Origin of the sequence: Neorhizobium tunisiense (genome assembly GCF_039631515.1) — a bacterium.
Lineage (GTDB): Bacteria > Pseudomonadota > Alphaproteobacteria > Rhizobiales > Rhizobiaceae > Neorhizobium.
This window is the reverse complement of sequence record NZ_JBDIUU010000008.1, coordinates 283,052-340,618: the sequence shown is the minus strand read 5'-3', so window position 1 is coordinate 340,618 and position 57,567 is coordinate 283,052. Positions and strand designations below refer to the sequence as shown.

Sequence of the window (57,567 nt, the reverse complement as noted above, 5' to 3'; positions counted from 1 at the left end):
CAAACTGGAAGTTCGACTGCTGCAGGCTGGACAGAGCGACGGACTGCAGGGTGATTGAGTTGTCGGGATCGGCGGTGATGACGACGTTCGATCCCGACTGGACGGCGTGCGAGAGCAGCTGTGCCCAGTTGGCGAAGACCGCCTTGTCGAACTGGATGACGTCGCCGCCGGCCACCGAGAAGTCGGTGACGGTGTCATGGCCGAAGTTCGGGGTGAACACGAAGGCGTCGCTGCCCGAGCCGCCGGTCAGGGTGTCGTTGCCTTCGCCGCCATAGATCTCGTCATTGCCGGCTCCGCCGCTGACCGCATCGTTGTCCTCTCCACCGAACAACCAGTCGCCGCCATCGCCGCCGTTGATCGCGTCATTGCCCTGGAAGCCATAGATGACATCCGCATCGATCGTGCCGGTCAGCGTCTCGTTGAACACCGGCCGGGTACCGGTCTGCGACAGCGCGACCTCCACCAGGGTCGGATTGAACGCGACGATGTCGGCCTTGCCGTCGCCGTCGACATCGCCGAGCAGCCGCGGATTGCTGCTGTCGTTCGTCCAGCCGCCGGCGGCGGTCGAGCTTCCGAACGTGTTGAAGAGGCCGTAATAGACGTCGGAGAAGGTGCCGTCGGCTCGACCGAAGGCGACCTCCGGACCATTGGCGCCGAAGCCGACGATGTCGACCCGGCCGTCACCGTTGACGTCGGCGACCTCGCGCGGTGCCTGACTGGCATTCGCCCATCCGCCCGCCTCGGCGCTGTGGCCGAACATGCCCGCCAGTCCGACGATCGGCAGTTCGAACGTGCCGTCGGCCTTGCCGAGCGCGACCTGCACCCCATCGGCGCCGAAGGCGACGATGTCGGCCCGTCCGTCGCCGTTCACGTCACCGATCCGCCGCAGCCATTTGGTCGAGTCGTTCCAGCCGACCGTGGAGACGAAGTAGCCCGTCAGCGCAGTAATGGGCGCCGCGAAGGTGCCGGCCGCCGTCGCAAGTGCAACCAGGACCTGATGAGATCCGAACCCCACGATGTCATCGCGTCCGTCACCATTCACGTCGCCGATATAGCGAGGATAGAGGGTGGTGCTATACCATCCACCCCCGCCACCATTGGGATCTGAACCAAAATAACCGCTCGACGCGGTATACCAGGCCCCGAACGTCCCGTTCGCCTGACCGAGAGCGACCGCGATACTCATTGCGCCGATGCCAATGATGTCGGCCCGGCCGTCGCCGTTCACGTCGCCGAGCTGGCGTGGGTTGACGTTTTCGTTGCTCCAATAACTGGTGTTGAAAGCCGCACTTGTCTGGAACGGGGCTGCAAACGTCCCGTCGGCCTGGCCGAGCGATACCTTGACGCCGTCAGTGGCAAAACCGACGATGTCGGCCCGGCCGTCGCCGTTGACGTCGGCCATCCGGCGCGGCGTCACGTTCTGGCTGGCCCAGTTGCCCGCCGATGCGGCGCTGCCGAAGGCGTTGGAAAGGGCGGTGACCGGCGCGGCGAAGTGCTGGTAGTCGCCGACCGCCTCGTCGCCGCCGATCAGCATGTCCTTCCCGAGGAGCATGTTGGCGGCCCGGCCGATGTTCATCACCTGGCCGTTGTCGAACTCCAGCAGCTCCACCTTGTTGGTCGAGGACGCCCAGTTCTTGATGGTGATCTTGTCCTCGATGTCCTTGATCACCAGGGTGTCGTTGGCCTGGTCCCGGACCGAGATGATCAGGTCGTTGCCGTACTTCTGGACAATGATGTCCTCGATCCCGACCCCGGCACCAAACCGGATCCGGTCACCAAGCATCACTCCGCCGACGGGTACGTTGCTGCCCCTGTCGGAGACTGCGCCAAACTGGAAGTTCGACTGCTGCAGGCTGGACAGAGCGACGGACTGCAGGGTGATTGAGTTGTCGGGATCGGCGGTGATGACGACGTTCGATCCCGACTGGACGGCGTGCGAGAGCAGCTGTGCCCAGTTGGCGAAGACCGCCTTGTCGAACTGGATGACGTCGCCGCCGGCCACCGAGAAGTCGGTGACGGTGTCATGGCCGAAGTTCGGGGTGAACACGAAGGCGTCGCTGCCCGAGCCGCCGGTCAGGGTGTCGTTGCCTTCGCCGCCATAGATCTCGTCATTGCCGGCTCCGCCGCTGACCGCATCGTTGTCCTCTCCACCGAACAACCAGTCGCCGCCATCGCCGCCGTTGATCGCGTCATTGCCCTGGAAGCCATAGATGACATCCGCATCGATCGTGCCGGTCAGCGTCTCGTTGAACACCGGCCGGGTACCGGTCTGCGACAGCGCGACCTCCACCAGGGTCGGATTGAACGCGACGATGTCGGCCTTGCCGTCGCCGTCGACATCGCCGAGCAGCCGCGGATTGCTGCTGTCGTTCGTCCAGCCGCCGGCGGCGGTCGAGCTTCCGAACGTGTTGAAGAGGCCGTAATAGACGTCGGAGAAGGTGCCGTCGGCTCGACCGAAGGCGACCTCCGGACCATTGGCGCCGAAGCCGACGATGTCGACCCGGCCGTCACCGTTGACGTCGGCGACCTCGCGCGGTGCCTGACTGGCATTCGCCCATCCGCCCGCCTCGGCGCTGTGGCCGAACATGCCCGCCAGTCCGACGATCGGCAGTTCGAACGTGCCGTCGGCCTTGCCGAGCGCGACCTGCACCCCATCGGCGCCGAAGGCGACGATGTCGGCCCGTCCGTCGCCGTTCACGTCACCGATCCGCCGCAGCCATTTGGTCGAGTCGTTCCAGCCGACCGTGGAGACGAAGTAGCCCGTCAGCGCAGTAATGGGCGCCGCGAAGGTGCCGGCCGCCGTCGCAAGTGCAACCAGGACCTGATGAGATCCGAACCCCACGATGTCATCGCGTCCGTCACCATTCACGTCGCCGATATAGCGAGGATAGAGGGTGGTGCTATACCATCCACCCCCGCCACCATTGGGATCTGAACCAAAATAACCGCTCGACGCGGTATACCAGGCCCCGAACGTCCCGTTCGCCTGACCGAGAGCGACCGCGATACTCATTGCGCCGATGCCAATGATGTCGGCCCGGCCGTCGCCGTTCACGTCGCCGAGCTGGCGTGGGTTGACGTTTTCGTTGCTCCAATAACTGGTGTTGAAAGCCGCACTTGTCTGGAACGGGGCTGCAAACGTCCCGTCGGCCTGGCCGAGCGATACCTTGACGCCGTCAGTGGCAAAACCGACGATGTCGGCCCGGCCGTCGCCGTTGACGTCGGCCATCCGGCGCGGCGTCACGTTCTGGCTGGCCCAGTTGCCCGCCGATGCGGCGCTGCCGAAGGCGTTGGAAAGGGCGGTGACCGGCGCGGCGAAGTGCTGGTAGTCGCCGACCGCCTCGTCGCCGCCGATCAGCATGTCCTTCCCGAGGAGCATGTTGGCGGCCCGGCCGATGTTCATCACCTGGCCGTTGTCGAACTCCAGCAGCTCCACCTTGTTGGTCGAGGACGCCCAGTTCTTGATGGTGATCTTGTCCTCGATGTCCTTGATCACCAGGGTGTCGTTGGCCTGGTCCCGGACCGAGATGATCAGGTCGTTGCCGTACTTCTGGACAATGATGTCCTCGATCCCGACCCCGGCACCAAACCGGATCCGGTCACCAAGCATCACTCCGCCGACGCTGCTTCCGGGATCCGAAATAGTATCTTTCCCGTCGCCCCTTCCAAAGGAATAGCGATCGTCCGCAGTCGTCCCCTTGAGCTTGTCCGCACCTGTCGTGCCCAGGATGATGACTGATTTGCCGTCGGCATTTATAAGTGTGCGACTAACTTCTGATACCGATCCATCAGGTTTATAGGTCGTCGTGACGCGAATCACGCTGCCGTCGGCCTGTGTGGTGGCCTCATCCTTGAGATCTATAGTTCCATCATTATTGTTGTCTTTCAGGAGGTCGATGACATTCCCGTCAGCGCTGACCGTCATCGTACCAGTGGCGATCGTGGCGCCGGCACCATTAGTATCGACTATTGAGGTGACAGAGCGACCATCCATCAGGATGCGGGAGGTCTCGACATGCTCATAGGTGCCATTATTGTCGTAGTCGCTTTTGACGACCTTGGTCAGACCGTCTGCGCTGAAGGTTGTCGACAGCTTCGCCGCGATAGCGGAATTCCACGTAATGACCCCCGGATTCAATGACAACGTGAGCGCGGCTTCAGTATTGACGATTGTTGCAGCCCATGCCCCTGTTACATCCCAGACGACAGTTTCCGTGTGGTCGACGTCGCCATCGCCATCGTCATCTCGGGTGATGTTCTGGGTTCGGCCGTCTGCGCTGGTAACGGTTGTCTCTTTTCGCATCACTGTATTGGATGCGGTATAATTTGTGGCAATCTGCTTCGAGCTGCCGTCGGCATTCTTGGTAGCGACCAAAACCCGCGTCTGATCAATCGCACCGTCGCCATCAAAATCCCAATGCAGGCTCGATGTTCTTCCATCGAAGCTCACGGTTTTGACCGTCCGACTCGCCAGATTTCCGTTGCTCAAATAATTGGAGATCGTCGTGATCGAGTTCCCGTCGATCGATTGCTCCTTGAGTTCAACCTGGTCGATCTTGCCGTCTCCCAGGAGATCGCGCTCGGTCAGCGAGGTCAGTCCGTCACCTTGGATGGTTGTGGTGACAATCGCGGTCACACTGCCATCGGCGGCTTTTTCGGTGGTTACGGTGCGCTTCCCTGTATCGGCCAGGGCTTTGGTGAATTCCGTTCTCGTGCGGTCGAAGGAGCCGTCGCCATTCAGGTCCTCTTGAACGGTTAACGTCCGACCATCGGCGCTGGTCAGGGTCACGTATTTGGAAAGCGTCGAGGCGTCTGACTTTTTGTTGATGACGGTGCGCGTGCGGGTACCGTCGGTGTTGATCACAGTGACGTCGGTGGAGGTCTCGGTGGTGTTGCCACCAGGCGCAGCCATCATCCGCGAGACGGATGTGGAAAGGCCATTGCCCGAGGTTGTGGTCACCTCCTGCATCGTCATGGCGCCGGCAGCATAGTTGGTAACAGTCCGAGTCTCCGAGCCGTCCGCGTTGAGTGTTGTAATGTCCGTCTCGCTCTTGCCATACGAGCCAGAGCCGGTCAGATCCCACTGCCGATTGAAGCTAAGGCCGTTACCGCTGGTGGTAATGATGGCCTTGTTGCGTAGCGTCCTGACTTCGGACGACGCGTAGGTAACGTTGAACTCCGAGAGCGTCCGAACACGGCTGCCATCGACATTGATAAACGTGATATCGGTCGACGCCCAGTCGAGGCGGTTGAGCAATGCCAAGGACTGCGGCACATGTTCACGGGTTATCGACAGACCGTCGGCACTTGTCGTCACCCTCGTCTCGCCGACGACGGTCGATCCGATGTAATCGGTATAGGTCGCTACCGAGCTACCTGTCGGCATGAGAGTGACGGTGACGATCTGATCGTTGACCGAATTGCCGTCCAGGTCGGTAGAGGTCGTCGTTACCAGCCCGTGGTTGCTGACCGCGACAGTGACTTTATCGTTGAGGACGCTGCCGGTCTTGTAGTTGGTGGTGGTAACGACACTGCTGCCGTCGGCATTCACAACCTTGCTCTTCACCTCCTTACGCGAGAAGGCGCCGTTGCCGTTTCCATCCCAAACGCTGGTGACAGTCAGGCCGTCGGCGCTGGTGTCGATCGTGGTGCCGTGCTGGAGTGCATTGCCTCCGTCGAGTTCGGTGACCTTGCGCGTCGTGCTGCCGTCGGCATTGTAGACGGTCGCGTCGGTGATCTCTCGCTCGTAGACGGAATCGCCATCGAGATCGACTTGCACAACACTGATCAGGCCGTTGCCGCTGACCGTTGAGACCGCCTTGGACTCCAACTGCCCGGCGTCGAACGTCGAGGCCGTCGTCGTCTTGCTTCCGCTGGCATTGACGAGAATGGCGGTCGTCTGATCGTTGACACCGTCCCCACCGAAGTCGGTGTCGATCGTCACCGACTTCTGATCGGCCGCTGTCGTGGTCACTACCTTCGAGATCAACACCGAACCGGACAGCGTATGAAGGCTTTCGGTTTTAGTCGTGCTGCCATTGGAGTTCAAGGCGAGGGCGTCGACGCTCTCGACGTCCATGATGCCGTCGCCGTTGTAATCCGTTTGGGTGACTACGGACAGCCCCGTGGCACTGGTGTTGATCGTCTTTTGGCTAAGGACCGAGGCGTTCTGGGCAGTTTCAACAATTGTTTGCGTAGCCGACCCGTCGGCATTGAAACCTGTCAAGTCGGAGACGATCCGCTCGTAGATGCCGTTGCCGTCGCGATCTGCTTTGGTGTTGATCAAGTATCCGGTTGCATCGGTCCAGACGGAGCTTTTCGACAACACGGTATTGTTCGCACTGAGATTGGATACGATCCGCGTCGTCGATGAGTCGGTATTGATCGTGGTGACGTCGGTGGCGATGCCATCCCAGGTGCCGTCGCCGTTGACGTCCGTCTTTGTCGTTATCGATAGCTTGCTGGCGGACGTGACCTGCTCGACATTGCTCTTCAGCGTGCCGTTTGCGTTGTACTCGCTGGTCGTCAGCGTGCGGATGCCCGCGACGCTCATGGAATCCACCACAGTAACATCGTTATGGAAGTCGCCATTGGCATCGGTCTGCGTCTTCAGCGTCCGCTTGTCGGCACTGAGTGTTGACGTCGTCAACTGCATCATCGAGCCGTTGCGACTGGTGGTAATGTCGGTCGTGGTGCGGCTGCCGTCGCCGTTCAGCACGATCGTCTTGGTCGCCGTCGAATCGAAATACCCGTCACCGGTGAGGTCCTGCTGCACCGTCGTCGTCAGGCCGTCGGCGCTCCGCGTCGTCACCGTCTCGCCCATCAGAGTGTCGTTGCGGCTTTTTACTAGTTCTGTAGCCGCGCTGCTGCCGTCGCCATCCAGCACGACAACCCTGCTCTTCGTGCGGTCGTAGAAACCGTCGCCATCGAGATCGGTCCGCGTTGTAACCGAAAGCCCGTCGGCGCTGGTGTCTATTTGTTCCCGGTTGAGGAGCGTGCCGTTTGAGGCGAGCACCGACACCGTCTTGGTGGTTGCGCCCGTTCCGTCTGCGAGGATCGAGGTGGTGCGATCCCAGGCGCCGTCGCCGTTGGAATCCTCGTTCAGTGATATCGTTCGCTGGTCGTTGCTGACCGACTGCACCGACTTCGACAGAAGCGTATTGTCGCCGCTCGTCACCGTCTTGGTGATAACGCGTGTCTCGCCGGCATCGATACTCACCTGGCTCAGGATACGGTCGAGGACGGCGTCGCCGGTCAGATCCTGCTGCACTATTTTTGACAACCCATCGGCGGAGGTCGTGGTGGTCGTCCTGCCGTGCAGTATGTCGATCCGATCCCGCTTCTCTTCGGTGATGACGACATCGCCATTTGCGAGCATGGTGGTGACATAGCTCTGCTTGACGTCCACCAGCGCGTCGCCGTTCTTGTCGGTAACGACGGTCCGGATCGCACCGTTGGCGCTGGTTGACGTCGTCTCGCTGGAGGTCAGCGCGTTATCGCCACCGCGGTCGCTGACGGTCTTCGTCCGGCCGCCGTCACTGTTGACGACCGTCGCTTCCGTTCGGGTCAGTTCATAGGCGCCATTGCCCTCGCGGTCTGTCTTGGTGGTCTTCGTCAGGCCGTCGGCGGTGACGGTGATCAGCACGTCCTTCAAAAGCGCGCCGCTGACGGAAAGCTCCTTCGTCCGCGTCGACGAACTGCCGTCGGTATTCTTGGCATATTGCTGCGTTTGGTTATTGACGCCGTCGCCGTCCTGGTCGAGTTCGCTCAACACTGACTTCAGATCAGCGCTGGTGGTCGTCTTCGTCCTGTCCGCCAGCGATCCGTCGGCGCGGAAGTTCGAGACGGTCTCGCTCTTCGAGCCGTCACCGTTCAACACCCGCTGCACGCTCTTGGAACGATCAACAACCGCGTCGCCATCGTCGTCGTGCTGGGTCGTGGTGGTCAGGCCATCGGCGCTGACGGTGATAACTTCCTTGAAGGCGAGACTGCCATCTGTATTATAGGCCTTGAGATCCGTCGTCGTCGAACCGTCCGCATTGGTCGTCGGTGTGCGGACGATCTTGTAGCCCTTGTCCTCCATGGCGAAGACAGCATCGCCGACCAGGCCGGTCGTGCCATCGGCGCGGGTGAAGTTCGAGGTTCCAGCAATAGCAGACCCATCCGTATACGACTGTCCGCTTCCGGTCGGAGTTAAATCTATGGACACGACGCCCAGTGCCGCAAGCGTCACCAATTGACCGTTGACCATAATCCGGAAGTCGGACCAGCGTGCGTCGCCGCTGTCGAGGTCTCCGTCGTGATCGGTATCGAATACCTTTTTCAGGGCGTCAAAATCGCTCTCTGAACCAGGATCCCATTCGGTAAAGATGAATTCCTTCTTGTCGCTGATCTTTCCGTCGCCGTCAGCATCCAGAACCAGCACGCCGTCGCCCGCATCGACCCAGGCCGTCCGGTGCTCGTAGCCGTCGCCCTCCATCTCGACGAATGTATGGGACGTGTTCAATTGCTCGATTGAAAGACCATCGCCGTCAAGATCGAACAAAACCGGCTTGCCGCTTGACGTACCATCCAATTCCGACAGCCATTCGCCTAGCGTAGGGACCGACGACCAATCGTCGGCTGCCTCAGGCTTCTCGCCCAACCTCGCCTGGTTCTGGGCGGTGTGCTCGCGGAGGGCCGCATACGCTGCATCCGAATAAATGGAGACGCCGGCCGACGCGGCATATGCCTCAAGATAGCTATGGCCGCCGGCAAAGGCCCTGTCGGCAATGTGCTCCGGGGATCCGACCTCATTGCCATATCTCGAAGGGCCGAGAGACTCGTGAAAACCTGTGGCTGACCGCGGCGATTGGCTGGCCTCAGTCTTCTCCGCGTACTGGCGAACACTGTAAGACATATAGCTGTCAAAGTCTTCGCTATAGGTTCTTCCAGCCATTTCCTTATATGCGATGCTGAACACGGCTTGCGACAGCCAGCTGTTGCCATAAGTCGCTTGCGCCGTAAACGCACTGGTCAAGCCCCAGCCAACTGGCGTCCCGGCATAACCTTTCGAGCCGCCCATTGAATCGTAGTAATGATCAAGCGCATCGCCATCGAGAACCATGTTTCCATAACCAGGAACGTCGAACGCCATTGCGATCGCTCCGAAATCGTCAACGCCTTCCCAGTTATGGGCTATGCCCGCAGACATGTTATGCACTCGGAGACCACCAGCGACATAGGTATGCAGGTCCTCGACTTCGAAATTGTAGGTCTGCCAGCCGTCAACATAAACAGGCTGAAGGGCGGCATTGCCCGCCACCATGCTCTGGACCTCGGCCCGCTCAAACATGTCGGCCGTTTCGGCCGAATAGACGATCCGCTCGGCAGTCAGCTCGGCAAGTTCGCCTGATGCCAGTACAACAGTTGCCCGACCCGCCGCTATCATCTGTTCAATCGGGGGAAACTTTCCAAACTGATCGAGGAAGTGGTGGCCGGGCGTGCAGACCAATTCACGCACATCGCCGCCCTCATGCCATGTAAGCCGCAACCACTCCGTCGTCACATTGCGGAACAGACGGGTCACACGGCGTGGAATCAAGGCACCACGGCCAAGGTCGGCAGATGGGTCGAAGGCGAGAACGACATCGCCAACGCGAATGCGGGAGATTGGTAGGTGCGCCGACGCATTTATGAATATTGTCGTAGATGGGGCAAAACACTGCTCAATGAAGGTTGGGGTAGCGCTTCTACCGGTAAACACCATAATACCGTTTACCGGCACGCCCGTTCCTACGAATTTGATTTGATATCTCTCGCCATTTCCAGACAGGCGTTGGGCCAAAGCCCTCAAGGACTCTACAATTGATCCTTTCCCATTGTCTTTAAAGTCGAAATTTTCAGTAAAAGGGCGTATTTCACCGCTGATACTGTACCTGTTTCCGCCAAGCGCGGTGACAGTTCCCTTGAAACCAGCTGTCGTGTCCCCCCATACAAAAGCGCCAGTCGGAGAGATCGACTGATAATAAGAATAACCCGCCGTTGCTCTGTGTATTCCTGGCTCCCCCTTCAAAGCTGCGCTAGTTTCAAACCTGAGCGTGGTCCCGGCTTCCATTCCTCGAGCTTCTTTCGCAACTTGTTGCATAAAGTCATTGAACGAGAAAACGCTTCCTCCTCCGGTCGTCATATGTGAATACATATCTAAATAAACGTCAGAACCGTGGCCAGTATTCCAATGATCTAAAGCATCGAAAAAGCCAAAAGATTGCGCTGGGTTTACGCTATTGCTATTGGATGCCATATCAAAAACCCTCAGACTGAGAATACATTACTGCGCCAGTTTGACTCAATGCTAACAAAAGATGGAGGTTTGACTTTCCCCTGCTAGACGAACAGACCCCGAACGCTCTTATTCCATCACGAAGTTCACGCTCGTTGGGCTGATCTAGACGACAATCTCGAAAGCGTACATCGGTGGTCAAACCTGCCGTCGATGCGTTTCTAAAATAGAACGCGGCGGTAAAATCGATCAAATCGTCGTCACTGAATTTAACTGACGGACCAATGCTGAATCTTCCGAATATAAATGAGATAAACATAAGAAATAAAACAAATATGTGCATCCGATTCACTCGAGTAGCCTCTCTCATTTAAATAAAAAGAAACCGCACAGTTTTCCAAATAAAAATACATCACACAATGTAAGCCCCACCCACAACCCTAGCGCCCGCCGCCTTCATCAGCCGATCTGTCGCCTTGGTGTGCGAGCCTGTTGTCACATGGATGAAGGAATGGCTGGCATTGAGCGTGGCAGCCCATTGCCTTACAGCGGCGACGAGCGCCAGGAAGACCTTCGCTCGCCGGACCGGCCCCAGCTTCAGGTCGACTGCGATCACGTGCACATTAGCAAACAGCGGGCCGTCGGAAAGCATATACGAATCCGCAGTCGCCCACGCCACACCCGACGGCATTCCGCCCCATTCCGCCACAATGCCGACCATACGCGGCGGACGAGAGAGAATCGTCTGGAAATGCTTCTTCAGCTTCCGGTCGGAAAAAGGCTGGTTGCGAAACACCGTGGTCGCATGATGCTGGATCATGATGTCGCGTACTGCTGGTATGTCCCCCTCGTCAAAAAGGCGAACACGCAGGCCAGAAGCAGATTTCCGGTCAGCCTCGATTTCCGGGCGAGCGGAAGCGCTCGCGGAAAGCGATTCTTGTGAAATGTCCATAGATGATTTTGCCCCGACCCCTATCAAACAAATAAGGCATCGCACTGCACCCGATGGTTGTCAATTGAGGGTATGAAAATATTAACGATATGAACTCGATCGCGGCGGCAGGTGTTGGCAGACGTCAAACCCTCTTTCCGGCCGCATCGAACAGATGGAAGCGGGCGGCGTCGGCTGTGAGCGCCATGGTCTCGCCGATCTGGATGCCGGAGCGGCCTGGGACGCGGAAGACGACGGGACTGCCGTCGGCGGTCAGGGCATGGACGTAGCTTTCGGCGCCGACCAGTTCGACCGCCGCCACCTGGACTTCGGCCCTGACAGCCCCAGGAGCATGACCGTTGGCGATGACGATATCCTCCGGGCGGATGCCGATCGTGGCGGCACTGTTGGGCAGTCGCGCCTCGGGCGACATCTTCCAGCCGGCGTCTTCGCCGAGTTTCATGAGGTTCATGGACGGCGAGCCGATGAAGGTCGCGACGAAGGTGGTCTCGGGTTTCTCATAGAGTTCGATCGGCGTGCCGACCTGCTCGATCCGGCCGGCATTCAAGACGACCAGCCGGTCGGCCAGCGTCATCGCCTCCATCTGGTCGTGGGTGACGTAGATCGAGGTCGTCGCGAGCGAACGCTGCAGGCGCCGGATCTCGACCCGCATCTGCACGCGCAGCTTGGCGTCGAGATTGGAGAGCGGCTCGTCGAACAGGAAGGCTGCCGGCTTGCGCACGATGGCGCGGCCCATGGCGACGCGCTGGCGCTGGCCGCCGGAGAGCTGGCGCGGCTTGCGTTCCAGGAACGGCTCGATCTCCAGGGCGCGCGCCGCCTCGGTGATGCGGCGGTCGATCTCATCCTTCGGCGTGTTGCGGTTCTTGAGGCCGTAGGCAAGGTTCTGCCGCACGGTCATGTGCGGATAGAGCGCATAGTTCTGGAAAACCATGGCAATGTCCCGCTCTGCGGGTTCCAGTTCGTTGACGCGCTTGTCGGCAATCGTAACCTCGCCCGAGGAGATGCCTTCGAGACCTGCCACCATGCGCAGAAGGGTGGATTTTCCGCAGCCGGACGGGCCGACCAGCACGATCATCTCGCCGTCTTCGATATCGAGCGACACGCCCTTGATCGCCTCGATGTTTCCGCCATAGACCTTGCGGACGTCCTTGAGTTCAATCCTTGCCATTACTTCTCGGTCTCCACCAAACCTTTGACGAACCAGCGCTGCATCAGCACCACGACGATGACGGGAGGAATGATCGCCAGGATCGCGGTGACCATGACGTAGTTCCAGGGGGTCGAAGCATCCGTGAAATCCACCATGCGGCGCAGGCCGATGACGATCGTGTTCATCTTGGCGTCATTGGTGACCAGCAGCGGCCACAGATATTGCGTCCAGCCATAGATGAACAGGATGACGAAGAGGGCCGCGATATTGGTCGTCGACAGCGGCAGCAGGATGTCGCGCATGAAGCGGAACGGCCCGGCATTGTCGATGCGGGCGGCCTCGACCATCTCGCCCGGGATCGTCAGGAAGAACTGCCGGAAGAGGAAGGTGGCGGTCGCCGACGCCATCAGCGGCAGCGTCAGTCCCGCATAGGTATCGATCAGGCCGAGATCGACGATGACCTTGTAGGTCGGCAGGATGCGCACTTCGACAGGCAGCATCAGGGTGATGAAGATCATCCAGAAGAAGCCCATGCGGAAGGGAAAGCGGAAAAAGACGATCGCAAAAGCCGACAGGAAGGAGATGACGATCTTGCCGATGGCAATCGCGATCGCCACCACGAAGCTGTTGAACAACAGCCGCTCGAGGCTCACCCCGACCACGCGCTCGACGCCGCCGGAGATGGATTCGTTGTAGTTCTCCATCATGTGGCCGCCGGGCAGCAGCGACAGGGGCGGACGGATGATGGCGGCCGAGGTCGCCGTCGAGGCGATGAAGGTATAGTAGATCGGAAAGGCAACGATGACGATGCCGAGGATCAGCATCAGATGCCCCATGAGGGTGGCGAGCGGGCGGTTTTCGATCATCGGGTCACCTCAACCATAATGCACGCGCCGCTCGACGAAGCGGAACTGGAAGGCCGTGAGCGCGATGACGATGACCATCAGCACCACCGACTGGGCGGCGGACGAGCCGAGATTGAGGTTCACGAAGCCGTCGTTGTAGACCTTGTAGACCAGCGTCTCGGTCGCCTTGGCAGGCCCGCCGCCGGTCACGGAATGGATGATGCCGAACGTGTCGAAGAATGCGTAGACGGTGTTGACGACAAGCAGGAAGAAGGTCGTCGGCGCCAGAAGCGGGAAGACGATCGTCCAGAAACGGCGGCTTCCGCGGGCGCCGTCGATTGCGGCGGCCTCCAGCAGCGATTTCGGGATCGCCTGCAGGCCCGCGACGAAGAACAGGAAATTGTAGCTGATCTGCTTCCAGGCGGCGGCGACCACGACCAGCACCATCGCCTGATCACCGTTGAGCAACGGGTCCCAGGCAATGCCGTTGCGTCTGAGGATATAGGCCAGGGTTCCCATGGCCGGATTGAACATGAAAAGCCACAGCATGCCGGCGACGGCCGGCGCCACGGCATAGGGAATGATCATCATGGTGCGGTAGAAGCCCTTGCCGCGCACCACGAGATCCGCAGCCGTTGCCAAAAGCAGCGCCAGACCCATCGACAGCAGGGCGGTCGCGACGCTGAAGACGATGGTCACCTGCAGCGCGTGAAGGTAATTCTCGTCCGACAGGACCAACCTGAAATTTGCCAACCCGACGAAATTGCTCTGCAGGCCGAACGGGTCCTCCCGCATGGCCGATTGATAGAGCGCCTGGCTTGCAGGCCAGAAGAAGAAGATGACGGTCAGGACGATCTGTGGCGCGACCAGGAAGTAGGGCAGGATCTTGTTCGGAAAGACGACGCTTTGCACGGGCGGGCTCCGTTGGAATGCGAATGGGGCCGTCCGCGTCGGCGAACGCGGACGGCCTTGGTGCTTATTGGCCGATTGCCTGCTGGATCGCGGCATTGCCGCGTTCGACGGCCTTGTTGAGAGCAGTTTTGGCGTCCTGCTTTCCGGCCAGCATCGCCTCGAACTCCTCGTTCATGATGTCGCGGACCTGCGGCAGGTTGACGAGTCGGACACCCTTGGAGTTTTCGGTCGGCGCCTTGCCCATCATCTGCAGGAGCGGCGCCTGACGGCCGGGGTTCTTGTCGTAGAAGCCGGACTTCTTGGTGTCCTCATAAGCCGCCATCGTCACCGGCATATAGCCGGAAACCTGATGCAGGCGGGCCTGGATCTTGGTTTGCGACAGGAAGTTGAAGAATTCCGCCGTGCCCTTGTATTCCGCATCGCTCTTGCCGGCGAAGACCCAGAGGCTGGCACCGCCGGGAATGGTATTCTGCGGACGGCCGGCGCCTTCATAATAGGGGAGCTGGCCGATGCCGTAGTTCATGCCGGTCTTGATGATGTCGCCGAGACCGCCGGAAGATTCCGTCAGGATGCCGCATTCGCCTGACGTAAAGAGCTGTTTCGCTTCGGAAGTACGGCCGCCGTAGCGGAAGGTACCGTCCTTGGCGAGGTCGGCGATAGACTGGAAGTGCTTGACGAAGAAGTCGGAGTTGAAGGCGAGCTTCACGTCCACGCCGGCAAGGCCGTTTTCGTTGCTGCCATAGGAGACGTTGTTCCAGGCGGCGAAGTTCTCGGTCTGGATCCAGGTCAGCCAGGTCGAGCTCATGCCGCATGGGGCAGCCCCACTGGTCTTGATCTTTTTGGCAGCATCGAACACCTGCGGCCAGGTTTTCGGCGGGTTCGCAGCATCGAGGCCGGCCTTCTGGAAGATATCCTTGTTGTAATAGAGGATCGGCGACGAGGAATTGTAAGGGAAGGACAGCATGGTGCCGTCCGGCTTCGAGTAATAGGCGACGATGCCGGGCAGGTACTGCGACTTGTCGAACTTGTAGCCGCCCTTCGTCAGCACGTCAGCCACCGGAACGATGGCGCCCTGGGCACCCATCATCACGCCGCTGCCCGCGTCGAAGACCTGGATGATCGCCGGCGGCTGCTTGGCGCGGAAGGCGGCGATGCCGGCATTCAGCGTTTCCGGATAGCTGCCCTTGAAGACCGGAACGATCTTGTAGTCCTTCTGGCCTTCGTTGAATTCCTTGGAAAGCTGCTCGATGACCTCGTTATTGGCGCCGGTCATGGCGTGCCACCATTGGATTTCGGTGACGGCCATCGCGCTCGAAGCCATGAGCAGTGATGTGGTTGCAGCAATTGCTGAAGCAAGAACGATTTTCATGGATGTTTTCCTCCCTTTGCCATGAACCGAAGATCGGGTCCGACGAAGACCCTTTTCTGCGCGCGTCGCCGGACCTTGAAGGTTCGGACGGCGCGCCAACGAATTGGTTACGCCGCCGCCGAATCTCCTCCGCCGACACCGGCGATGCGTTTGAGATCGCTGACGGCACCCGGGCCGGCGGCAAGGACCGGGGCACCCTTGGTGAGCCGCCCTCCCTCCGTCGGGAAGGGCAGGAACCAGCCGCCGGCCTCCCCAACGATGCAATAGCCGCCGAGGCAATCCCAGGCGTGCATATAGGGCTCGTAATAACCGACCAGCCGGCCGGCGGCGACATAGGCGAGCATCAGCGCCCCCGATCCGAGCCGGACGAAATTGCCGCCGCCCTCAAGGAGATCGTTGACGATCTTGCCGACCGCGGCCGGCGTGACATGATGGTTGGCGCCGATGCCGGTCAGCGCATTGCGGATCGTCTTGCGCCCGTCGAGCGAAAGCCGCTTGCCGTTCAACGTGGCGCCCTGTCCGGCCGCAGCCGAAAAGATTTCTTCGTAGCAGGGCACGAAGATGACACCGACGACCGGCTTCTTGTCGTGGAGAACGGCGATCGAGACACACCAGTTCGGCATGCCGCTGACAAAGGGACTGGTCCCGTCGATCGGATCGACGACCCAGGTATAGCCGGAGCTTCCTTCGGCAAGCCCGTATTCCTCCCCCAGGAAGCCGTCGTCCGCGAATGTGTCGGACACCCGGTCGCGGATGAGGTTTTCCACCTCACGGTCGGCGATCGAGACGACGTCCTGCGGATCGCCCTTGGTTTCGATGACCAATGTTTCGCGCCGGCTGAAATAGTCGAACGCGACCTTTCCCGCTTCCCGCGCGATCCTTTCGGCAAGCGCGTGGCGATCCCTGATGTGCTGCTCGTTGTTGTTCATGAAGAAAACGTGTCCCTGTCTGCAGACTTTCAATCCGCGATGATGGCGATGCCGCGGCTCTTGAGGCCGATGGCGACCTGTGTACCGGGGGGAAGAAGGCGGTCGACCGACGGGTCGACGATGAACAACGTCCCGCCGCTCGTTTCCGCCTCGTATTCGATATGGTCACCGAGATAGGCCGTGTGCCTGATCCGCCCGGAAAAGGCGGCACTTTCGGCCGGTTCGACGGTGATGGCATTCGGTCTCACCGCAAGCTTGCCGCGGCCGGGCTTTGCCCCGCGTGCCGGTACGACATGCCTCAGGCCTTCGATGCCGACGGTCGCCTGTGTGCCCGAGATATCGACGATCTCGCAATCCACGACATTCGCCTCGCCGATGAAGTCGGCGATGAAGGATGAGGCCGGTGCCTCGTAGAGGTCGCGCGGGCTGCCCTCCTGGGCAATGCCGCCATCTTTCATGACGATGATCTTGTCGGAGACCGCCAGCGCCTCGTCCTGGTCGTGGGTCACGTAGACGGCGGTGAACTGAAGGCGCTGCTGAAGCTCGCGGATTTCGGTGCGGACGCGGCGGCGCAGGCGGGCATCGAGATTGGACAGCGGCTCGTCGAGCAAAAGGACCTGGGGTTCGAGGACGAGTGCGCGGGCGACGGCGACGCGCTGCTGCTGGCCGCCGGAAAGTTCGGCGGGAAGACGACGCCCCATGCCTGCAAGTCCCACGAGTTCGAGCCCGTGTTCGGCCTTTTCACGCGCTTGCCTCCTGCTCAGTCCCGACGATTCCAGCCCGTAGGCGACGTTGTCGAGCGAATTCATGTGCGGGAACAGTGCGTAGGACTGGAAGACCATCGAGACGTCCCGCTCGTTGGCCGGCAGCATGGTGACGTCCTTGCCGCCGATCAGAATGCGACCGGAGGCGGGGTGTTCGAGGCCGGCGAGCATGCGCAGCGTCGTGGTCTTGCCGCAGCCCGAGGGGCCGAGCAATGTCACCAGCGTGCCGGGCTCGACGGTCAGCGACAGGTCGTGAATGGCGGTGAAGGCGCCGAAAGTCTTGCGGACGTTCTGGAAAACGACGGATCCGGCATGGGCTGGTCTCATGCGATTTTCTCCTGCTGCAGGGAGGTCGGAACGCGGGCGCGCGAGGCCGAGATGCGGTTTTCACGCCGCAGTCGCCGTTCACCGACAATCAATTGGAAGCCGGCGATGACGGCAATCATGACCACGATCAGCATCGAGGAATAGGCGATCGCCACGCCATATTCGCCATTCTCGACCAGGCCGACGATATAGGAGGTCGCCATGTTGTATTGGGCGCTGACCAGGAAGACGACAGCGCTGATCGAGGTGATGGCCCGCACGAAGGAATAGACGAGCGCGGCGGTGATCGCCGGCCGCAAGAGCGGTAGGATGACCTTGCGGATGGTGCGGAAGCTGGTCGCCCCAAGCGTCATCGAGGCTTCGTCGAGGCTCTTGTCGAGCTGGCTCATGGCGGCAATACCGCCGCGCACCCCGACCGGCATGTTGCGGAAGACGAAGCAGGCGACGAGGATCAGCGCCGTGCCGGTCATTTCGAGCGGCGGCAGGTTGAAGGCCATGATGTAGCTGATGCCGATGACCGTGCCGGGAATGGCGAAACTCATCATCAGGGCGAACTCGAAGAGTTCGCGGCCGGCGAATTTCTGCCGCACGATGACATAGGCGGTCGCAAGTCCAACAGCAGCCGTCAGCGGCGCAGAGATCAGCGCGATCTCCATCGTCGTCCAGAACGAGTTCCAGGCGACGCCCGTCCAGACGAGCGAACCGTCGCGGGTGGTGACGGAGAAAGCCTTGGCGTAATGGGCAAGCGTCAGCGTGTTGTCGAGGCCCCAGGTCTTCACGAAACCACCGAAGATGATCATGCCGTAGACGACGAGCGTGAAGATCATCCAGGGGATGACGAGCATATGTACGGCGATCGAAAGCGGGAGGGGCAGCGCGATGTGGGCACCGCTGTCGCCCTTGCCGGTGACGGTCGCGAAATTCTTGCCCGAAAGCCAGAGGCGCTGGGCGAGGAAGGCAGACAACGTGAAGCAGAGCAGGATCATGGCAAGCACCGCGGCGCGGGCCGGATCGTTCTGCGAGCCGACGACGGCGAAGAAGATTTCCGTCGAAAGCACGCCGTGACTGCCGCCGAGCACCAGCGGGTTGCCGAAATCGGCCATGCTTTCGATAAACCCGATCAGGAAGGCGTTGGCGAGCCCGGGCTTCATCAGCGGCAGGGAAACGCGCCAGAAAGTGCGCCAGCGGTTTGCGCGCAAGGTCTGCGAAGCCTCTTCCATCGAGGGGCTCACGCCTTCGACGACACCGATCAGCACCAGGAAGGAAATCGGCGTGAAGGAGAGGACCTGAGCGATCCAGATGCCGGTCAGGCCATAGAGCCAGCGACTCGGCTCTATGCCGAAGACGGACGAAAGGCCCTGGGTGACGACGCCGGCGCGGCCGAACAGAAGCGTGAGGGCAAGGCCGATGACGAAGGGCGGTGTGATGATAGGCAGCACGGTCAGGAGCCGCAGGCCCTTCTTGAAGGGAAAATGCGTGCGGGTTGCGACCAGCGCGAAGGCAAGACCCAGCAGGGTCGAGCCTGCAGCCGTCATGATCGCCAGGAAAAGTGTGCGCCAGGCGATCCCGCAGCGTGTGCCGCCGGCAAGACAATCGAGGCTCCAGATCGAGGATTCGGCGATGTTGCGGCTGAATCCATCGAAATTCACCGAACCGTCGAAGTCCTGGAAGGCACCGATGAACATGCTGCCGATCGGATAGAAGACGAAGACCGCGACGAGGAAGATCAGCACGGAAATGGTCGAGACGACGAAGGCGTCGCCGCGCATCACGCCCCTTTCGGCAAGGCCGAAGGAAAATATCAGGACGAAGACCACGGACATGAGGACGGCGCCGGCACCCATCGACGACTGGCCGCCGGCGAGTTCACCGAAGAGCGTCTGGGTGATCGTCCAGCTCCAGCCGGTACTGCCGATTGCGAGCCCCTGGAGCGCAAGAAAGACGATGCCGAAGCCGCCCGCCCAGGCGAGAAGCGCGCCACGCCGCATCGGGTCGGTCACGAACCGCGCCGCGGCCGCGCCGAGAAGTGCCAGCAAGGCGGCCAACAACCAAAGCCGGCCGTGCACGAAGATCTGCAACATCCCGGGAGCAGCCGAGGCCGCCCCCGGGAAGTCCCCCAGCCAGGAGAATGACAGAAAACCCTTCTCGATCCGGTACCACGGCAACAAGACCATGGCTGCCGCGCCGACGGCAAGGACGAGGTCCAGTCTGCGATTGCGATTGTCCATGGCCGGCCGCGACCTCATCGAGAGCATGGAAAGTCCAGTCGCGCTGTAGGCCGAGCCTGCAGCGCGACGATGGCGATCGGGATCAGTTGGCGCTCGCGCCGATTTCCTTGTCCCAGCGCTCGAGCAGCTTCTTGCGGGTGTTCGGGTCGCCGTATTTGGTGAAGTCGTAGTCGATCAGCTTGATGTCGGCGAACTTCGGCGCTTCCTTCGGCACTTCCGCCTTGGCATTCGACGGCAGCTGGAAGGATTTCGCTTCCTTCATGTGCGACTGCACATCGGCCCTCAGCGCCCAGTCATACCATTTCTTGGCGCTCTCCAGGTTGCGGGCGCCCTTGACGATCGACATCGAGCCGATTTCGTAGCCGGTGCCTTCGCAAGGCGCGATCGACTTGACCGGGAAACCCTCGACCGTCTGGGCCACCGCATCATGCATGAAGACGATGCCGATCGCCGTCTCGCCGCGGGCGGCGGCCTTGACCGGTGCCGAGCCGGACTTGGTATATTGCGAAATGTTGGCGTTGAGTTTCTTCAGATAGTCATAGGCCTTGTCTTCGCCCATGATCTGCACGAGCGTCGCCAGCGCCGTGTAGGCGGTACCCGAGGAATTCGGATTGGCCATCTGGATCTCGCCCTTGAACGAAGCGTCCAGAAGGTCGGCCCAGCACTTGGGCTCCTTGTAGTTCTTCTGCTTGAAGATTTCGGTATTGTAACCCCAGCCGAGCGCGCCGGCATAGACGCCGACCGTGCGGAAGCCGGAACTTTCCGCCTGCTTCTTTGCCCAGTCGTTGAGCTCGCCGAGAAGCGGCGACTTGTATTCCTGGGTCAGCCCTTCGGACGCTGCCTGCAGATGCGGGTCGCCGGTGCCGGCCCACCAGATATCTGTTTTCGGATTGCGCGCTTCAGCGCGGATCTTGGCGTAGGTTTCGCCGGACGACAGGCGAACCATGTTCACCTGAATGCCGGTATCCTTCTGGAACATCTGCTGCATCATCTCGCAGATGACCACGTCGGCAGAGCAGATCAGATTGAGTTCTTCCGCGGCACGAGATGCCGATGCATTCATAGTCAAGCCAGCCGCAAGAGCAGCGGCGGCCGTGAGAGCCAGACGCATGATTATCCTCCCAGATTATGGTGACGCCTCCACATCACCCGCCTTTGCAAGCGTGTGCAATGCTTCCACGTAGTTGTGGACCTTGTCAATAACAAATTGCTAAAGAATTTGGGCTGAAGCCGCATTTCTTGTCATGGGCTTGTTGCACTCGCTTGCAAAAATAGGCATTGATTGAGGCAAGGGAGAGGGCGATGAGCCGCAAGATTTTTGTCAGCGCCAAGGACGTCGCTGACCGGGCTGGGGTGTCCAGGTCGGCTGTTTCGCGCACGTTCACGCCGGGTGCAAGCGTTTCGGAAGAGACGAGGCGACGGGTGACCGAGGCCGCCGAGGCGCTGGGTTATCACGTCAACCACCTCGCCCGCGGGCTGATGCGCAATGAAAGCGGCATCGTCTGCCTGATCGTTTCAGAGCTTGATACGCCTTATCGCGCCAGCCTCATTCGAGCCCTTACCGGCCAGCTCCAGAGCGCCTCGAAGATCGCCATGCTGATCAATACCGATCGCTCCGACGACAGCGTCGACCAGGCGCTCCGGCAGGCGATCAGCTACCGGGCCGATGCCTCGATCATCCTGTCCGGCATGCCGGACAGGTCGATCACCGATCTCTGCCTGAAGAGCGGGCAAAGGCTGGTGCTGATCAACCGTGACGAGGATCGGGACGGCGCCCTGATGATCAACCTCAATGATCGCGATGCCGCCCGCCGCAGCTTCATCGCCCTGCTGCGGGCCGGCTGTCGCAACTTCGCCTTCGCCAATTCGGAAGCGATGACGCCGAGCCTGATGGCCCGCGAGGAGGGTTTTTGCGCCGCGGGTCGCGAACATGGCCTGGAGGTGACCGTCGAGCGTTTCGGCTCGACCACCTATCAGAGCGGCGCGGTGCTGGCGCAGCGGCTTTTCACCCGCGAGAAGCGGCCGGACGCGATCTTCTGCGTCAACGACCTGCTTGCCTGCGGCTTGATGGATGCCGCTCGGCATCAGTTCAACCTTGCCATTCCGTCCGAACTCTGCGTCGTCGGCTTCGACGACATCGAGCAGGCGTCCTGGTCCTCCTACAATCTCACGACCTTTGCCCAACCCGTTGACCGGATTGCGGCCGAAGCCGTCTCCTGGCTCGATCAGGTGACACCGGGGGAGGTGAACTCCCGCAGACTCGAAGCCGAACTCGTCTGGCGCGGGTCTGTCAGGGGCGGATGACGCGGCACGCGAGCAGAGGGCAGGCCGCTGTGATCGACCTCACTTGGCGCCAGCGAGGTTGAAGGCGGGGATCACCTCTCCGTCCGTGCCAAACAGCCGTTCCAGTTCCCCCACATCCGGGCAGACCGGCACGGACTGCAGAAAGGCCGGGTCCATCTCGACATTGGGGAGCGCGATGATCGCCGCGGCGAGGAGCGTCGTCCCGGCCTCGATCGGTCCACGGAGCTGGGGAAGCAGCGCCTTTGCGTGAATGAGGTTGGTATTGGCGATCGGGCTCATGGCATGGCCGTCTCGCCTGACGGCAGGCGAGAGGTCGAAGATTGCGCTTGTGTCGGTTTGGCCGCGCCAAACCGCGAAACCTTCGCCTTGCTCCGCGCTATCGGCGTTAAAATCCGCCTGCTCGATGGTGAAACCGCCTTCCGTCGTTTGAAGAGCGCGGGGCGTCACAATGCGATGGATGCGGATATGCCAGGGGTTGGCCGGCACCAGCCATGTCTCTATCGTGACATCGCTCCAGGGCTTCCAGCGGGAGTAGAGCCTGTCCCCGGCGATCAGTGCCTGCTCGAGTGTCTCGCGCATGCGAAAATGCACGCCGTCGTCGGAGAGACCCAGCATGCCGTCAAAACTTGCGGCCGCGAAATGCCGGTCGTTGGCTTCGATGTTGAAGGCATAGCGGGTGGAATAGACGAATTTCGAATATTTTTCGTTGGCGCCGCGCATCCTGTCGTGCTGCTGACCGGAAGCGAGAACCACGACATTGCCGGGCGTGTGCATGGCGACCATGCCGGGTTCTTTGAGTGGAACCGGGGCGGCAAAGGATGGCGCGGGCGCTTCTTGCGCCATCCAGAAGGGATGGTCGGCGGGCAGAGCCAGGGGTAAAAAGAATTTCATCGCCCAATAGGGCGAGCAGGGCGAGTTGTAGCTCTCGCTCATCAGGAGATTGGGATAGCCGTAGCCGATCGACAGCACCCCGTCCCGGTCGGCGATTGGAAGCCCCGACCACCAGCGGATATGGCGCATGTAGTATCCCTTGATCTCGGCCCAAGGCAGGGCCTCGACGCCGGCAAACGCCAATGCTCCCCAGAAGCCGCCGGCTGCGAACCGATAGGTCTGGCTGCGCCCGAAGGCGAGGGCAGCGCCATCCGGGCCGAACCAATGGCGGATGTCCTGCGCAAACACCCGGGCACGCTCTCGATAGTCATGGCCGCGCGCGGTATCGGCCTTTGCCAGAACCGAATAGATCAGCGCATAAAAATGCATGGCAAACGGGATATAGTGATCGACGCGTTTGACCGGCCCGTCGCGATACCAGCCTTCGCCCAGCCGGAAGGCCTCGGTCTCATCGAGATATGTCTCGGTCATGGACCGGTCGAAGCTTATGCCGGCGCGTGTGAGACCGAGATCGATGAGAACCCGGAAGAATTTCCAGTTGTTGTCGATAAATTCCTTGTCTCGGGCCGACAGGAGGTAGGCTGCGACGGTTTTCTTCTCTCCTTCGCCAAGCGGATCCCATATGTGTTCGGGAACCATGGCAAGCGCAAAACCCACCGCGGCCAGTTCCACCTGACGCTGGTCGCGATCGGAGATGTCGCCCCAATATTCCGGATGAGACGGATCGGTGCCGTTTGCGAGGCCGCGGCGGTAGAGATCCCAATGCGGGAAATCTTGGCCTCCGGCTGCGAGCGGTACGATGCCCCAGAGCGGTCGGGCGAAACCTTCGAGGTCGGCCGCGGCACGGTCGAAATGCGCGCCGGTAGCGCTCAGACGGACCCGCGCGCCGCCTTGCGAAAAATAGGGGAGAAGCGGTTTGAACAGATCCAGGACCGCCTGGCCAAGTTCGTCTCGGGACAGAAGAGGGTTTCCGTAAAGGGGATTGGCTCGAGCTGGGTCGTAGATCACTGGCAAACCATTTTTCATCGAGAGAGACCCGCGGAGGAACTCGCCTCCGCGGGTCGAGCTGTTACTTGATGGCCTTCACGCCTTCGGTCATTTCCTTCAGACCGTCGTCGATGGAGATGTTGTCGGTCATGATCGAGTCATGCGCACGGTTGAGCACAACTTCGATCTTGGCCGCATTCGGATTGACGGCCATTTCCAGGAAGGACTTGCCGGACTGGAGTGCGTCCTTGCTCGCCTGATCCTGCGGGAATCCCGGCAGCGATGCGATCTTGGCGGTGACTTCCGGCGTGCGAACGGTCGGGATCGTGCCGGTGCCGGCGATGATGGCCGCCCCTTCCGGGCCGGTGACGAACTTGATGAAGTCAAGCACCTCGGCCTTGTGAGCCGAATTGGTGTTGACCGCGAGACCGGAAATCTGTGCCGCGGTCGTGCCTGCTGCGACGCCATCCGGATGCGGGAACTTCACGATCCCCCAGTTCTTGCTCTTGGATTCGCCGGAGGCGACCTTGGCGATCTGGGTGCCGACGAACCAGGTCCCCATCGGCAGCATGCCGATCGTGCCGTTGAAGAACAGCGCCGAGTAGTGGGTGTTGGAGGTTTTCAGCGATGCATAGGACGGAACGACGCCAGCCTTCTGCAGGGCGAGCGCCCGCTCATACCACGGCTTGAGGAAGGCGTAGTCCGGACCCGCCAGCGTCTGCTTGCCGTTGAGAATGCCCGGAAGCTGGACCGTGGAGCGCCACGTGTGGAAGAGGGCGCCGTAGGTCTTGTTCGCGCCCATGCCGCCGGCGAGCTTGGTGGCGATCTGGTCGAACTGCGCCCAGGTCATGTCGTTGGTCGGGTAGGTAACACCGGCCTTGTCGAAAATGTCCTTGTTGTAATAGACGACCCAGAAATCCGAGCGGAATGGCAGGGCATAGACCTTGCCGTCGATCTTGAGTTCGTCGACAAGGCCGCCGAAGGACGCGGGGTCGATCTTCTGTTCCGTCATGAAGCCCGTAAGGTCCGAGATCGAGCCGGCGCGGACGAGGTTCGCGTAGTTCGGGACGTCCTTGACGGTGACGATGTCGATATCCTTGGAGCCGCCCGCGAGCTGCGTGGCGATCATCTGCTGGTAATCCTGCGAACCGAGGTCCACGGATTCGAACTTAACGTTCGGATTTTTGGCCTGGTATGCCGCTATCAGCGGCTTGTAATAGGCCACCTTGTCCCAATCCCACAGCGCCCATTTAAGCGTCACGGCATTGCCCGACTGTGCGTAGGCCGATCCTGCGATTGAACCCGCCAAGGCAAGACCTGCCATCGCGAACCTCACCGATCTCCCCAATTTCTCCAAATACATTCCGTTCTCCTTCCCTGAAGTGTCTCTGGATTAGATATGCTTGGCGTCACCAGCTTGCGGTTCGCGATGCGCCTGTATTGCCATTGGCAGGGCTAGAACCATGACCGCTGCCCGATGGACGCCGAATGCGACGGCGAACATTCCGAGTGAAAAGTTGAGGGTGGCCGGCATGAACACGGACACCGGATAAAAGGCGACATGCGCAAGCCAGAGCGCGGCCACGAAGGCAAGCGTGGCAAGCGCCGGTAGCGGACGGACGACCGATGCAATCGCCGCAAGCCGCAGCAGCGTCGCCGCCGACAGATCACGCATCACCATCAGCACGACGAGGTGGCAGGCCACGACGGCGATGAAGACAGTCGCGACCAGCGCAATCATCAGCGGCAGGGTGAGGACAAGATTGTCTTTCGCGGTCGAGGCATAGGTGACGATCGCATAGATGCCGAGGCCGATCGCAAGGGTGAAGGCAAGGCCCCAGGCGGTCGCGCGCCAGAAATAGCGGAAAAACGCTTCGGCAAAGTCGCGCAGAAGGTAGGTGTTCCGGTCCTCGACAAAGGCGACCGAAATGCGGGCGGTCGCGGCGATTGCGGCGGGAATGGTGACGACAAATAGCGCGGCCAGAATGAACAGGATGTTCAATTTGACCATCTCCCACCATTCGCGCGCGAACGTATCGGCGAAAAGGGCGAGACCGGTCTTCTTCGGCGCATTCTTCGGAATGCCCGGTCCTTCCTTCGTCCACATGTCACGCAGCCATTGCATGGCCGTTTCCTCCCGCTCGCCTAATAAAGGATCGAGCGCTCCGTTTGCCTGTCGAACAACTGCATATTGGTGGTGTCGACGACCAGCTTGACCTCGTCGCCGATCGCGCCCTTGAATCGGGGCGAGACGCGCGCGATCAGGCTGCGCCCGCCGGCGACGATATTGAGGTGGATTTCCGAGCCCATGGGCTCGGCGAGTTCCATGACGGCGCTGAAGGGCGCCAGGTTTTCCGGCGCGATATCGGCCGGCGGCAATTCGTGGAAATTCTCGGGCCGGATGCCGATGACCAGTTCGTGGCCTTCGTAGGGTGCGATGCGGCTTTTGTCGAAATGCGCCGGCAATGGCAGTTCCCGCCCGTCGAACGAGGCAAAATACCGCTCGCCGCGCCGCTCGATCACGGATGGCATCATGTTCATCTGCGGCGCGCCGATGAAGCCGGCGACGAACATGTTGACCGGACGGTCATAGAGGTTCTGTGGCGTGTCGACCTGCTGGATATGCCCGTCCTTCATCACCACGATGCGGTCCGCCATAGTCATCGCCTCGATCTGGTCATGGGTGACGTAGATGAAGGTGGCATGGAGACGCTTGTGCAGCTTGGTGATCTCGGCGCGCATTGTGCCGCGCAGCTTGGCGTCGAGATTGGAGAGCGGTTCGTCCAGCAGGAAGACCGCCGGATTGCGCACCATGGCACGGCCGAGCGCGACGCGCTGGCGCTGTCCACCGGACAGAGCCTTCGGCTTGCGGTTGAGAAGATGCGTGATGTCGAGGATCTTTGCAGCGTCCTGGACCTGGCTGTCGATGAAATCCCGGGACACTTTCCGAAGCTGCAGGCCGAAAGCCATGTTCTTGTAGACGGTCATATGCGGATAAAGCGCATAGTTCTGGAAGACCATGGCGATGTCGCGGTCCTTCGACGGCACATCGTTCATCAGGTCGCCGCCGATCTGGAGCTCGCCTCCGGAAATCTCCTCAAGCCCGGCGATCATCCGGAGCGTCGTCGACTTGCCGCAACCCGAAGGGCCGACGAGAATGATGAATTCCTTGTCGGCGATCTCCAGATCGATGTCATGGACGACGGTGAGGGCGCCGTAGGACTTGTTCAGTTTTTTCAGGGAAATGCTGGCCATCGGATTCTCTCACCAATAGGAAGACCAGGCGCGCGAGAGGCGCGTCAGGGCTTCCATGTAATAATAGTCGCCCCAGGAGACGCACTCGTCGACGCCTTCGCCGCGGCAGGTGTTGTAGGGCGATTTTTTGGAATAGGTCCCATGCAGGACGAGGCCATTGGACATGGCCGGGTCTTTCACCGCGTAGTGCTCGACGAGGCTTTTCATCATGCGGCGGGCAAGCTCACGGTAACGCGCGGCCGCGTCCGCTTCCACCAGTTCGGCCATTTCGAGCAGCCCGCAGGCGACGATCGAGGCTGACGAACTGTCGCGCGGCTCGCCATCTTTCTCGGAAAACACCAGGTCCCAGTAGGGCACCATGTCGGCCGGCAGCTTCTTCAGATAGAAATCGAGAAGCCGGTCGAACGTGTCGCGATAGTCGTCGATCCGCTCGTAGCGGTAGGAAAGCGCCATGCCGGCAATGCCCCAGGCCTGTCCGCGCGCCCAGAAACTGTCGTCCTTGTAGCCCTGCTTCGTCGCGCCGCGTACCGGTGCACCGGTAACCGGATCCATGTAGAACGTATGATAGGTGGAATCGTCCGGCCTGACCGAGTTGGCGAGCGTCGTGCGCGCATGGATGAGCGCGATGTCGCGATATTTCCCACTACCCGTCTCGCGGCTTGCCCAATAGAGCAAGGGCAGGTTCAGCAGGCAATCGATGATGTAGCGGTATTCGTCCGCGACACCCTTGCGACCCCAGGCCTGGATGAACTGGCCGATCGGCTGGAAGCGCTCGATAAGCTGGTCCGCGGCCATGATGGCGGCCTTGCGTCCGTCCTCGTCGCCCACCAGCTTCCATGCTGCAATGCAGGAGGGCGAATAAAGAAAGCCCATGTCGTGGTGGTCGGTCTCGATGCGGTTCTCGATCCGGTGCAGGAAGCTCTGCACCTGGATCTGGGCCGCATGCCGGAAAACCTTGTCGCCCGTATGCTCGAACGCCAGCCAGATTTCTCCCGGCCAAAAACCTGCGGTCCATTGGGTATTTTCGACGGCGGGATAAAAATTGCCGACGCTGGAATGGTTCTGGCACGCGTAGGTGAAGGCCGGCAGATGACGCCGGATCTGGGAGACGGCGAGATCGAGCGCTGCCTTGACCTCGGCATCGGTGATCGGTTGGGGAGCGATCGGCGCGACGGCATTCATGACGTTAACCCTTGAGGCCCGACGAAGCGACGCCTTCGACGAAGAAGCGCTGCAGCGACAGGAAGACGATCAGGACGGGAATGAGGGCGACGACCGATGCCGCCATGATCAGCCCGTATTCGGCGGAATATTGCGAGATGAACATGCGCAGGCCGATCTGGATGGTCTTCAGTTCCGTCTTGGTCAGGTAGATCATCGGACCGAGGAAGTCGTTCCAGGTGGTGACGAAGGTGAAGATGGTCAGGGTCGATAGCGCGGGCTTCGACAGCGGCAGCATGATGCGCGCCCAGATCTGATATTCGTTCATGCCGTCGATGCGCGCCGCCTCGCACAGCTCCGTCGGGATCGACATGTAGAACTGCCGCATAAGGAAGACGCCGAAGGCGGTGAAGGCCTGCAGGCAGATCAGCGCCAGATGCGTATTGTTCAAGCCGAATTCGCGCATCAGTAGGAACTGCGGCACCATGTAGACCTGCCAGGGCATGGCAATCGTCGCGATATAGCCGAGGAAAAGCGTGTTCTTGTAGGGAAAATCGAGCTTGGCAAAGGCATAGGCGGCGAAGCTCGACGTCAGCAGCTGAAGCAGGGTGACGATGATCGTCAGCTTCGATGTGTTGTAGATGAACAGGCCGAGCGGGATCTTCGTCCAGATGTCCACGTAGTTCTGCCACTGCGGTTGCGACGGAATCCACTCGATCGGGAATACGAAGACGTCGCGGCTGAGCTTCAGCGAGGCTGACAGCATCCAGGCAAAAGGCATCAACATGACGGCGGTGATGACGATGACCGTCGCGTAGACTGCAATGCTCCTGGCGGTGACTTTGCGTCCGGCAATCTTCACGGATCAATCCTCCTTCTGTCGGCGGAACTGGACGACCGTGACCGCCAGTACGAGAAAGAAGAGAACGAGCGCAATCATGCTGGAATAACCGAGATCCCAGGAAATGAAGGCTTCGTTGTAGATGTGATAGACGAGAACCAGGGTGGAGGTGCCGGGCCCGCCCTGGGTGATCATGAAGATCTGGTCGAAGACCTTGAACGACTGGATGGTCAGCATGACCGTGACGAAGAAGGTCGTAGGCCCGAGCTGCGGCACGGTGACATAGATAAACTTCTGCCACGAATTGGCGCCGTCGAGATCGGCTGCTTCGTAAAGCTCGGAATTGATACCCTGCAGCCCGGCGAGATAGATGACCATGTAATAACCCATGCTCTTCCAGATACCGAAGAGGATGACCGTCACCATCGCCCAATGCCGGTCGGCTGCCCAGCCCGGCATGTCCTTGGGGTCCAGGCCAAGCGTATAGAGGATCATGTTCACCGGCCCCATTTCGGGGTTGAAGATCATGTTCCAGACCACCGCGACGGCCACCAGCGAGGCAACATAGGGAAAGAACATCGCCGTGCGGAAAAAATCGCGCCCGAAGATCTTCTGGTTCAGCAGGATCGCTAGGCCGAGCGCGCAGGCAAGCGTCGCGGGCACCGACACGACCGTATAGATGATCGTGTTCCAGAATGCGGAAATGAAGACCTTGTCTTCGAACAGACGCCAGAAATTATCGAGGCCGGCGAAGGTGATCGCATTCGAGCCGTCCCAATGCATGAACGCCAGCACGAAGGCGAACAGGATCGGCCCGAGCGTGAAGACAGCAAAACCAAGGAAGTTCGGGGCGATGAAGGAATAGGCGACCAAAGCGCTCTGCATCTTGCGCCGGCGGCGCGACAACACCTTGATCGATCGCCGGGACGCGGCTGGCGCATCACTTGCGGCGATGGTCGAATTCGACACGGACACTTTATCCCTCCTCGAACCAGGACGCTCCAATCGATGCCCAAGGGCTCATCCACGGCCGACGGGCAGCGATGATGCTGCGGCGTGCCGCCTCCCTGTCGACGGGATAGCACATCTCTCGCATTGGTCAAACAAATTTCTAAATAAATCATATGAATTCTATAGTCATCTCAAAATACGTATGATAGGTGGCATTGCAGGTCGTTGATCGACCGCATGGAGGAAGGGTGATGTTCAGCGAGATCGCCGGAGCACTGCCGCCGGTTTTGGCGGACTTCATGCCCGGCGCGCCGATCGGGGACCGGGCCGCTTGGGATGCCGTACCGGCGGATATGCGTTCCGCGATCATATCTGATGCGGAGGCGGCACTCAGCCGGTCCTGGCCGGTTATCAGGGCCTCGGATTATCGGGAATATTCGCTGAACGGTAACCGCTCCCGCTTTGAATCGCTGTATTTTTCGCGGCGGCGCATGTTGAACGACCTGGTTCTCGCCGAGCTGCTTGAGGGCAGGGGACGGTTCATCGAAGCGATCGTCGATGGTGTCTTTCTGATCTGCGAGGAAAGCGGGTGGCAGCTTCCGGCTCACAACGCCTACGAACGGGGCGGGCAGCGGTTTGCACTGCCCGATACGGAGCAGCCGGTCGTCGATCTGTTTGCGGCGGAGACGGGTGCATTGCTCGCGACCGTCGCTGCTCTGATGCGCGATCGGCTCGACGAGGTCAGCCCGCGGATCGTTGCCCGGATCGAGCGGGAAGTCCGGCTGCGCATCCTGTCGCCCTATCTCGACCGGCATTTCTGGTGGATGGGCAACGGCACGGAGCGAATGAACAACTGGACCGCTTGGATTACCCAGAACGTCCTGCTGTCGGCCTTTGCCCTGAAGACGGAACAGGACCTGCGGCGCAAGATCGTCGAAAAGGCCCTTTCCGGCCTGGACGCCTTCATCAAGGACTATGCGGAGGACGGGGCCTGCGAGGAGGGAGTGGTCTATTATCGCCATGCGGCGCTCTGCCTGGCCGGGGCAATGGCCATCATCGACACGGTCGCGCCGTCTTCCATGACGCCGCTCTGGAAGGCTCCCAAAATCCGCGGCATGGCGGAATATATCGTCAACATGCATGTGGCGGGCCGCCGGTATTTCAACTTTGCCGATTCCGCCGCCGTTATAGAACCCTGCACCGTGCGCGAGTATCTCTTCGGTAAGGCCGTGGGGTCGAATCTATTGGCGGCCTTCGCTGCGCGCGATCGGCTGTCGTCGGAGCACAAGCATCTGCCGGAGGAGTGGAACCTCTGGTATCGGGTGCAGGAACTGCTGGTAACGCCCGAGATCGGCGGGGAACCGAAGCCGGCCGGCGACGTATTTTATCCCGGGATCGGCCTGTTCGTTGCCCGTGACCACCACTTCTCGCTGGCCGTCAAAGGCGGCAATAACGGGGAAAGCCATAACCACAACGATGTCGGCAGCCTGACGGTCTACAAGGACGGCAAGCCGTTCCTGATCGATGTCGGGGTCGAAACCTACACGGCAAAAACCTTCTCATCCGAGCGCTACGACATCTGGACCATGCAGTCTGGCTTCCACAACCTGCCGACTTTCGGAGACGTGAACCAGGCCGACGGCGCGGATTTCGCGGCGCGCAATGTCCGCACCGAGTTCACCGCAAACCAGGCGCAGATATCTCTGGACATAGCGTCCGCCTATCCGGCCGAGGCACGCGCACGGTCCTATCGGCGAACCGTCACGCTCCGGCGCGGGCAGGAGATCGAGGTCATGGATATCCATGAGGGTGACCTGCCGGTCGTGCTTTCGCTGATGACCTGCGTCGAGCCGGTCATCGACCGTGCCCTTCATTTCGAAGGCCTTGGCCGCATCGACCTTGATGGAGCCGGCGAGATCGAGGTCGACGCAATCGATATCGACGATGCCCGGCTGCGTATCTCCTGGCCCTCGAGAATTTATCGACTGCGCATCCCCTTTGCCGGGACGCGCCTGAAACTGCGGATCGTCTGAGGAGGACGAGCATGGAATTGACACTGAAAGTCGTGGATGTGGCGGGCGAGGTTCGCGCTAGGGCAATGGGAGTCGACGAGGCATATCTCGTTTATCGCGACAGCTACAACGAAGGCGATCAGGTCGTCGTCGAAACGTCCGAGCCAGGCTATCTCATGCTCGCGCTCGACGATGCAATGACGCCTGCGATCGTCTATATGAAGGGGCAGAGCTATGCGCTCGGGGTGCCCTTCGGTTCCAAGCGCATTCCCTATTCCCCGCGGGCTTTCGAAGGCAGGATCCACAGGTTATGCGTGCGCAAGGCGCGGCCGGAGGAAGTCGCGGCGCGTCGGAACCTGGCGTTCAATCCATGGGACGACCACGCCAATGCCTCCATATTCCCGCACGCCAAGGCGAATGTGGAGACGCGCGGCGAGGCGGTCTTTGCCGCGCGCAACGCCATCGACGGCGAGAAGGCGAACGACGATCATGGCTTCTGGCCCTACACGAGCTGGGGGATCAATCGCGATCCCGAGGCGACGCTCACCCTCGATTTCGGCCGGCCGGTGAAAATCGACGAAATCGTCCTTTACCTGCGAGCCGACTTTCCGCATGACGCATGGTGGGAAAAGGCGAGCGTCACCTTTTCCAACGCCGAAACCGCATGTTTCTCGCTGGTCAAGACGGGTGCGGCTCAGTGCTTTCCGGTGAGGGAGCAGACTGTGGAATGGATCAGGCTGCACAGCCTGATCAAGGCCGACGACCCGTCGCCCTTTCCGGCGCTGACCCAGATCGAAGTCTGGGGACGTGAGGCGGATTAGGGCCGAATGTCGGCCCGGACCATGCGGCAGATCTGCTGCCGGATCAGCTTGAAAACGCCTTGAAGTCCCTCAGCACATCCCGGTAGCGGATCTGGCTGCCTCTCAGGTGGTCGCGCATGGCATTGCGCGCCGCCTCCTCGTTGCGATCGGAGATCGCCACGACGATCGCTTCGTGTTCCGTATGAATCATGCGGCGGTAGGCGGTCTGTTCTCCGGATCGTTCGCCGGGCGTGGCCCTCGATTGGGGAATGGCGGCGGCGCCGTGAAATTCCAGATGCTGGCGGAACAGCGGATTGTTCGTGGCGTCGGCGATGGCGAAATGCAGTGCGAGGTCTGCTTCGCGGATGGATTCATTCTGCTCGATGCATTGCAGAATTCGCCGATGACAATCGAAGATTGCCTCTTCCTGCGCCGGAGACCGGCGCATGGCCGCGAGACCGGCAGCCTCGATCTCCAGCGGCGCCCGCACCTCGAGCACTTCCAGGTCGGACGATACGCGCGCGCGGTCGATTTTCCGGTGAGATGGAACCGGACTATCCTGGCTGAGAACATAAATTCCTGCACCCTGCCTCACTTCGACAAGCCCATCCGAGCGCAGCGCGGCGACCGCTTCGCGGATCACAGTCCGGCTTACGCCATGCGTTTCCGTCAGTTCGACTTCGCTCGGGAGTTTGTCGCCGGGCGAGTATTGACCGCCGGCAATGGCTGCCCGAAGGCTTTCGCCCACCCGTGACACCAGCGATCCCGGTCCCTTGTTCCGATCCTTGGTCTGGGTCGTCACGCTCAATCCCCACTGCAACGATGCGACGCGTCTCCGCCGTATTCATCACACGTGTATGACAAATCCAGGCTCATATCAATGCAGGAGTGAATTCCATTTGATTTTAGAGGCATCGATCGGACCGGATCCACGTCGGAAAGTAAAGCTGGACGCTCAAATTTGTCTGCTGTATTTCGTCAACTCGGCGAATTGCGAAAATTGGTATGATGACGCCGCTCGCACCATTCTGGAGCAACCATCTGCCGGGGGCCAAGGGGGACGAACTGGCTGCGAGGAATTGGGGGGAGATGCAGGATGAATGAAGGAATGTGGAGCGATCCCGAAATGCCGGAACCCGAGATGGATCGAGAAGCCAGGCTGCAATTCCTCACCTGGGAACGCAAACCCGCGGATATTGAAGGCAATCTCCAAAAGAAATTGAAGGAGAAGCTGGCGCGATCTGCCGGCGCGCAAATCGCGGACACCGCTTACATCGCAAGCGATGCCCGCATTTTTACCTCCTCTCTGATCGTCGGCGATCGTTCGTGGATTGCGGGGCATGCTCTCGTGCGGGGAGATGTGGAAATCGGCTCCAATTGTTCGATCAACCCTTACGCCTGTATTTCCGGAAAGGTCCGGTGCGGAAACGGCGTACGTATTGCGTCGCTCGTCTCGATCGTCGGGTTCAATCACGGTTTCGACGATCCGAATATACCCATCAACGATCAACCTCACGAAACGCTCGGCATTACGATTGGCGATGATGTGTGGATCGGCGCCAACGCAGTCATCCTTGACGGCGTGACGATCGGCAGCGGTGCCGTTATCGCTGCCGGGGCGGTTGTCACAAAGGATATTCCCGATCTGGCGATCGCGGCGGGGGTGCCGGCCAAAGTCGTGCGCCGTCGCGGCGAAACGGCAGCCGCTGGAAAGTCGCGCCGGGGCGAGGTCGAGCAGGCGTTGCTGCGGGTCAGCAAGGTGGCCGAAACCGAATGGCGGGATGTGCTGGAACAGCATCTGACGCCGGACGGCTATATATCGGCAGACGCCGATGGTATAGCGCGTTTGAGCGTCAGGCACGAATGCGATGCGATCGAGATCGCCGCCGGTTTTGGAGAACAGCCTTCAGGGAACGAGGCGAAGGCAATCGTCGATCGTTTGCAGGCGCTGCAGGACCCTTCCACCGGCTTTTTCCCCGATCCGTTTCGGTCACCCGACCCCGCGAAGAATATCCGTGATGATTCCCCGGCTCTCTATAACGTCCTTGCGGTCGGTTATGCGCTGGAGATACTCGGCGCTCATCCATCCCAACCCATTTCCGGCGTCGAGATAGATGCGGTTGCGCTTTGCGATTGGCTGGAGGCCCTGCCTTGGAGCACTCGCGCATGGTGGTGCGGCGACCGGGTGGATGGGATCGCCACCGCGCTATATTTCAACGCCCGGTATTTCAGAAGCGGCAGGGGCAAGGAAATCCTCTTTGGCTGGCTGACGACCCATGTCGATCGTTCGACCGGACTGTGGGGAAAGCCGACCGCCGAACAGGGGCTCCTGCAGCCGATAAACGGCTTTTATCGCCTCACGCGCGGAGCGCATGCCCAGTTCGGCATCCCGGTCCCATTCCCTGAAGCCGCGGTCAATTCCGTGATGTCGCATTATCGAAACAACGGCGGTTTTTCCGGCCCGACCTATACCGCCTGCAATCTGCTCGATACGATCCATCCGCTTTGGCTGTGCCTCAAGCAGACGGATTTCATGCGCCGCCAGGCGGAAGCCGTGGCTGAAGACGTCATTCTGCGTTCGCCGGACCGGTGGCAGGCAAAAAGAGGCTTCGCTTTCGCCGATGGTCAGGCCGGAAGCCTGCAGGGCACGGAAATGTGGCTTTCGACCCTGCATCTTGCCGCAGACCTTTTGGGCATTGCGGAAGTCTTCGCCTTCATTCCCAAAGGAGTGCACCGGACGCGACCGGCGGGAATGGGGCTGTAGCATTGTAAAGCCTGGGGTGCCGCCTAGCGGAATCGCGGCGGTCGTGGCGGCGAGTTCGACTGGATCTCGTGTACCGGCGCCTGCTTTCCCAGCAGCCTTAGCATCTTCCTCTCGTCCTCCAGCCGCATTCCATTCTTGCGGCAGTGTTCGGCGACGTCGTGGTCGCGTGGCCCAGGAATTCTGACCTGCCGGTTGGTATCCTTTTTCATGAAATCTCCTCCTTCTAACGATAGAACGCTCCCAGCTGGCAAATGTTCGTTAGAAGTGGCTAAAATTCAACCCCTGCCGTCAGAATCCGGCGGTCGCGTGAGAGGCGATATTGTCCGCATCGGGCGCCACCGGGCTTAGCCAAGCGTGCGACCCGCCCTTTGGCAACCCCCGCCATCGAGAAAGCCCCTCTGCAGAGCAGAAGGGCTTTCCCATATCAACGCCAATCCCGGTGATCGCGCCAGTCGCGGTGACCTCGCCATTCCCAGCGAGGCGGTCCTCGGTAATCCCATCGATCCCGACGATCCCACCGATGGCTGTAGCGGGGCGGCGGCCGCCAGCGGTTGGGGCGGCAATCGCCCCACCTGTTCAGGTGGTAACCGCGGCCGCAAGCCCAATCGACCTTTTCGGCGGTTGGTTTTGCCGGGACGGCAATGTTTCCGATCGGCATGGCATTTGCCGCGCCTCCAAGTCCAAAAAGACAAGCTGCGACTAAACTGGCCGCTAAGATTATCCTGCGCATCGGTTTCCTCCAGAGTGCACACGCTGACAGATTGCAGCGCGATCCTTGAACCGTTGCTGAAGTCCGTATTCATCTGCGCTTCAGCTTATGTACGTTCGCGTGAGGGCGGCCTTCGCGCACGTCCGCTCAAGTCCCGACAGGCTCTCTTCTACGAGAGTTGCGGTGGGGCGGCTTGAAGAAGGACCTATCTGGTTTCCTTCTGGTCTCAGCCGGTCTCAGCGATAACGTGAGCGGTCCCGGCCGTCGTCGCGGGAGTCGGAATCGTCCGAAGACCTCCCTCGCTCCAGCCGGTCCAGCACCTGCAGGAGAAGATCCGCGCAATCCTTTGTCGGTTCGCCGTCGGCGCAACGCAGGTCGATTGTGGTTCGTCCGTTCTCGATGCGGAACCGCGCGCCGCGTTCCCGTAGCGGTCGACGGTCCGCCATGGGAGCCATGCGCCATTCGTCTCCGTCCCTGTCAGCGCCCGGTTCCCGAGGACCAGGCGATGCGTTTGGGGCTCGGTCCCGCTCAGCCTGTGGCGGGGCACCGGGAGACGCGTTTGGGGTTTCCTGCGCGAGTGACAGGTTGGCCGACAGCGAAAGAACGGCCGCTGCCGTGATGAGAAGACGTTTCATGTCGTACCCTCCGGTTCCGGATGGTCGACCAACAAATGACCGGGTTTGTTGTTCCAGCCGGCGTTCGCGCAGCGGCCTTCGGTTCCGTTGATGCGGGCGGCGCGATCGCGCCCCGTCGCAGGTGGGGAGTTGTCAGACGAGGTAGTGGATATGGGGTCGTGAATGGTGCGGCGAAGCTTCTACCCGTGCTTCGACGCAGAATACCTCCCTTAGCAGAGCTTCGGTCATCACCTCTTCCGGTGCCCCGCTGGCGACGATCCTGCCGTTCTGCATGACGATCAGCTCATCGCAGAACATGGCTGCATGATTGAGATCGTGAAGCGCGATGATGCTCGTCATTGGCAGGCCGGAAACCAGCCGCATCAGGCCGATTTGATGCTGGATATCCAGATGGTTGGTCGGCTCGTCGAGGATGAGTTCCTTCGGCGATTGCGCCAGCGCCCTTGCGATATGGGTGCGTTGCTTCTCGCCGCCTGAAAGCGATTGCCAGCGGTCGTTGCGCTTGTGGGCCATGCCGGCCCGCGCAAGAGCGGTCTCGACCGCTTCGTCGTCGGTGAGCGACCAGCCGGAAAATATCGACCGGTGCGGAAACCGCCCGAGCTTCACCACATCGACGACCCGCAGATTGGCATTGGTCGTGGCGTGCTGTTCAACGAAGGCGACCCGCTTTGCGATCGCACGCCGCCCAATCGTCTTGAGATCCTTGCCCTCGAGCATGATGGAGCCCGAATGCGGCAGTTTCAGACCCGCGAGCAAACGCAGGAGCGACGTCTTTCCCGAGCCGTTCGGTCCGAGCAGGCCGAGCGTCTTGCCCGGTCGTGCCTCGAACGAAACCCCGTCGAGCACGGTCTTCCTGCCAATTTTCCAGGTGAGGTTCTCGGTCTTGATGCTCATGACGCGCGTTGGAACCGGTAGAGGATGATCGAAAAGAAGGGCACGCCGACCAGCGCGGTGACGACGCCGATCGGCAGGACCTGCTGCGGGATAAGGGTGCGCGACGCAATATCCGCCACTACCATGAAAACGGCACCGATGACGGCGCAGGCGGGAAGCAATCGAACATGCAGCGGCCCGACGGCGAACCGCGCCACATGCGGGACGACAAGGCCGACGAAGCCGATCGAGCCGACCATGCTGACGATCGTCGCCGTCATCATCGCCGTCAGGGCGAAAAGCACGATGCGTGCCCGCGCGACATTGACACCGAGCGACGCCGCCGCTTCGTCGCCGAAGGCAAAGGCATCGAGTACGCGGGCATAAAGCAGGCAGGCCAGCAGTGCGATGCCGACGATGATCGAGACCAGCATCAGTTCCGGCCAGCGCACCCCGCCGAAACTGCCAAGCAGCCAGAACATCACGTCGCGCGCCTGCTGGGCATTGCCCGATGTCGTGACGATGTAGGACGTTGATGCATTGAAGAGCTGCGAAGCGGCGACACCGGCAAGGATGGTGCGGTCCGCACCGCCGCGCGTGCCGTTGGATAGCAGGGCCACGAAGAAGAAGGCCGCGAAGGCGCCGGCAAAGGCGCCGGCCGACAATGAAACCGCGCCCGCGCCGACACCGAGGATGACGATCGCGACGGCTCCGGTAGACGCGCCGGCGGAAATGCCGAGAACATACGGTTCGGCAAGCGGGTTGCGCAGCAGCGACTGCATGATTGCCCCCGACAGGGCGAGACCCGCACCGCAAAAGGCCGCGACCAGTGCCCGGCTGAGACGGTAATCCCAGATGACCGTCTCATGGATACGGTTGAGCCCGACCGCCGTCCACCCCAGCCGGTTGGTGACCGCAGAAAAGGTCGTCGCGAGCGGGATCGGCAGATCACCAATCCCGACGCTTATGCCGACGACGAGACCGATGGCTGCAAGCGAAGCCACCAGCACGGCTGCGAAGGCGAAAAGCGGCTGAAGGGAGCGGCGCGTTTCCGTCACTTCAGAAGACCGAGGGCCTTCAACTGTTCGGCCACCTGTTCGGCGCCGTAGATCGTCCGCACGGTCGGGTTCATGGCCTGACCGTCCATCACCACCAGTGCCTTGTTCTTCACGGCGGTGATCTGGCTGACGGCCGGATCGGTGGTCAGGAACCTGATCTTTGCTTCCGGCTTGTCGAGCTCCCAGCGGTTGCGGTCCAGATTCGCAACGACGATCACGTCCGGATTGGCAGCGATAATGCTTTCCCAGCCGAGCGTCGGCCATTCGGCTTCGGCGGTGACGGCATTGCGGCCGCCCAGGACATCGGCGATGAAGCCAGACGCGGCGTTTTTGCCGCCAAGATAGGCATCGGCCGACGGGCTGGGGCTGGAGAACCAGAAGACATAGGAGAGGCTTTTGCCGTCTTTCGAAACGCTGGAGCGAAGTTTGGCCTCGCGCGCCTTGAAGTCGGCGATCAGTGCCTGGCCGCGATCGGCGACATCGAAGATCTGCGACAGTTCGTCGATTTCCTTGTAGAGCAGATCCATGTTCCAGAGTTGGGCGCGGCTGCCGTACTGGTCCTTGACCTCCTTGGTGCTGAGGCAGGTGCTGGGCGAGAGATAGGTCGATACGCCGACCTTGTCGAAGTCCTCACGCTTGGCGACCTTGCTGCTCGGGCCGACCAGGCTTGGCAAAGCGGCGGCCACGAAATCCGGGTTCTCGGCCAGGATCGATTCGAAGGTCGGGAATTCGACGCTCAGAAGCTTGACCTTGGCATTGGCTTCGGCAAGCTGCGGCAGAACCTTGCTCGGCCAGAAGGCGGTGCCGGCCATCTTGTCCTGGAGGCCGAGCAGCAACAGGATTTCGGCGCTGTTCTGGCCAAGCCCGATCGCCCGCTCCGGCGCCTTCTGAAAGCTGACCTGCGCGCCGCAGTTTTCGATGGTCAGGGGGTATTTCGTCGATGCGAATGCCGAGGAAACAGTGAAGCTGGATGCGGTCGCGATCAACAGCGCGGTCAAGGTGGATTTTAGCGTAAGCATGGCAGGTCCTGGTTCAAGTCTGCCATGGCGAATAACCGTTCCTGCTCGTTTTAACAAGATAAAGTCAGTCACCTTTAATGTCGCAAGGCGACATCCTGCCAGAGGCGCATCGTCGCCTGCGTCTCAGATTTTGGTCGGGACAGAGCTGAGACAAGCGCTATCAGATCAGCTTGCGCCGTTTTGCCTTCATCAGGGCCAAGAGCTCGTCACCGCTGATGATCGGCTCGGGAATCTGGCCGCAATGAACGAAGACCTCGATTGCCGGAAGCTCGCCGATATTTTGTCTGCAGTAGGCCAAGGCCTTTTCCAGCGAGGCGAAGGTCTGGCTGGGGACGTCTTCTGACCAGCAATGCACCGTGGCGGGCACGCGCGCATAACCCGGAATTCGGTCGGGCATATTTAGGGTTTCCTCGGCGTATCGTTCTGGTGCGAATTTTTGTCACAATTAGCATATGACAAGAACGGGCGGGGGCTTTAGCTGGTCGGGTAGTTACCGGTCTGCAACCCGAAACCAGGCAATTTGAACGGTTGGCGTCTGATGTCCTCCCGCGCCGAGGCGCAAGGTGACGGCGTCAGGTGCGGGCATGGATCCCATACGGCGCGATGAACACGTAGAGGCAGAACGCTGCGACCGCCACGCCAGCGACAAACATGTCCAGGCCTCGACCGGTGACGGCGCGCAGAGATCGCTGCCGGTTCGGGAGCATCGACGGCTCCCCGGATCGAGCTAACCTTCAGGCCGCTCCCGCAAGCAGGACGCTGGCGATGATCAGGCAGCCCAGCGCCGCGTTAAGCCCGATGTAAAACGCCAGTCCATGTTGGTGGTCGGGTTTGCGATGCATCTCGTTCTCCTCCTCCTCTTCCTGGAAATCCAACCCGTCGTCGCGTTGAAAGTTCCGTTCAGCCTTGGTCGTGCCGCTGACATGGGAAGTGCATGAAGGAAAACAGGGAGATGCCCGCCTAGTCTCCCGCCGCTCCAAGCCCAAGCGGCCCATTGATCCTGTTCAAGGCTTCCCCGAGGGATTTGACTGCGTCCATTGTCACGGCCTGTGCCGACATCAGCATCGCGAGGTCAGCCTCCTTCCCCTGGTGGGACAGCGCAAGCGCGCGCTTGTGCAGCTGTTGGCTCATGGTGCTGAGTTGCTCATAAGTATTTTCGTCCATCTTCATCCTCCGAAGTCTGCGCGATTCAAAGCCCCAGGCCGGCATTCGGTTCCCGCCGGTGGGCGAAAAGGCGCAAATCGTCAGGGGCGGCGAAAAAGAGGCCGGGAACCGGAGCTGACGCCGCAGGTCGGTGTCGGCTCCCGCTTTGGGAGGGGAGCCGATCGTCGTTTTCCAAGTCACTGCTGCGGCAGAATGACGTTGCTGTCTGTGGTGCTTTTGACCGGTTTCTGCCCTGGGACGTGGGACATGCTGCGCGTCTTGCTTTGTAGCTCGTCATCCTTGACCCGCGTCTTCGTCTGCGATTTGCTGAATGTGCCCTGGTCCATGGCCTGCGCCTTGGACTGAGCCTTCAGCTGGTTCGGGTTCTCGTTGATCTTGGTCTGGCTCCGGGCTTCGCCGTCGGCTGTCGCCGCACTGCCTCCGGAGCCGATCGAGGCTGTGGTGCCGTCGTCGGTCTGGCAGGCTCCCGCAGTGCCGAGTGTGCTTGCCGATGTGCCACCTGCGGCGGCACTGCCGGCGGAGCCGACCGTGCCGGCCGAGTTGCAGTCCTGTGCAAGCACGGGGGTGGTGGCGACCGAGGCAATAAGCGCCAGGCCCGCCAGGGATATTGTCTTCGACATGTCAATCTCCTTCATTTCTGAGGCTTGGTGACGTCGCAGGTGCCATCCGACCGGCGGGTGATGACGGTTCCATCGGGCCGGATGACGCTTGCCGTCGAAAATGCCTGACTACCGGCGGTGCCGGTTGTGACGGACGAACCGGCGCTGGACGATGCGGAGCCACCACCCGAGTGCATCGTCGTGGTCTTGCCGTCGATCGTCGTCGAGGACGATATGCTGCCGCCGCCTGCGGTGACAGATGTCGACGGTCCGTTGCCGATCGAGCCCGTGCTTTCGATGACGGTGCAGGTCGTGCCGTCGTCGAGCTTGACGGTCTCACTGGCAAAGGCCGAGCCTGCGATGATCACCGCCAGTATCAGCGGCAGGGCGAAGGCCCCTTTATATGCGAATGATGCCGAGGTCATTTCGGCTCTCCTATGGATAGGACGAAGGCGGAACGATCCGCCCTCGTCCGATGGATGGGACTAGCAGGAAGCGCCGTCTTTCTTGGCCTGGCCCGGAGGACATGCCTTCTTGCCTTGTCCGTGTTCCAGGCCGGCGGCGCCAGCCGAGCTGCCGCCGGTTCCGACGGAACTGGTCGACATGCCGTCCTTGGCCGAGGTGCCGCCGGTCCCGAGCGTCGAAGCGGAGCCTGAACCGCTGCCCGAACCTGCCGCCGACCCGCCGGTGCCGACGGAACTGCTGGACTGGCCATCGCCCGCGGACGTGCCACCGGTGCCGAGCGTCGACGCCGAGCCGGAGCCGCTGCCAGTGCCCGCCGCCGAACCGCCAGTGCCAACCGAGCTGCTGGACTGGCCATCGCCGGCAGAAGAACCGCCGGTGCCCAACGTGGAGGCGGAACCAGAGCCGCAATTGGTGGTGCCCGGCGCACAGTTCGTACCGGCAGAACTGCCCCCGGTGCCAACTGTGCTGCTGGATGTGCCGCCGCCGGCGCTGGTTCCGCCGGTACCGACCGTGCTGCTTGTCTGGGCGAAGGCGGACAGGGTTGTGCCCGCGAGAAGCGCCGTGGCAAAGGCCACGCGAGTAACGATGTTCATCTTTTTATCTCCTTGAGTTTCCACATGCTTCCGACCGCGACCGCGTCTCCGAAGCTGTGGAACGAACTGACCATCGGCGGCGCATGTTCCGCGCTAGGGCTTCAGTCCTATCAGGGCTGAGACCTTCGACCACGGGCGTCATCGACTAAGGTCCGGTGCGGTGAGGAAAAGGCCCCGAACGCGGAACTTAAGTCACGATCGCGTTGTTCAGCGCGTCTCAAAAAGGGAGGTTCAGATGGAAGAGAGTGTCTATCAGGCGCGTTGGCTGCTGATCATCATCGCTTTGCTGGTCGTCGGAATGACCACCGTCGGCGCCGCAGCCGGGTGAGCCAGCCAGAGAGCGCTAGGGGCAGCGCCTTCTTGGCCAGACCCCTGCAAATTGATATCCAGCCGTACTGTCCGGCAGACCCGCAGCCGAGCGTCTGTCGTCAGATCGGGGGCCACTTTGCGGCCCCAGGTCCCTGGGAAGGCATGCCGGGTTCTGTGCCCACCCGGCATGCCGGATCGTCACTTCACCGCCAGCGCCTCGTTGATCTTGCCGGCGTCGGCCTCGAGGTTCTTGTAGGTTTCCTCCAGGCTCAACTCGCCGACGATGAGCTGGCTCATGCGCTGGACGATCTGCTGGTAGATCGCCGTGCCGCCCTTCAAGCGTTCGAAATCCCGCGCGACCTGGGGAACGTTCTTCTTGTTGTCCAGAAAGACCGCCATGGATGCCTTGGCGTCATTGCTCGAGATCTTGTATTGCGGGTTCTTGATGTCGGCTCCCGTCAAGATGACGTAATTTTCGGCAATCTCGCGCTGTACCTTCTCCGAGCCGAGAAATTCGATGAACTGGGCGACCGCTTCGGGGTGTTCGGTGCGCTTGAAGCCGACGATCGCGGTCGCGCCCGGCATCGCATAACAACCGGCATCGCCGCACGGCGCATTGATGGCCGTCCACTGGAAGGCATTGCCGATCTTCTTCTGGAAGGGGTTCACCATCCAGTTGCCGGCGAGATAGGTGACGACGTTGCCGTTGACGAACTCATCGCCCATGTTCTTGTACTGCGAGCCGCCGGCTGCGCCCCACATTTCCTTGGGGAAACTGCCGTTCTGGGTCCAGGAATAGAGGTCGGCGATATATTTGCGGGCGGCCGCATCCGGGAAGCTGAACTTGCCGTCCTTCACATAGACCGAACCGTAGGAATAGGCGCCGCCGGAGAAGCGGTGGCCGGACCGGTCCATGGTGAAGGGGATCTGTGCGCCCGTCGCCTTGGCGACGCGGGCGGAGGCTTCGACGATCTCCTTGAGCGTGGCCTTCGGGCCGGGCAGCGGTTCGCCGGCCTGCTCAAACAAGGTCTTGTTGACGAACGGCAGGTTCAGCGTCTGGGACGCGACGTAACCGTTGATCGACTTCGGGTCGTTGATATTGGGCAGCCGAAGCTGGTTGAGGCTGTCTCCGTGGAGCTTGGCGAAGGTGTCGGGGTCCTTCATGTAGCTGCGCATGTCGAGATAGTAGGGTGCGAGCTGCCAGTCGGTGATCTTGGCGAGGTCCGGTCCCTTGCCTGCGGCCAGCTGGACCGGCAGTTGCTTCACCACCGCATCATAGCCGGAAGACACGAAATTGACCTTGACGTCGGGATGCGACGCCTCGAACTCCTTGCTCAAGGCAGCCATGCGCTCGACATAACCCTGGTCGTCGTCGGTGAACAGGAAAGTGATTGTCTTGGCGTCCGCCATGGCCACGCCCGAAAGAGCGAAGGCCGAGAATACGAATGCACTTATCCCTGATATCCCTGATGGAAGTCTCTGCATTTTTCATCCTCCCAATGAAAATATTTTCACAATTCGGAAGGTTCTCTTTCGGAGTTTCACCTTCGAATTTCTCTTTTTTGACGCTTGACAATCCAAACGTCAAGCTGTTTTGTCGGCTAAATTCGAAACTACTCACAAAGCCGGAGCAGGCGAAGTTCGAGTAATAAAAATATTTTCATGATCTGGGAGGCAGTCATGGAGCAGTCACCTACAGCCGCGGACCGTTCGCGCGCCGCTGGCTATCACGTCGCCCCCGGCGAAACCTTCACCGCGTGGGTCGTTTCGGATCTGCGCCAGGCGTATTTTCCAGGCGAACCGGCGCCGGCGGAAGATCGCGTCAATTACCGCTTCATCAACGGCTTCGTGGATGTCGGCGACCTGCCTTGCCGGAAAACCTTCCAGGCGCAGATGATCGGGCGGGAAATCCGTGCCGAGCACGACTGGAAGCCGGCCTCCCTGAACCTGCCGGGGCCGAACCGCCGCGTCGAATTCACCGGCTTCTGGCACGTGCCCACCCATGTCAGCCGCTGGCTGCGCGGCAGTTTCCGGGCCGAGGCTGCCCGCCGCGTGCCGATGCGGCTGAGAACCTGCGGCGGTGTGCGGATCTGGGTGAATGGCGAAGAACAGGTGCGGTTCGAGCCTTTCCGGCGCAATGTCGAGAGCGAGACAGGGATCGTCCTGGCGCTGAAGGCCGGCGACAACGACATCCTTCTCTTGACCGAAGACCTCGCGGAGCGGGACACGATCTGGTTCTTCGAGCTGGAACTGGCCGACGACAGGCCGCTGGACATCGCTTTGCCCGCGGAACTGGACCGGCAGGAGGTTCGGCGGCTCGAACTCCTTGCGCGCGCCATTCGGCCCGCCGCCGACGTTTTCGTCGATCGCCCGCTGGAGATCCTTTTCGACAGCCCGCCGGGCGCCGATCTGCCGGTCGGCATCGAAGTCTATAGCCATGGTCACGACCGGGCGGTGCTGGCAAGGGCCGACCTGACGCTTGGTGCCCAGGAGACCCGGCTGGTCGCTCCTGCCATCAAGGGCCTGCCGGACGGATATCACGGCATCAGGCTGAAGATGGGCTCCGGCGCAGCAGTCGTCGCCCGCCATATCGACGCCGCCTTCATGAGCGGCCTCGGACTGCCGCGGGCCGCAGCGACGCTTGCCGAACGCAAACGCGAGGCGCTGATCTTCAGCGCCCGTTTCGGTGCCGAGCGCATCGGCCGAGTCCTCGCCATGGCGGCAGTCGGCGAGATCGAGGGGGAGGCGATGGACAGGATCATCGCCTCCACCCTCGAAGTCATCGACCGGCGGGAGGATTGTTCCGATTTCGTGATGGTGCCGCTTCTCTGGCTCCTTGGGGAATACGAGCATGTCCTGTCATCCGAAACGGCAGAAAGAATCCGCGCATCCGTCGCCGGTTACCGTTACTGGGTGGACGAGCCCGGCAACGACGTCATGTGGTTCTGGAGCGAGAACCATGTCCTGTGTTTCCACACGAGCCAGTTGATCGCCGGTAGGTTGATGCCGGATACCGTGTTTTCCGCTTCCGGCAGGACGGGCCGCGAGCAGGCGCAGCTGGCGGAAGACCGGCTTCGCCGCTGGTTCGACAGCGTCGAGGCACACGGCCTCGCCGAATGGAATTCCGCAGCCTATTATCCGGTGGATTTCATCGGTCTGCTCGCCCTCGAACGCTGGGGCGGCGACGGTATCGCCCCGCGTGCCCGTCATCAGCTGGATCTGATCTTCCGGATGATCGCGCTGCACACACTGGCGGGCGTTCCCGCCGGCTCGCAGGGGCGCGCCTATGACAAGGAGCTGAGGGCCGGCCCACTGACGGAACTCGCACCGTTCGCCCGCGTGGCATTCGGCAGCGGCTGGCTGAACGGCGGCGTCGCTTCGCTTCCGATGTTCTGCGTCGGCTCCTACGCGCCGCCGGACGACCTGCCGGAGTTTGCCCAGCTGGCGCCCGGACGCTCGATCGAGGCGCGTTATGCCCAAGGGCTCGAAAGCGGCAAGCTGGTGCTTTTCAAGACGGAGGCCTCGCAGCTCTCGACGGTGGTCGATCACAAGACGGGTCGGAAGGGCCACCAGCAGCACGTGCTCGACATCCGGCTCGCCGGCCACCCGATGGCGAGGCTCTGGGTCAACCATCCCGGAGAAGACGACCCGTGGGGCACGCAGCGCCCGTCCTATTGGGCCGGCAACGGCATCCTGCCCCGCGTCATGCAATATCGCGACGTCGCCCTGCTGATCGCCGACACCGAAGGCACGCGCCATGCCTGGACCCATGCCTATCTTGGCCGCGACGGCCTCGACGAGGTCGTCATTGACGGAAACTGGCTCCTGACCCGCTCAGGCCGGGGTTTTGCGGCACTTTATGCGACCAACGGACTTGGACTCGTGGCCGACGGAGCAACCGCCGGGCGCGAGGCGCGTTCCGAGGGTGCGCTCACCGGCTGGGCGGCCGTGGTGGGCGCGGGCGACGAAGCCGCTTTCCGCCGTTTCGTCGAGCGCATCCGCGCCACCTCCGTCTCGTTCGATACCGGAAGCAAGGTGCTGAGCCTTTCACCGCCGGACCGCGAAACATTGACACTCTCCTATGCCGGCGAATTCACCGTTGGTGGAGAGCCGCGGCCCTTCATCCACGATCAGCCCGTGCCGATCCTGACCTATGACAGCACGACCGCCGCCGGCGACCATCCATTTTATGCATAAAGGACATTCTGACCGATGGATTCGATGACCCTCAACAAACCGGCCCTGCAGGAGACGATCGATCAGGTCGCGGTTGCGTTCAGCCGCCTCAAGGGCATCAAGGAAGGCCTTGCCGGTGCCGATGCGGATGGCGGTATCCAGTTCGACGAATGGGACTGGGAAGTTGGCGTCGGCCTTTATGGCTTCCTGCGCCGCGCGCTGGCCGCCGGCGACCGGCAGGCCATCGACGATCTCGTCGCCTGGTACGGCCGGCAAATCGGCCGCGGCCTGCCGCCGAGGCAGATCAACAGCACGGCGCCGATGCTGCCGCTCGCCATCCTTATCGACCATGTCGACCGGCCGGATTTCCGCGCGCTTGTCGAGGATTGGGCGGACTGGCTCGTCCACCGGCTTCCGAAAACCGAGGACGGCGGCTTTCAGCACGTCGTCAAGGAAAGGCTGAACGACGGCGAGCTCTGGGACGATACGCTGTTCATGGCCGGCCTGTTTCTGGCGCGGGCGGGCGTCGCCTGCGGGCGCCGCGACTGGATCGACGAGGCCGTCTACCAGTTCATGGTGCATGCCCGCTATCTGTCCGATCCGGTCACGGGCCTCTGGTATCACGGCTGGACCTTCAACGGCCGGCATAATTTTGCGAGAGCCTTCTGGGCGCGCGGCAACGCCTGGATCACGGTTGCCATTCCCGAACTGTTCGAACTCGTCCCGGACCTCGAGGAAAAGGACAAGCGTTTCCTGTCGAACGTGCTTGCAAGCCAGGTCCGATCGCTGAAGCGGCTGCAACGCCCTGACGGCATGTTCCATACGCTGCTCGACGATCCGACATCGCCCCTTGAAACATCGGCGACGGCCGGGATCGCCTACGGCATCCTGCGGGCGATCGATGCGGGCATCCTCGACGCTTCCGACCGGGTGCATGCGGAGCGGGCGCTCGCGGCGGTGCTCGCCCATATCGACGACGAGGGTGTCGTCCAGGGTGTTTCGGATGGCACGCCGATGGGGCACGATCTCGACTTCTACCGCCGTATCCCCAACCTGCCGACCCCCTATGGCCAGGCGCTGACGATGCTGCTGCTGACGGAAGTCCTTCTCGAAGGCGAGGATGGGGCATGAACCGGTTCCCGTCCCTTCTTATAGAGCCCATGCAGGAGGACGAGACGGCGCGCATTCAGGCGGCAATCGACCAGATGGCCGCGCGCGGCGGCGGCTGCGTGGAACTTGCTGAAGGCATCCACAATACCCGCGGCCTGAGACTGCAATCCGGCGTCGAGCTTCATCTGGCAAGGGGCGCGATCCTGCGCCCGGCGGCCGACTACGGAGCCTACGAGGAGACATCGGTTTCGGTCATTGCCGAGAAATCGAACCGTGCGATGATCGTTGCAAGAAACGCGACGGATATAGCCTTGACCGGCCCCGGACGCATCGAGGCGGGAGGCGAGCATTTCATCGCCGGCACCGACGAGGCGATGGGCACGCTCGTTCCGGCGGAATTCCGCCCGCGGGTGGTGGTCTTCGAGACCTGCCGGGGCGTGCGTGTCGAGAGGCTGGAAATCGTCGATTCGCCGATGTGGACGCTGCATCTGGTCGATTGCGACAACGTCTATATCGGCGGCGTGAAGGTGACGAACAACCGGCGCATGCCGAATACCGACGGGCTCGTGCTCGACGCCTGCCGGCATGCGGTGGTGGAAGACTGCATCATCTCGACGGCCGATGACGGCATCTGCCTGAAGACCAGCGCCGGACCGGACGGCCAAGCGATCGGAGAGTGCGAAAACGTGTGGGTCCGTCGTTGCCGGGTCGAGAGCAAGAGCTGCGCGCTCAAGATCGGCACGGAATCCTACGGCGATTTTACGGACGTCGTTTTCGAGGACTGTCGCGTCCATGATTCAAATCGCGGTCTGGGACTGTTTTCGCGCGACGGCGGGCAGATGACCGACATCCGCTTCTCCCGGATAGAGGTCGATTGCCACGAGACGCTCGACGGCTTCTGGGGATCGGGCGAGGCGTTGACGGTGACGGTGGTGGATCGCATTCCCACCCGCCGGGCCGGCGCCATCCGCAACCTGCTTGTCGAGGACTTGAACGGCCAAATGGACGGGGCGATCGCCCTCGTCTCGACTTCCGCCGCGGGCATCCACGGCGTCAGGCTTTCACGGCTGCGATTGCGGCAGCGGAAGGGCCTGCTCGGCACCGGACTTCGCTATGATCTGAGGCCGACCTACGCGGATATCGCACCGAGCGCGGACGCTGCCGGCCGTGCGAATGCCTGGACGAAAGGGGCGGACGGACGGGTGATCGGCCTTGTCGACTACCCGGGAGGCATGCCGGCGCTTTTCACCGCCGGCATAGAGGGGATTGCGATCGAGGAGACGCATTTCGAGAGGCCGCAACCGATACCGGAAGGCTGGAACGTCGAAAGCGTCATCCATAAAGTGACTGAACCTGACGGGAGCAGGGAATGGGAAATCTGAAACTTACGAATGTCACCAAGGCATTTGGTGCGCTGACCGTTCTGCACGGTATCGACCTGACGATCGACGACGGCAAGTTCGTCGTGTTTGTCGGGCCGTCCGGCTGTGGCAAATCGACTCTTCTGAGGATCATCGCGGGGCTGGAGGATATCAGCGCCGGCGGCATCGAGATCGGCGGGCGCGATGTCGTCCAGCTGTCGCCGGCGGAGCGGAAGATCGCCATGGTCTTCCAGTCCTATGCCCTCTATCCCCATATGAGCGTGCGCAAGAATCTCGCCTTCGGGCTCGAGAACCTGAAATTCAAGCGCAGCGAGATCGAGACGCGGATCGCGGAGGCGGCGCGCATGCTGGCGCTCGAACCCTATCTGGACCGCAAGCCGCGGCAGCTTTCCGGCGGCCAGCGGCAGCGTGTCGCGATTGGCCGCTCCATCGTGCGCAACCCCGATATCTTCCTCTTCGACGAGCCGCTCTCCAACCTCGACGCGGCGCTGCGCGTCCAGACAAGGGCGGAAATCACCCGGCTGCATCGCCAGTTGGGGACGACAATGATCTACGTCACCCATGATCAGGTCGAGGCGATGACCATGGCCGACGAGATCGTCGTGCTGAACGGCGGGCGGATCGAGCAGGTGGGAACGCCGCTCGAACTCTTCGACAACCCGAGGAACCTCTTCGTGGCCGGCTTCCTGGGCTCGCCGCGCATGAACATCCTGAAGGGCAAGGTGACGGCGCTCGGTTTAGCCGGGGTGACGATCGACGCCGGATACGGCGCTCCGCTCACTGCGTCGATCGATCCCGCCGCGGCGAAAGTGGGCCAGGCTGTGCTTGTCGGCATACGGCCCGCGCATTTCGCGATCGGCAATGAAGGACTGCCGTTCGTCGTCCAGTATCACGAGAGCCTTGGGACCGAGACCTATGTCTACGGGACGCTCGAGGGGCGGGGCGAACAGATCATCGTTCACCAGACCGGCCATTTCGCGCCGCGGCCCGGCGACCTTCTGCGGATCATGCCGCTACCCGGTCGGGTGCACGTCTTCGATCCCGAGAGCGGCCTGGCTCTGCCGCAATCTGTTAGCCAACGGAGTGATGCCCATGAGCACGCCTAAGGCGACTGATTTCGGCGGCCGTGCCCTCGATTTCGTCATGGGCATAGTCGAGGCGCCCATCAACGGGTTCGAACGGCTGATGGGCAGGAAGCGGATGCCCTATCTGTTCCTTGCACCGAACCTCATCCTTTTCGGCATCTTCACCTTCCTGCCGATCGCGATTGCGGTTGGTTATGCCTTCACCGGCGGGACCGGCCTTTTCGTGTCGGAGCGGCCTTTCGTCGGCCTCGACAATTTCCGCCAGCTGCTGCAGTGCGAAGACTATCTCCGTCCCGGAAGCTGCCGCGAATCCCTGTTCTGGACGGCGATCTGGAATACGCTCTGGTTCGTCGGCTTCAACGTCGCGGCGACTCTGCTCGTGGCCCTGGTGACGGCGCTCATTCTTAACCGGGCGATGGCCGCGCGCGGTTTCTTCCGTGCCATGTTCTTTTATCCCGTCCTGCTGTCGCCGGTCGTCATCGGCCTCATCTGGAAATGGTTCCTGGATCGCAACGGCTTGCTCAACGCCTTCCTGCAGATGCTCGGCGTGCCGCCGGAGATCTTCCTGCTGGATGTGGGCTGGTCGCGCTTCTTCGTGGTGGTGGTTTCCGTCTGGTTCCACATGGGTTTTTATACGCTGATCCTTCTCGCCGGCCTGCAGGCCATTCCCAAGGACCTCTACGAAGCCGCCGCGATCGACGCGGCCTCGCCCCGGCGCACGCTTTTCCGGATCACGCTTCCGCTTCTCGGGCCGAACCTGCTCGTCGTGCTGATCCTGCTGATGATCCGTTCGGTGCAGATCTTCGACGAAGCCTGGGTGCTGACCAACGGCGGCGGACCCGGCACCGCCAACAGTTTCATCGTGCAGTACATCTACCAGATGGCTTTCGGCAGCGACCTGCGGCTCTTTGGCCTGGCTTCCGCCGCCTCCGTTCTGATGGGGCTCGTGCTGCTGGCTCTGACGCTCATACAGCTGCGGCTTGGCCGCAAGATGGAGTCCTGACCATGTCGCAAGGCCTCTCACCCATTGCTTTCTTGACACGCACCCGCCGGCCGGGGCGGATCGGCGTCACCGACATTCTCTCCTGGGCCTGGCTGATCCTGGGCACGCTTGCCGTGCTCATCCCGGTGGTCTGGGCGGGCCTCTCCTCCTTCAAGCCGGCCGCCGAGATCACCCGTTTTCCGCCGACGCTGCTGCCGCGCGCAGCGGTTCAGCAGACCGTACCGGGCTTCGACGCTCCGCTCAGCCTCTGGACCGTCGATATCGACGGCCAGCGGCGCGAGATGGCGATGGTCCGGCGTATCGGGCTGAAAGCCCAGATGGTCGATCCCAGCAATCCCGGGCCGCCGATCAGCGTCGACGTCAAGAACATCTCGCCGGTCCAGCGACTCACCATAGCCACCGAGAACTACACCGATCCACTCACTAGGTTCGACTTCCTGACCTTCCTCAAGAATTCGGTCTTCGTCACCTTCGTCGCCACGCTGCTGACGCTGATCGTCAATGCGCTTGCTGCTTTTGCGCTGTCGAAATACCGGTTCCGGGGTGAGAAGGCGATCTTTGTGCTGATCATCTCGACACTGATGATCCCGCTGACGGTGGTCATGGTCCCGGCCTACCTGGTCATCGTCGGCGTCGGCCTGGTGGACAGTCTCTGGGGCATCATCATCCCGACGGTCGCCTCGCCGACAGGGGTATTCCTGCTTCGCCAGTACATGCTCACCATCCCCGACGAACTGATCGAGGCGGCCCGCGTCGATGCGGCAAGTGAGTTCCGGATCTTCTGGCGCATCGTGCTGCCTCTGACGGCGCCGGCGCTTGCGGTGCTGGCGATCTTTTCGGTCCTTTGGCGGTGGAACGACTTCCTCTGGCCGCTGATTGTCTTGAGCAGCCGCGAAAACTTCACCTTGCAGGTCGGGCTCAACGCCTTCCAGGGCGAGTTCTCCGTGCAGTGGAACTACATCCTCGCCATGACCTTCCTGAGCCTGGCGCCGGTCACGGTCGTGTTCCTGTTCCTGCAGAAATACATCACCACCGGCATTGCCGGCACGGGAATGAAGTGAGGTTTACCTGCGGGGCGGCGCGACGCTGCCCCGCAGCACCAGCTTGCAGCCGAGTTCCAGCCGATAGGCCGGCCGCAGCGGATCGTTGGCGACGAGCCGCTGTTCCAGAAGGCTGATTGCGGCCGCCCCCAGCCGGTCTGTCGGCAACTGGACAGTCGAGAGCGGCGGCGTGCTGAACTCGCCGGGCACGATGTCGTCGAAGCCGAGCACGGACATTTCCTCCGGCACGCGGATCTCGAATGCCGCAAGCGCCCTCAGACAGCCGAGCGCCAGGTTGTCGGCAGCGCAGAAGATCGCCGTTGCGCCGCGCAGGCCGGGGTCTTCGGACAGCAACTGGCGGATTGCCTGCTCGCCCTGATAGGGCTCGTATCCCTCCGCCTCGACGACCATCTCCGGCAATACGGCAAGGCCGGCGGCGAGATGCGCATCGGCGTAACCGTCATACCGGCGGCGGATGGTGGTCCTGCCCCTCCATGTCAGATGCAGGATGCGGCGATGGCCGAGCGAAAGCAGGTGCTCGGTCCCCTGACGGGCGCCGAAGCGGTTTTCACCGGTAACCGTATCCACCAGCATCGAAGGGTCCTCGCCGTTCAGGATGACGAGCGGCGTCCGCCCTGCGGCAAGGGCGCGGATCAATTCCGGCCGGTCGTCGTTGAGGATGACGATGCCGTCGACGTTTTCGGCCTGCGCCATGCGGCGCACCTCGTTCGCGTCGATGCGGCTGCCGGCGCTGACAAAAGGCACGATCCGGATACTGAGGCGTTCGCATTCCTGACGCAGGCTGTTGAGCATCGTCCAGCTGACGAGATTGATGTCGCTGTGAGGCGCGGCGTCGCTGGTGACCGCCAGGAGAATGGTGCGAAGCGTGGCGATCGTCGCCCGGCTTCTACGCTTTTCCAGATATCCCAGCCGTTGAGCGGAATTCAGCACCCGCTCCCGAACTTCTATGGATATGGGCGCGGTTCCGTTGAGAACATGAGATGCGGTACTGAGCGAAACACCGGCATCCAGGGCCACATCTTTCAAGCCTATCTTGGCTTTCAACAGAATTTCTTTCGATTTAAGCTGGGTTTTTGAAGCGCCGATGCGAGCAAACAATGTCTCACATTGTTCGTGCAGGCCATTTGGATATCTCCGTGCACGACCCTTTGCCGGAGCGATGCCTCATCCCCCTGATGCGATGAACTTTGTCCATCATGCATGCTCACGTGGCTCCAACGCAAGACAATCCTGACGCGGCCTTTCGTTGAAAGCCGCGTCGCTGTTGTTCTGAAAGCACTCCCGTATTTCTACCCCAGGCACCTGTGTGCGAAACCAGGTGCCGTGGACCTCTATTCGCCGATGACGATCGACTTGCCTTCCTTGACGGCCCGCAGGGCTGCGTCCGCCAGCATCAGCGCGATCACGCCGTCTTCGGCGGAAGGCGAGGGTGCCGAGCCGCTTTCCAGGCTGTCGATGAAGGCGGAAATTTCCGCCGCATAAGCCTCTGTATAACGGGTCATGAAGAAGTCGTGCAGCGGCGGGCGGGTGTAGCCGTCCTTGTTGGCGATCTCGATCGAGACCGGCCGCTGGTTTTCGGCGGTGACAGAGCCGAGCGATCCGTGCACCTCGATGCGCTGGTCATAACCGTAGCTTGCCCGGCGGGAGTTGGAGATGATGGCCTGCCTGCCGCTTTTCGTCGTCAGGATGAGGCTTGCGCTGTCATAGTCGCCAAGTTCGCCGATCTTCGGATCGACCAGCACGGCGCCGGACGCCATGACGCTGTGGATTTCCTCGCCAAGCAGGAAACGCGCCATGTCGAAGTCGTGGATGGTCATGTCGCGGAAAATGCCGCCCGAAACCTTGATATATTCAGCCGGCGGCGGGCCGGGGTCGCGGCTGGTGATGGTCACCATCTCTACCTTGCCGATCCTGCCGTCGTCGATCGCCTGGCGCACCGCGCGGAAATGCGGATCGAAGCGGCGGTTGAAGCCGAGCATCACCTTGGCGCCGGTCCTGCGCACCGTCTCGACGCAGGCTTTGGCGCGGTCTACGTCGAGGTCGATCGGTTTTTCACAGAAGATCGCCTTGCCGGCCTTGGCGAAGCGCTCGATCAGGTCCGCATGCGTGTTGGTCGGTGTGCAGATGATGACGGCATCGATATCGCGATCGGCCTCGACCGCATCGATCGTGCTGACCTTGCAGCCGGTGCTGTCGGCGATCGCTTGCGCCGCGTCGGTCATGGCATCCACGACGGCGACGAGCTTGGCTCGCTTGTCCTCCGCGATGGCGCCCGCATGTACTTTGCCGATCCGGCCTGCGCCGAGAAGCGCCAGTTTCGTGACCATGATGTCCTCCCGTGACATTGTCCGCTGTTTCAGCCTGATCCGCCTGGGCGGGCGACGCAACCGCCTTCCCTGCTGCGTTTCACACTGTCCAAATCAAAATTTGGAATATATGTTCTATTTTGCTAGTTTGTGATTTCATCCATGTCAAGGAGAACGGAAGGACCGAATGGAGGACAGGGCGCCGGCCAGCATCAAGCAATTCGAAGAACGGCTGATCGACGTTTCGGAAGGCCTGCCGAAGCGGCTGCGGCAATGCGCCGACTATGTCGCGGCCAACAAGGGTCGGATCGCGGTGTCCACGGTGGCCGAGATGGCGGAAGGCGCCGGTGTGCAGCCCTCGGCCTTCATGCGTTTCTGCCGGATCCTCGGCTTTTCCGGATTTTCCGAAATGCAGCGGCTGTTTCGCGAGTCCTACGCGGGCGGCTGGCCGGATTATTCGACACGGCTGAGCCACCTGCGGGAAAAGGCCGAGGGCAGCGCTTCCGCGCTGCTTGCCGAGTTCGTCGATGCCGGTCGCGCCTCGCTTGAAAACCTCCTGAAGACGATCGATGCGAAGACCCTGGACGATGCCGTCGAGGCGCTGGCGAAGGCCCAGATGATCCACATCATCGGCCTCAGGCGCTCCTTTCCGGTCGCAAGTTACATCTCCTACGCGTTCGAGAAGATGAACGTCCCGGCCATGCTGCATTCCGGTGTCGGCGGGCTCGACAACCACAATGCAATCCGGACCGGCGACGTGCTGCTGGCGGTCACCTTTTCTCCCTATTCGGCAGAGACGGTTGACATGGTCGAGGCAGTGAGCGCGCGGGGCATTCCGGTGGTGGCGTTGACAGATACGATAGTCAGCCCCTTGCGGAAGTTCGAAGCGATCACACTTTCAGTCTCGGAGGTTGATTTCGGCGCTTTCCGCTCACTGTCGGCGACGCTCTGTCTGGCTATCGTGCTGTCCGTCGCGGTGGGCACAAAGCGATCCGACTGAATGTTTATGTTGAAATATTCAAAAATAGAATTTATAGTCCATTTCTGACTGGAGGCGGCCGGAGAGGACCGGCCGCCTCCGGGCGGTATCGATGGGCACAAGGCCCGGCCGCCGCAAGGGAGGGAATCTTGACGTCACTGGATCTCATCACAATCGGCCGTTCGTCCGTTGATCTTTACGGCGTGCAGGTCGGCGGGCGTCTGGAGGATATGGCTTCCTTCAACAAATATATCGGCGGCTCGCCGACGAACATCGCGGCGGGTGCGGCCCGGCTCGGGTTGAAATCGGCGCTGATCACCCGGGTCGGCGCAGAGCATATGGGCCGGTTCATTCGCGAGCAGCTTGTCCGCGAGAAGGTCGACGTGCGCGGTGTCAAGACCGATCCGGAGCGCCTCACAGCGCTCGTTTTGCTCGGCATCCGCGACCAGCACCAGTTTCCGCTGATCTTCTATCGCGAGAATTGCGCCGACATGGCGCTTTGCGAAGACGATATCGATCCTGGCTTCATCGCGGAAGCCGGCTGCGTCTGCGCCACGGGCACCCATCTTTCCCACCCGAACACCGAGGCTGCCGTCTTGAAGGCGCTGCGGCTCGCCCGCGAAAATGGCGCCCGCACGGCCCTCGATATCGACTATCGTCCGAACCTGTGGGGTCTTGCGGGCCACGAAGCAGGCGAAAGCCGCTTTATCGAGTCCGGCAAGGTAACCGCCAAACTGCAATCGAGCCTGCATCTGTTCGACCTGTTGGTGGGTACGGAAGAGGAATTCCATATCGCCGGCGGTTCGACCGATACGCTCGAGGCGCTGAGGGCGGTTCGCGCCGTCTCCAAGGCGACGCTGGTCTGCAAACGCGGCCCGATGGGCGCGGTCGTCTTCGAAGGCGATATTCCCGACAGCCTCGAAAAAGGCCAGACGGGACAGGGTTTTCCGATCGAGGTCTTCAACGTGCTCGGCGCCGGCGACGGCTTCATGGCGGGCCTGCTGAAGGGGTGGCTCACCGGAGAGGACTGGCCGACCGCGCTGAAATACGCCAACGCCTGCGGCGCCTTTGCCGTGTCGCGGCATGGCTGCACGCCGGCCTATCCGAGCTGGGAAGAGCTGCAATATTTCTTCCGCACCGGCATCCGGGACAAGGCGCTGCGCAAGGACGGTGCGCTGGAGCAGGTACACTGGTCCACCAACCGGACGGGCGAATGGCCGCAATTGCGGGTCTTCGCCTTCGATCACCGCATGCAGCTCGAAACCATTGCTGATGAGGCGGGCCAGAGTTCGGAGCGGATCGATGAATTCAAGGCACTTTGCCTGAAGGCGGCGCTCG

At 61.4% G+C, this 57,567-nt stretch carries 44 protein-coding genes (1 of these 44 running past the window's edge); 12 read left to right on the top strand and 32 right to left on the bottom strand.

Annotation, left to right across the window (positions count from 1 at the left end):
* From ABCW43_RS23005 to ABCW43_RS22960, 10 genes are all read right to left on the bottom strand, one after another.
* A partial coding sequence (locus ABCW43_RS23005; RefSeq protein ID WP_345928749.1) for an FG-GAP-like repeat-containing protein occupies nt 1-9,766 on the bottom strand: 9,766 nt, incomplete at its 3' end.
* Between the two features lie 907 nt (nt 9,767-10,673).
* Nucleotides 10,674-11,213: a GNAT family N-acetyltransferase gene (locus ABCW43_RS23000; protein WP_345928747.1), complete on the bottom strand. Its 540-nt coding sequence runs from the start codon at nt 11,211-11,213 to the stop codon at nt 10,674-10,676.
* Nucleotides 11,214-11,337: 124 nt separating this feature from the next.
* Nucleotides 11,338-12,381, bottom strand: coding sequence for a sn-glycerol-3-phosphate import ATP-binding protein UgpC (locus ABCW43_RS22995; RefSeq protein ID WP_345928745.1), 1,044 nt, complete (start codon nt 12,379-12,381; stop codon nt 11,338-11,340).
* On the bottom strand, nt 12,381-13,229 hold the full coding sequence (ugpE, locus tag ABCW43_RS22990; RefSeq protein ID WP_345928743.1) for a sn-glycerol-3-phosphate ABC transporter permease UgpE: 849 nt from the start codon (nt 13,227-13,229) through the stop codon (nt 12,381-12,383). Before ugpE ends, ABCW43_RS22995 begins: the two co-directional genes overlap by 1 nt.
* 9 nt (nt 13,230-13,238) lie before the next feature.
* Nucleotides 13,239-14,120 carry a sn-glycerol-3-phosphate ABC transporter permease UgpA gene (ugpA, locus tag ABCW43_RS22985; protein WP_345928741.1) on the bottom strand — a complete coding sequence of 294 codons (882 nt, stop codon included), beginning with the start codon at nt 14,118-14,120 and terminating at the stop codon, nt 13,239-13,241.
* 64 nt (nt 14,121-14,184) lie between these two features.
* A complete protein-coding gene (gene ugpB, locus ABCW43_RS22980) occupies nt 14,185-15,489 on the bottom strand; it encodes a sn-glycerol-3-phosphate ABC transporter substrate-binding protein UgpB (protein WP_345928739.1) in 1,305 nt (434 codons plus the stop codon).
* 107 nt (nt 15,490-15,596) lie between these two features.
* Nucleotides 15,597-16,418 (bottom strand): inositol monophosphatase family protein, encoded by an 822-nt coding sequence (locus ABCW43_RS22975; RefSeq protein WP_345928737.1) that lies wholly within the window; start codon nt 16,416-16,418, stop codon nt 15,597-15,599.
* 29 nt (nt 16,419-16,447) lie between these two features.
* On the bottom strand, nt 16,448-17,509 hold the full coding sequence (locus ABCW43_RS22970; protein WP_345928735.1) for an ABC transporter ATP-binding protein: 1,062 nt from the start codon (nt 17,507-17,509) through the stop codon (nt 16,448-16,450).
* Nucleotides 17,506-19,737: an ABC transporter permease gene (locus tag ABCW43_RS22965; RefSeq protein WP_345928733.1), complete on the bottom strand. Its 2,232-nt coding sequence runs from the start codon at nt 19,735-19,737 to the stop codon at nt 17,506-17,508. Before ABCW43_RS22965 ends, ABCW43_RS22970 begins: the two co-directional genes overlap by 4 nt.
* Before the next feature lie 82 nt (nt 19,738-19,819).
* Entirely contained in the window at nt 19,820-20,848 is a 1,029-nt protein-coding gene (locus tag ABCW43_RS22960; protein ID WP_345928731.1) for an ABC transporter substrate-binding protein, read from the bottom strand.
* Nucleotides 20,849-21,039: 191 nt separating this feature from the next.
* On the opposite strand from ABCW43_RS22960, the gene ABCW43_RS22955 reads away from it, so the two are divergent.
* Complete coding sequence (locus ABCW43_RS22955) at nt 21,040-22,041, top strand: LacI family DNA-binding transcriptional regulator (RefSeq protein ID WP_345928729.1); 1,002 nt, start codon at nt 21,040-21,042, stop codon at nt 22,039-22,041.
* A 39-nt stretch (nt 22,042-22,080) separates the two neighbouring features.
* On the opposite strand, the gene ABCW43_RS22950 is transcribed toward ABCW43_RS22955, so the two are convergent.
* The 7 genes from ABCW43_RS22950 to ABCW43_RS22920 form a co-directional block, all read right to left on the bottom strand.
* Nucleotides 22,081-23,940 carry a DUF2264 domain-containing protein gene (locus ABCW43_RS22950; protein WP_345928772.1) on the bottom strand — a complete coding sequence of 620 codons (1,860 nt, stop codon included), beginning with the start codon at nt 23,938-23,940 and terminating at the stop codon, nt 22,081-22,083.
* A gap of 61 nt (nt 23,941-24,001) precedes the next feature.
* A complete protein-coding gene (locus tag ABCW43_RS22945) occupies nt 24,002-25,282 on the bottom strand; it encodes an ABC transporter substrate-binding protein (protein WP_345928727.1) in 1,281 nt (426 codons plus the stop codon).
* A gap of 30 nt (nt 25,283-25,312) precedes the next feature.
* A complete protein-coding gene (locus ABCW43_RS22940; protein WP_345928725.1) occupies nt 25,313-26,044 on the bottom strand; it encodes a DUF624 domain-containing protein in 732 nt (243 codons plus the stop codon).
* A gap of 20 nt (nt 26,045-26,064) precedes the next feature.
* Nucleotides 26,065-27,174 carry an ABC transporter ATP-binding protein gene (locus ABCW43_RS22935; protein WP_345928722.1) on the bottom strand — a complete coding sequence of 370 codons (1,110 nt, stop codon included), beginning with the start codon at nt 27,172-27,174 and terminating at the stop codon, nt 26,065-26,067.
* 9 nt (nt 27,175-27,183) lie between these two features.
* Nucleotides 27,184-28,356 carry a glycoside hydrolase family 88 protein gene (locus tag ABCW43_RS22930; RefSeq protein WP_345928721.1) on the bottom strand — a complete coding sequence of 391 codons (1,173 nt, stop codon included), beginning with the start codon at nt 28,354-28,356 and terminating at the stop codon, nt 27,184-27,186.
* A 4-nt stretch (nt 28,357-28,360) separates the two neighbouring features.
* Complete coding sequence (locus ABCW43_RS22925) at nt 28,361-29,197, bottom strand: carbohydrate ABC transporter permease (protein WP_345928719.1); 837 nt, start codon at nt 29,195-29,197, stop codon at nt 28,361-28,363.
* Nucleotides 29,198-29,200: 3 nt separating this feature from the next.
* Nucleotides 29,201-30,151, bottom strand: coding sequence for a carbohydrate ABC transporter permease (locus ABCW43_RS22920; RefSeq protein WP_345928717.1), 951 nt, complete (start codon nt 30,149-30,151; stop codon nt 29,201-29,203).
* A gap of 227 nt (nt 30,152-30,378) precedes the next feature.
* Between ABCW43_RS22920 and ABCW43_RS22915 the strand changes: the two genes are divergently transcribed.
* Both ABCW43_RS22915 and ABCW43_RS22910 read left to right on the top strand, forming a co-directional pair.
* Entirely contained in the window at nt 30,379-32,160 is a 1,782-nt protein-coding gene (locus tag ABCW43_RS22915; protein WP_345928715.1) for a heparinase II/III domain-containing protein, read from the top strand.
* Between the two features lie 11 nt (nt 32,161-32,171).
* Complete coding sequence (locus tag ABCW43_RS22910; protein ID WP_345928713.1) at nt 32,172-32,960, top strand: discoidin domain-containing protein; 789 nt, start codon at nt 32,172-32,174, stop codon at nt 32,958-32,960.
* Between the two features lie 43 nt (nt 32,961-33,003).
* Here ABCW43_RS22910 and ABCW43_RS22905 read toward each other — a convergent pair whose 3' ends face one another.
* Complete coding sequence (locus ABCW43_RS22905; RefSeq protein ID WP_345928711.1) at nt 33,004-33,741, bottom strand: FadR/GntR family transcriptional regulator; 738 nt, start codon at nt 33,739-33,741, stop codon at nt 33,004-33,006.
* A 294-nt stretch (nt 33,742-34,035) separates the two neighbouring features.
* On the opposite strand from ABCW43_RS22905, the gene ABCW43_RS22900 reads away from it, so the two are divergent.
* A complete protein-coding gene (locus ABCW43_RS22900; protein WP_345928709.1) occupies nt 34,036-35,703 on the top strand; it encodes an acyltransferase in 1,668 nt (555 codons plus the stop codon).
* Nucleotides 35,704-35,726: 23 nt separating this feature from the next.
* Here the strand turns inward: ABCW43_RS22900 and ABCW43_RS22895 are convergent, their stop codons facing one another.
* The 12 genes from ABCW43_RS22895 to ABCW43_RS22845 all read right to left on the bottom strand — a co-directional run bounded on the left by ABCW43_RS22895 (nt 35,727) and on the right by ABCW43_RS22845 (nt 44,612).
* Nucleotides 35,727-35,912 (bottom strand): hypothetical protein, encoded by a 186-nt coding sequence (locus ABCW43_RS22895; RefSeq protein ID WP_345928707.1) that lies wholly within the window; start codon nt 35,910-35,912, stop codon nt 35,727-35,729.
* Between the two features lie 215 nt (nt 35,913-36,127).
* Nucleotides 36,128-36,361 carry a GCG_CRPN prefix-to-repeats domain-containing protein gene (locus ABCW43_RS28875; RefSeq protein WP_370688933.1) on the bottom strand — a complete coding sequence of 78 codons (234 nt, stop codon included), beginning with the start codon at nt 36,359-36,361 and terminating at the stop codon, nt 36,128-36,130.
* 287 nt (nt 36,362-36,648) lie between these two features.
* Nucleotides 36,649-37,047 (bottom strand): hypothetical protein, encoded by a 399-nt coding sequence (locus ABCW43_RS22890; RefSeq protein WP_345928705.1) that lies wholly within the window; start codon nt 37,045-37,047, stop codon nt 36,649-36,651.
* 132 nt (nt 37,048-37,179) lie between these two features.
* On the bottom strand, nt 37,180-37,941 hold the full coding sequence (locus tag ABCW43_RS22885; RefSeq protein WP_345928703.1) for an ABC transporter ATP-binding protein: 762 nt from the start codon (nt 37,939-37,941) through the stop codon (nt 37,180-37,182).
* Nucleotides 37,938-38,978 (bottom strand): FecCD family ABC transporter permease, encoded by a 1,041-nt coding sequence (locus ABCW43_RS22880; RefSeq protein ID WP_345928701.1) that lies wholly within the window; start codon nt 38,976-38,978, stop codon nt 37,938-37,940. Before ABCW43_RS22880 ends, ABCW43_RS22885 begins: the two co-directional genes overlap by 4 nt.
* A complete protein-coding gene (locus tag ABCW43_RS22875) occupies nt 38,975-39,997 on the bottom strand; it encodes an ABC transporter substrate-binding protein (RefSeq protein ID WP_345928699.1) in 1,023 nt (340 codons plus the stop codon). Before ABCW43_RS22875 ends, ABCW43_RS22880 begins: the two co-directional genes overlap by 4 nt.
* A gap of 160 nt (nt 39,998-40,157) precedes the next feature.
* Nucleotides 40,158-40,394 (bottom strand): hypothetical protein, encoded by a 237-nt coding sequence (locus ABCW43_RS22870; RefSeq protein ID WP_345928697.1) that lies wholly within the window; start codon nt 40,392-40,394, stop codon nt 40,158-40,160.
* A 563-nt stretch (nt 40,395-40,957) separates the two neighbouring features.
* Nucleotides 40,958-41,161: a hypothetical protein gene (locus ABCW43_RS22865; protein ID WP_345928695.1), complete on the bottom strand. Its 204-nt coding sequence runs from the start codon at nt 41,159-41,161 to the stop codon at nt 40,958-40,960.
* 176 nt (nt 41,162-41,337) lie between these two features.
* Entirely contained in the window at nt 41,338-41,781 is a 444-nt protein-coding gene (locus tag ABCW43_RS22860; protein WP_345928693.1) for a hypothetical protein, read from the bottom strand.
* Between the two features lie 11 nt (nt 41,782-41,792).
* Nucleotides 41,793-42,185 (bottom strand): hypothetical protein, encoded by a 393-nt coding sequence (locus ABCW43_RS22855; protein WP_345928691.1) that lies wholly within the window; start codon nt 42,183-42,185, stop codon nt 41,793-41,795.
* A gap of 60 nt (nt 42,186-42,245) precedes the next feature.
* Complete coding sequence (locus ABCW43_RS22850) at nt 42,246-42,818, bottom strand: hypothetical protein (protein ID WP_345928689.1); 573 nt, start codon at nt 42,816-42,818, stop codon at nt 42,246-42,248.
* A gap of 507 nt (nt 42,819-43,325) precedes the next feature.
* A complete protein-coding gene (locus ABCW43_RS22845; RefSeq protein WP_345928687.1) occupies nt 43,326-44,612 on the bottom strand; it encodes an ABC transporter substrate-binding protein in 1,287 nt (428 codons plus the stop codon).
* Between the two features lie 195 nt (nt 44,613-44,807).
* On the opposite strand from ABCW43_RS22845, the gene ABCW43_RS22840 reads away from it, so the two are divergent.
* Genes ABCW43_RS22840 through ABCW43_RS22815 form a run of 6 tightly spaced genes read left to right on the top strand, consistent with a single transcriptional unit; the run spans nt 44,808 to nt 52,944 of the window.
* Nucleotides 44,808-47,324 (top strand): hypothetical protein, encoded by a 2,517-nt coding sequence (locus ABCW43_RS22840; RefSeq protein ID WP_345928685.1) that lies wholly within the window; start codon nt 44,808-44,810, stop codon nt 47,322-47,324.
* A 15-nt stretch (nt 47,325-47,339) separates the two neighbouring features.
* Complete coding sequence (gene bglB / locus ABCW43_RS22835; protein ID WP_345928683.1) at nt 47,340-48,434, top strand: beta-galactosidase BglB; 1,095 nt, start codon at nt 47,340-47,342, stop codon at nt 48,432-48,434.
* Complete coding sequence (gene pglB, locus ABCW43_RS22830) at nt 48,431-49,795, top strand: polygalacturonase PglB (RefSeq protein ID WP_345928681.1); 1,365 nt, start codon at nt 48,431-48,433, stop codon at nt 49,793-49,795. Before bglB ends, pglB begins: the two co-directional genes overlap by 4 nt.
* Nucleotides 49,783-50,901 carry an ABC transporter ATP-binding protein gene (locus ABCW43_RS22825; RefSeq protein WP_345928679.1) on the top strand — a complete coding sequence of 373 codons (1,119 nt, stop codon included), beginning with the start codon at nt 49,783-49,785 and terminating at the stop codon, nt 50,899-50,901. The genes pglB and ABCW43_RS22825 overlap by 13 nt, the downstream gene beginning before the upstream one ends.
* Complete coding sequence (locus ABCW43_RS22820; protein ID WP_345928677.1) at nt 50,888-51,883, top strand: carbohydrate ABC transporter permease; 996 nt, start codon at nt 50,888-50,890, stop codon at nt 51,881-51,883. The genes ABCW43_RS22825 and ABCW43_RS22820 overlap by 14 nt, the downstream gene beginning before the upstream one ends.
* Before the next feature lie 2 nt (nt 51,884-51,885).
* Nucleotides 51,886-52,944 carry a carbohydrate ABC transporter permease gene (locus ABCW43_RS22815; RefSeq protein WP_345928675.1) on the top strand — a complete coding sequence of 353 codons (1,059 nt, stop codon included), beginning with the start codon at nt 51,886-51,888 and terminating at the stop codon, nt 52,942-52,944.
* 3 nt (nt 52,945-52,947) lie between these two features.
* Here ABCW43_RS22815 and ABCW43_RS22810 read toward each other — a convergent pair whose 3' ends face one another.
* Together ABCW43_RS22810 and iolG are read right to left on the bottom strand one after the other, a co-directional pair.
* Complete coding sequence (locus tag ABCW43_RS22810; protein ID WP_445738993.1) at nt 52,948-53,994, bottom strand: LacI family DNA-binding transcriptional regulator; 1,047 nt, start codon at nt 53,992-53,994, stop codon at nt 52,948-52,950.
* 281 nt (nt 53,995-54,275) lie between these two features.
* Nucleotides 54,276-55,271: an inositol 2-dehydrogenase gene (gene iolG, locus ABCW43_RS22805; RefSeq protein WP_345928671.1), complete on the bottom strand. Its 996-nt coding sequence runs from the start codon at nt 55,269-55,271 to the stop codon at nt 54,276-54,278.
* Between the two features lie 166 nt (nt 55,272-55,437).
* Here iolG and ABCW43_RS22800 point away from each other — a divergent pair, with 166 nt between their 5' ends.
* On the top strand, nt 55,438-56,250 hold the full coding sequence (locus ABCW43_RS22800; RefSeq protein WP_345928669.1) for a MurR/RpiR family transcriptional regulator: 813 nt from the start codon (nt 55,438-55,440) through the stop codon (nt 56,248-56,250).
* 128 nt (nt 56,251-56,378) lie between these two features.
* Nucleotides 56,379-57,567 carry the 5' portion of a bifunctional 5-dehydro-2-deoxygluconokinase/5-dehydro-2-deoxyphosphogluconate aldolase gene (locus ABCW43_RS22795; RefSeq protein WP_345928667.1) on the top strand. 740 nt of this gene lie beyond the right edge of the window, so 1,189 of the gene's 1,929 nt are visible here — the first part of the coding sequence; it begins with the start codon at nt 56,379-56,381; its stop codon lies off the right edge, out of view.

Bases quoted from the DNA above. Each gene is read 5' to 3' on its own strand.
- ABCW43_RS23000 (WP_345928747.1), bottom strand. From the start codon at position 11,213: ATGGACATTTCACAAGAATCGCTTTCCGCGAGCGCTTCCGCTCGCCCG.
- ABCW43_RS22995 (WP_345928745.1), bottom strand. From the start codon at position 12,381: ATGGCAAGGATTGAACTCAAGGACGTCCGCAAGGTCTATGGCGGAAAC.
- ugpE (WP_345928743.1), bottom strand. From the start codon at position 13,229: ATGATCGAAAACCGCCCGCTCGCCACCCTCATGGGGCATCTGATGCTG.
- ugpB (WP_345928739.1), bottom strand. From the start codon at position 15,489: ATGAAAATCGTTCTTGCTTCAGCAATTGCTGCAACCACATCACTGCTC.
- ABCW43_RS22975 (WP_345928737.1), bottom strand. From the start codon at position 16,418: ATGAACAACAACGAGCAGCACATCAGGGATCGCCACGCGCTTGCCGAA.
- ABCW43_RS22970 (WP_345928735.1), bottom strand. From the start codon at position 17,509: ATGAGACCAGCCCATGCCGGATCCGTCGTTTTCCAGAACGTCCGCAAG.
- ABCW43_RS22965 (WP_345928733.1), bottom strand. From the start codon at position 19,737: ATGGACAATCGCAATCGCAGACTGGACCTCGTCCTTGCCGTCGGCGCG.
- ABCW43_RS22960 (WP_345928731.1), bottom strand. From the start codon at position 20,848: ATGCGTCTGGCTCTCACGGCCGCCGCTGCTCTTGCGGCTGGCTTGACT.
- ABCW43_RS22955 (WP_345928729.1), top strand. From the start codon at position 21,040: ATGAGCCGCAAGATTTTTGTCAGCGCCAAGGACGTCGCTGACCGGGCT.
- ABCW43_RS22945 (WP_345928727.1), bottom strand. From the start codon at position 25,282: ATGTATTTGGAGAAATTGGGGAGATCGGTGAGGTTCGCGATGGCAGGT.
- ABCW43_RS22940 (WP_345928725.1), bottom strand. From the start codon at position 26,044: ATGCAATGGCTGCGTGACATGTGGACGAAGGAAGGACCGGGCATTCCG.
- ABCW43_RS22935 (WP_345928722.1), bottom strand. From the start codon at position 27,174: ATGGCCAGCATTTCCCTGAAAAAACTGAACAAGTCCTACGGCGCCCTC.
- ABCW43_RS22930 (WP_345928721.1), bottom strand. From the start codon at position 28,356: ATGAATGCCGTCGCGCCGATCGCTCCCCAACCGATCACCGATGCCGAG.
- ABCW43_RS22915 (WP_345928715.1), top strand. From the start codon at position 30,379: ATGTTCAGCGAGATCGCCGGAGCACTGCCGCCGGTTTTGGCGGACTTC.
- ABCW43_RS22910 (WP_345928713.1), top strand. From the start codon at position 32,172: ATGGAATTGACACTGAAAGTCGTGGATGTGGCGGGCGAGGTTCGCGCT.
- ABCW43_RS22900 (WP_345928709.1), top strand. From the start codon at position 34,036: ATGAATGAAGGAATGTGGAGCGATCCCGAAATGCCGGAACCCGAGATG.
- ABCW43_RS22895 (WP_345928707.1), bottom strand. From the start codon at position 35,912: ATGAAAAAGGATACCAACCGGCAGGTCAGAATTCCTGGGCCACGCGAC.
- ABCW43_RS28875 (WP_370688933.1), bottom strand. From the start codon at position 36,361: ATGCCGATCGGAAACATTGCCGTCCCGGCAAAACCAACCGCCGAAAAG.
- ABCW43_RS22890 (WP_345928705.1), bottom strand. From the start codon at position 37,047: ATGAAACGTCTTCTCATCACGGCAGCGGCCGTTCTTTCGCTGTCGGCC.
- ABCW43_RS22885 (WP_345928703.1), bottom strand. From the start codon at position 37,941: ATGAGCATCAAGACCGAGAACCTCACCTGGAAAATTGGCAGGAAGACC.
- ABCW43_RS22875 (WP_345928699.1), bottom strand. From the start codon at position 39,997: ATGCTTACGCTAAAATCCACCTTGACCGCGCTGTTGATCGCGACCGCA.
- ABCW43_RS22870 (WP_345928697.1), bottom strand. From the start codon at position 40,394: ATGCCCGACCGAATTCCGGGTTATGCGCGCGTGCCCGCCACGGTGCAT.
- ABCW43_RS22865 (WP_345928695.1), bottom strand. From the start codon at position 41,161: ATGGACGAAAATACTTATGAGCAACTCAGCACCATGAGCCAACAGCTG.
- ABCW43_RS22860 (WP_345928693.1), bottom strand. From the start codon at position 41,781: ATGTCGAAGACAATATCCCTGGCGGGCCTGGCGCTTATTGCCTCGGTC.
- ABCW43_RS22855 (WP_345928691.1), bottom strand. From the start codon at position 42,185: ATGACCTCGGCATCATTCGCATATAAAGGGGCCTTCGCCCTGCCGCTG.
- ABCW43_RS22850 (WP_345928689.1), bottom strand. From the start codon at position 42,818: ATGAACATCGTTACTCGCGTGGCCTTTGCCACGGCGCTTCTCGCGGGC.
- ABCW43_RS22845 (WP_345928687.1), bottom strand. From the start codon at position 44,612: ATGCAGAGACTTCCATCAGGGATATCAGGGATAAGTGCATTCGTATTC.
- ABCW43_RS22840 (WP_345928685.1), top strand. From the start codon at position 44,808: ATGGAGCAGTCACCTACAGCCGCGGACCGTTCGCGCGCCGCTGGCTAT.
- bglB (WP_345928683.1), top strand. From the start codon at position 47,340: ATGGATTCGATGACCCTCAACAAACCGGCCCTGCAGGAGACGATCGAT.
- pglB (WP_345928681.1), top strand. From the start codon at position 48,431: ATGAACCGGTTCCCGTCCCTTCTTATAGAGCCCATGCAGGAGGACGAG.
- ABCW43_RS22825 (WP_345928679.1), top strand. From the start codon at position 49,783: ATGGGAAATCTGAAACTTACGAATGTCACCAAGGCATTTGGTGCGCTG.
- ABCW43_RS22820 (WP_345928677.1), top strand. From the start codon at position 50,888: ATGAGCACGCCTAAGGCGACTGATTTCGGCGGCCGTGCCCTCGATTTC.
- ABCW43_RS22815 (WP_345928675.1), top strand. From the start codon at position 51,886: ATGTCGCAAGGCCTCTCACCCATTGCTTTCTTGACACGCACCCGCCGG.
- iolG (WP_345928671.1), bottom strand. From the start codon at position 55,271: ATGGTCACGAAACTGGCGCTTCTCGGCGCAGGCCGGATCGGCAAAGTA.
- ABCW43_RS22800 (WP_345928669.1), top strand. From the start codon at position 55,438: ATGGAGGACAGGGCGCCGGCCAGCATCAAGCAATTCGAAGAACGGCTG.